The following is a 54,051-nucleotide window of genomic DNA, read 5'->3' on the forward strand; positions in this document are numbered from 1 at the left end:
ATCGAGCCCCCAAGGATGGGTCTACGGCGTGTCCCGCCTTCCCACACCACCCCGCCCAATCACGGGAAACCCACTGTTGCTGTTGCCGTTGCCTCTGCGGGTGCCGGGTGCAACCCGGCCGAACACCCTTACCCCCGCAGCAGCATGAACGGCAACAGCACCAATGCCGCCGCCACCGCCATGCCCAGCAGCACCAGCACCACGAACCCAGGGCGGCGCCGGAACAGGCTGCCGAAGGTCTCGGCAGTGCCATCGCGCAGGGCCTGCTCGCGCTCGGCGCGCACCCGCACGCTGCGGGCCGTCTGGTACTCGGCCATCAGCGCCTTGGCACGCGGCTGGTCGGCATCCTCGCGCAGCCACAGGCCGCCATTGGAGATTCCCCAGGGACTGGGTTCGGTGCGGTACCAGGCGATGCCGTGCTGGTCGAGCAGCGTGCAGACATCGGCATATTCGTCGTTGCCGACATTGCGCAGATTGAGCAGGAGTTTTGCCATGTGCCCATGATACCCGGCGCCGATGCGCTAACCTTGCCGCCCTTGACTCATCACCCACGGAGACGCCGATGCGCCGCCTGCTGCTTCCCCTGCTGCTGTCCCTCGCCGCCGTTGGTTGCTCGTCGGAACCGTCCGGTCCGCCGCCGGGAGGCACCATCGCCGCTTTCGAGCGCATCGACACCCAGCCCGGCACCGGCGCCGAGGCCGTGCCGGGCCAGAAGGTCAGCGTGCATTACACCGGCTGGATCTACGACGAGCGCGCCGACAACAAGCACGGCAAGACCTTCGACAGTTCGGTCGAACGCGGCGAGCCGTTCACCTTCACGCTGGGCGCGGGCCAGGTCATCCGTGGTTGGGATGAAGGCGTGGCCGGCATGAAGGTCGGCGGCAAGCGCACGCTGATGATTCCGCCGGAATTCGGCTATGGCGATCGCCAGGTCGGCCCGATCCCGGCAGGTTCGTCGCTGGTGTTCGATGTCGAGCTGCTCAATGTCCAACAGTGACATGCACCCGCCGCGCCGCGTCGCCGTCATCGGCGGCGGCCCGGCGGGATTGTTTGCTGCCGAACGGCTGCGCGCGGCCGGGCTCGACGTTGATCTGTACGAGGCCAAGGGCTCGCCGGGCCGCAAGTTCCTGATCGCCGGCAAGGGGGGGCTCAACCTCACCCATTCCGACCCGCGTCCGCTGTTCGACAGCCGCTACCGCGAGCAGGCCGCCAGCGTCGGCCAATGGCTGGACGGCTTCGACGCACAGGCGCTGCGCGACTGGGCCGCAGGCTTCGGTGTGGAGACCTACGTCGGCAGTTCCGGCCGCGTGTTCCCGGTTGACCGCAAGGCCGCACCGCTGCTGCGCGGCTGGGTTCGCCGGCTGAAGGAACAGGGCGTGCGCCTGCACGTCAACCATCGCTGGCTGGGATGGAGCGAAGACGGCGCACTGCATTTTGCCACCGAGACGGGTGTGCTGGACGTGCACGCCGACGCGACCGTGTTGGCGCTGGGTGGCGGAAGCTGGCCGCAGCTCGGCAGCGACGGCGCATGGGTTCCGGCCTTGCAGGCCCGCGCCGTGGATATCGCGCCGCTGCAATCGGCCAACTGCGGATTCGACGTTGCGTGGACACCGTTCTTCGCGCAGCGCCACGCGGGTGCGCCGTTGAAGCCGGTCGTCGCACATTGGCATGGCCTGGACGGTGAGCTCCGCTCGCTGCAGGGCGAGTGCGTGGCCAGCGAGTACGGTATCGAAGGCAGCCTGATCTACGCCCTTTCGGCCGACCTGCGCGACACCATCAACCGCGACGGCCACGCCACGCTGTGGCTGGACCTGGTTCCGGGCCGCGACGAGGCGCGCCTGCTGGCCGATCTCTCGCAGCCGCGCAAGGGCCGCAGCTTCGGTGAGCACCTGCGTCGCCAAGCGGGGCTGGATGCGGTAAAGACTGCATTGGTATTTGAAACACTGGGGAAGGATGCCGGCAACGATCTGTCCGCTGTAGTCACCACATTGAAGCGCCTGCCGCTGCGCCTGCTGCGCCCGCGGCCGATGGCCGAGGTGATCAGCACGGCAGGCGGCGTGCGCCTGGATGCGCTGGACGACGGATTGATGCTGCGTGCCTTGCCGGGGGTGTTCTGCGCGGGAGAAATGCTGGACTGGGAAGCCCCGACCGGTGGCTACCTGTTGACGGCGTGCTATGCCAGCGGACTGCGCGCAGCAGAGGGTGTGACGGCGTGGTTGGACACGCGTTGATCAACGTGCGGTAGCGCCGGACACATCACGCTGGCCGGCGCATCTTCACCGAAGCCAACGCCACGCCACTGGGATGCGGATACAGTTCCTCTCGTTCGGCGATGAAGCCCTGCCGCTGGTAGAACGGCACGGCATTGAGCGAGGCCGACAACACTACCTCGCGCGTCGGGTCGGCCAGGGCCAGCAACCGCTGCATCAGTGCCTGGCCGATACCCTGCCCGCCCCGATCCGGATCGACGAACAGCGCGTCGATCTCGTTGCCCTCGGCATCGAGCACACCGAAACCCAGCACGTCGCCCCGATCATTCTCGGCGACGACGCAGCCGCCCTGCCCCAGCAGCCGCGAATACTGCACCGGCGGGGGCGATGCCGACCACGGCGCGATCACCTCCGGCGGATAGTGGCTGCTGCACAGCTCGCGTACGCAGCGCGTTCGCAGGGCCCACAGCGTGCTTACATCATCGTTGGTACCAGTCCTGAACTGCATGCAATCTCCGTGTGCATCTGGATTTCGTACAGCCGAGCACCGGCTCGGCTCCACTACGCGACTCATCGCGACTTGCTGGCCCGCAGCGCCTGGATCTTCGGCGGCGGCTGGAACGAATCACTGCGCGCATCGGCCCAGAACGAATGGAACACCGCGTGGTCGGGCACCTTGTGCAGCAGCTCGCCCGGCTCCAGGTAGCGGTACAGCGAGGCCAGCGAACGGATCTCGACCGGCGACACCCGGCGCAGGATGTGTTCCGGGCCAAGCTCGGCCGGATCGTTCAAGCCTGCCGCACACAGCAGCTCTTTCAACGCATGCAACGTGTGCTCGTGGAAGCTGTAGACGCGCGTGGCCTTGTCCGGTGCATCCAGGTGCTTCCAGCGCGCCGGATCCTGGGTAGCGATGCCGGTCGGGCACTTGTCGGTATGGCAGCTGAGCGACTGGATGCAGCCCAGCGCGAACATGAAACCGCGCCCGGCATTGCACCAGTCGGCACCCATCGCAATGGTGCGGGCGATATCGAACGCGCTGGTTATCTTGCCGGCCGCGCCGATACGGATGTGCTCGCGCAGGTCCAGGCCCACCAGGGTGTTGTGCACCAGCAACAGCGCCTCGTGCATCGGCACACCCACGTGATCGACGAACTCGGCGGGTGCCGCACCGGTGCCGCCTTCGGCGCCATCGACGACGATGAAGTCAGGCAGCAGACCGGTTTCGTGCATCGCCTTGGCGATGCCGAACCATTCCCACGGGTGGCCGATGGCCAGCTTGAATCCCACCGGCTTGCCACCGGACAGCTCGCGCAGGCGGGCGACGAACTGCAGCAGTTCAACCGGCGTGGAGAACGCCGAATGGCGCGAAGGTGACACGCAGTCCACGCCCATCGGCACGCCACGCGTCACCGAGATCTCGGCCGTCACCTTCGGCGCCGGCAGCACGCCACCGTGTCCCGGCTTGGCGCCCTGCGAGAGCTTGATCTCGATCATCTTGACCTGATCGTGATTGGCATTGGCAACGAAGCGTTCCTCGCTGAAGCCGCCCTTCTCGTCGCGGCAACCGAAGTAGCCCGAGCCGATCTCCCAGACCAGGTCGCCGCCCATCTCGCGGTGATACGGTGAAATCGAGCCTTCGCCGGTGTCGTGGTAGAAGCCACCCCGGCGCGCGCCTTCGTTCAACGCGCGGATCGCGTTGGCCGACAACGAGCCGAAACTCATCGCCGAGATGTTGAACACGCTGGCCGAATAGGGTTTGGCACAGTTCGCGCCGATCAGCACGCGGAAATCGTGCTTGGCAATGGTGGTCGGCGCCAGCGAATGGTTGATCCATTCGTAGTCCACTGCGTATGTGCTGCGCAGGGTGCCGAAGGGCACCGTGTCCATCTGGTTCTTGGCACGCTGATAGATCAGCGCGCGCTGCTGCCGCGAGAACGGCACATCTTCCAGATCGCTCTGCACGAAGTATTGGCGGATCTCCGGGCCGATCGATTCCAGGCCGTAGCGGAAGTGCGCCATCACCGGATAGTTGCGGCGCAGGGTGCTGCGCTTCTGCAGCAGGTCCCAGGTCCCCAGCGCCACCATCGCAGCTGTAAGGCCGACGCCCCAATACCAGGCCGGCCAGATCGTGGCCAGCCACAGGCAGATAGGAAACATCAGGATGGCGAGCAGGTAGACGATATACCGGTGCATGGCGTTCCTCGGTTGCAACTGCCCCCGAGTCTACCGCGCGAGCACCTACAGGCGATCGTCGACCACGCTGCGCGGCCAGGCAGACTTCACGTCATAGACAAGTCCATCGGGTGCCAGCAGGCTGCGGATATGGGCATCGTCCATCGCCTTGAAGCTCTCATGAGCCACCGCCAGCACCACTGCGTCGTAGCTGCCGGCCACCGGCTCGGCCAACCAGTTCACACCCTCGTCCGCCAGTGCGGCCGGCCCCACCCACGGATCGCTGACGTCCACCTGCGCGCCGCCGTCGGCCAGCCGCTGGGCCAGTTCCAGCGCGCGGCTGTTGCGCAGGTCCGGGCAGTCCTCCTTGAAGGTCACGCCCAGCACCAGGATGCGCGATTGCGCCGGTGAGCGACCGCGTTCGGCCAGCATCGCCAACACACGATTGGCCACATGTTCGCCCACCCGGTTGTTGACCTGCCGCGCGGTATGGATGAGGTCGGGGTGGTAGCCCACGCTTTCGGACTTGTGCAGCAGGTAGTACGGGTCCACGCCGATGCAGTGGCCTCCCACCAGCCCCGGACGGAACGGCAGGAAATTCCATTTGCTGCCTGCGGCGTCGAGCACATCCTGGGTGTCGATGCCGAGGCGGTCGAAGATCAAGGCCAACTCGTTGACCAGCGCGATGTTGACGTCGCGCTGGATGTTCTCCACCACCTTGGCCGCTTCGGCGACCCGCATCGACGGCACCGGGAACGTGCCGGCGGTGATGATCCGCTGGTACAGGCCATCGACCACCGCAGCCACCTGTGGCGTTGAACCGGACGTGATCTTGCGGATGTCGGCCAGACGCCGCTGGCGATCGCCAGGGCTGACCCGCTCGGGGCTGTAGCCGCAGTAGAAATCCTCGTTGAAGCGAAGGCCCGAGCCCTGCTCCAGCAGTGGCACGCAGACTTCTTCGGTGGTGCCTGGGTAGACGGTGGATTCGTAGATCACCAGGTCACCGGCGCGAAGATGGCTGGCGATCAGTCGTGTCGCCGAGCGCAAGGGCTCCAGATCGGGCTGCTCGTAGGCATCGATCGGTGTGGGCACGGTGACGATGTAGACGTTGCAGGCGTCCAGCTGCGTCGGATCGCTGCTGTAGCGCAGCAGCGAAGCGCTGGCCAGTTCGTCCGGCTCCACCTCAAGCGTGTGGTCCTGCCCACCGGCCAGTTCGGCGATGCGTGCGGCATCGATGTCGTACCCCAGCGTGGGCAGCTGCCGGCCGAAGGCCACCGCCAACGGCAGCCCGACGTACCCCAGGCCGATGATGGCCGGAGACGGCATCTGTACTGCGCCGATCGGCGCACTCATGCGCGGCGTCCGGAAGCTGGCGACGGTGTCCACTGGGTCATGCGAGAGTCCGGGTGCGGGCAAACATGCCGACAAGATTAACCGCGGCAGCGCCGCCAGACCACGCCGGACTCAGGATCCAAGGCTGACGGCGGCCGGTTCGAGCTCGCCGTGGTCCCCGGTCCAGGCTCGCAGCAACAGGCAGAAGCCGTGATCCGGGGGATCCTGCTCCAGGCTGAAACCATGCCACGGGGCCGCCACGATGCTGGCCAGCGTCGCCGGATCCACCTGTCGGTTGGCCATCGTCCAGCGCGGAAACCAGCGGGTCTGGATCGGGCCTGCGGCAAGCTGGGTGATGCTGCCGTGGCGCCGCGCGTTGCCGATGCGCGCGTGCACCGAGGCCAGCCCATCCCGTGGGCCTTCGATGTACTGCAGGAAACGGCTGCCATCGAACATCAGCACCCCGGTCACTCCAGCCATGCGGTTGAACGCCGTCGCATCGGCCAGCAACGCATCGAGCTCGGGCACGTCCAGTCCCTCCCTGGCCGTGCTGACATAGGCGTACGCATGCAACGGCATGTCCATCACTCCCCTCCTGAGTGCAGAGGAATATGACAGGAAGCGCGAGGACTTCAAGCGTTGGTTACTCCGGCGGCGCCTCGACCTGGTAGCCGCGCTGCACCAGCGCGTCCAGATAGCCTTCGCCAAGCAGCAGGCTGACCGGCACCGTCGCAAACGTGCCAGCGTGATGGGTCAGCGCCGCATCCACGCCCTGCAGCCAGCGCGTACGCACCTGCTGCGGCATGTCACTCCAGCCACGCCTGCGCACGAAGGCCGAATCCTGCAGCAATTCGCGGCAGGTCTGCGCCATCGCAGAGCCCGACAGCCGACGCAGTGCGGCGACATCGCCAAGTGCCCAGGCATTGGCCCTCTCACGCAACACCGGCGCCTGGAATTCCACGGTGTCGAGCGTGCGTTCGAAGCATGCGCGGTCATCGACTTCGGTGGACTGCAGTTCCTTCAACGTGCCACGGATGTCGTCGACCTTCAGCTTCACCTGCACATCTTCCGGCTTCAGATCGCGGGCCTTGTAGGCGCGCCCGAGCGCTTCCTTCACCTGCTTGCCGTCGCGCAGGCCGTTGCGCTTGAGGAACGCCTGGTACAGGCGACCGGAGGCCACCAGCGGACGATCCTTTTCCACGCCACGGTCATTGCCCATGTAGGTCTGTTTCAGCCCCAGCCAGCGTGCGTAACTTGCCGCCGGCAGGATCTGATCCAGCGTGCGCCCCTGCGGATCGCGCGCGGTTTTCATGGCCAGCGGCAGCAGCGTCAGGCCCTTGAACACACCGATCTTCGCATCGAGGCTGAAACCCGGATCGCCCAGCACATGGTCGACACCGGCGATGGTCCGTTCGACTTCATCCGAGCGCCATTGCACGCCGCTTGGCAATGGCGAGACCGTTCCCAGGATCCACAGCACATGCCCCTGCGGAGCGGTCACCTTCCAGAGCCCGGGGCCCGGTTGTTCACCGGTGACCTGCACCGTGTCCATGTCCACCACCGGGCCAGTGAGCGCTGGTGCCTGCTGCGCGGCGGCCGGGCCTGTCGCCAGCATCAGCCCCAGCACGGCACTGCATCCGATCCATCGCTTGCCACGTGCACGCATATCGCCATTCCCGGGAACGTTGGCGGACTGTACCCAGCCCCGCGCCCGGCTGCGTAAAAGCAGCGTTAGCCGGCGGCAGCGGCGGCGATTCCGTTACAATCGGCGCGCGCTGCAGGCCCGGATGGCGAAACTGGTAGACGCATCGGACTTAAAATCCGCCGGGGGCAACCCCATGCCGGTTCGATCCCGGCTCCGGGCACCACTGCACGTTCCAGGGAGACTTCGCGCTTACAGCGATTCGCCAAAAATCGGCAAAAAATCAGCCGCTTGGACTCGCACAAGAATCCGCACTCACCCCGGTTCGCCCGGACCTGCCCGGCTACTCTCCCCAGAGTTTCCCCATATGATGCGGCGATGGGGCGATGGGCAGCATCCAACGATCAGGGAACAAGTGGCGCGTGCAGGTTTACGTGGCGCGCGTTCGCGACTCCACTACCAAACACACAAAGCAGGAAGCTGCGAAGTGGGTTCCCGAGCGCGAGGCCGAGTTGCGTCCTGCGTTGGGCGCCGCCGTCATGCGACTACCGGCGGCGCTTTTACCTCAACGCAGCAGTAGCTGCGCCTTGGCCATCTCAACGGTCTGAACGGTCACACTGAGCGCGCATGGTCCGGGGCCCGAGGCCATTGTGAATGTGGCCAAAGCACCTCCAATAGTGGTGCCGACAAGCGAATTGGCCCGCGGGTCGTGCGGAACCTGAAGAACAAGCAGATTGGGATACTGCGACAGAAGAGTTCGCGTCGAGATGCAGCCTCCGCGAAGGTCGAATGAGAGTTCTTCCAGCTTTCCCGCAGGATCGAGTTGTAGCGCAACATTTGTTCCGGTGAGTCGGTCACCTATAGCCAGGCCGGATACTTCCCCGTCAGGCAGACGGTCCTGCTCCAGCGCAACAGCACGCTTGACGCTTTCCGCACCCGCCACGGCGGCAAATGAGAGTTGTTCCACCTTCTTCCACAGAGCCTTCTGGTCTTCACGAGAAGCTGGCTCTGAGGGCTTCGGAATGGATAGATCCGTGCCCACCGCTCGCACGTGCAAGGGCACCACATGAAGTATCACCAACGCCGACAGGGCGGTGAGAATGCTGGTCTTCATAGTTCAGACCTCCGTGCCATAAAGGCATTGTACGCCCACGTTCTCGTCGTACCATCTCCCATATAAGGTTCGATAGCTTTTGCCTGTCAATGAATGGGTGTTGTTGTCGCAGAAGCTGCTTCCAACCCTTTCGTCAAGCGTCTCACCTCCGGCCAATATGATTGCCTGTAGCTGTGAGGAATTTCTCGACCTCGCGCACGGACGTCGGCCACATCCACACCACGACCAGCGGCGGCATGGCTGCTCGGCGCAATGCTGGCAAGCGCTGAGGCCTGCGCTCAGATCGCCCGGGAGTAGCGAGGCTGCTCCTGGGCAACACGCAGATAGGGATCGAAGCACATCGCCAGCAGGCGCAGCAATGGCCGCCCCGGCTCGCTGGTACGCACCACGCCATCGCGGTACTCGGCCAGGCCATCCTGCTGCAGACGCTGCACGGCCTGCAGGTCTTCGGCGAAATAGGTCTCGAAGTCGATGCCATGGCGCTGCCCCAGTGACGCTCCATCCACTTCACCCTGGCACATCAACTGCTGGATCAGCTCGGCGCGCAGCTCGTCGTCGGCACTGAGCGCAACGCCGCGCCAGACCGGCAGTTGCCCGTGGTCCACTGCGTTTTCCCACGACGGCAGGTCGCGCGGGTTCTGGCTGTACGTGGCACCCACATGGCTGATCGCACTTACGCCAAGGCCGATCAGATCGGTGTCGGCATGGGTGGTATAGCCCATGAAATTGCGATGCAGCTGGCCAGCGCGCTGGGCACGCGACAGATCTTCTTCCGGCAATGCGAAGTGGTCCATGCCGATGTACTGGTAGCCGGCTGCGGACAGGCGCTCCACCGCCAGGCCGAGCAGCGCGAGCTTGTCTTCCGGCGAAGGCATGCGGCTTTCGTCGATCTGCCGCTGTGCTCGAAACAGGTGTGGCAGGTGCGCATAGCCGTACACAGCCAATCGATCCGGGCGCAGCGCCAGCACCAGTTCCAGGGTACGGCCGAAGCCCTCAAGGCTCTGCCCGGGCAGGCCGTAGATCAGATCGACGTTGACCGAACGCATGCCGCTGTCGCGGCACGCGCGCAGGATGTCCAGCGTCTGCCGCACGCCCTGCACGCGGTTGATCGATTCCTGCACCTGCGGGTCGAAATCCTGCACACCCAGGCTGGCGCGATTGAAGCCGAGCCGGGCCAGCATCGCCACGTCGCTGGTATCGATGAAACGCGGGTCCAGTTCGATGGAAAAATCACGCTGCGATGAATCGCTGAAATCGAAGCGGCGGCGCAGGCCCTCGACCAGCGCGATCATCGCATCGGCTTCCAGGAAATTCGGTGTGCCACCGCCGAGGTGCAGCTGGATCACTTCACGGCCATCGGCGAACTGCGGTGCCAAAAGGTCTGCCTCGGCCAGCACGCGTGACACGTAACTGTGGCCACGCCCGCGGTCGCGGGTGATCACCCGGTTGCAGCCGCAGTAGAAGCAGGGGCTGGAGCAGAACGGCACATGGACGTACAACGACAACGCACGCGCCAGCGGGTTGCTGTCGGCGATCGCCTGGCGCAGCGCCGGTGCATCGAAGCCGTCATGGAAGTGCGGCGCGGTGGGATAGGAGGTGTAGCGCGGCCCCGGCCGGTCATGCCGGCGCAGCAGATCGGGATCGAAGGCCCAGGCCAGGCCACCGGCAGCGGGAGAGAACGTGTCCATGGCGCCAGCATCGCGCCAGACCACGCGCAGCGCCTTGACCCAGATCAATCCTTGGCGGGGACGCCCAGCACCGGCAGCATGACCTGCGGCCAGCGCAGCATCTGGTAACGGCGCCAGAAGGTTTCGGCGATGCGGGCGGCCACATCGTCGGCCAGCGCCTGCATCGGCGGGTTGTTGCACTCGGCGGTGGTGATGTGGAACAGCACCAGCCAGCGGTCGAACAGATCCTTTTCCAGGTCGATCGCCATGTGCTTGGACATCGGCGAACCCTTGAACCGGCGCGTCCCGCGCAGCATCGCCGACCAGAAATCAACAAGCTGGGCGAGGTGTTCGGGCCAGTCTTTCACGTGACCTTCGAACACCGGCCCCAGACGCTCCTCGTCACGCACGCGCGCGTAGAAGTCGTGAACCAGCCGGGTCACTTCCTCCTCGCTGCACAACTCTGGCGAAGCAATGGGAAGGGCAGTCGTGGGCGTTGCGTTCATCAGGGCACCATCTGCGGATCGGCAGTGTGCCGCATGCCGCCACCACCGCTGTTGATCCAGATCAATGTCAGCGCACGGGGGCGCACCTAGGCTGGCACGCTTGCAGGAAGCATGCCCTGCGGATGCTGCGCCAACCACGGCGGAGTATACGCGCCGCCCTCTTCTTCGACCCGAACCCGCATGAACACACCGTCTTCCCGCCGCCAGCGGCGTATCCAGCAGTGGGGCGCAGTCCTGTGGCCCAGCTTCATCGCCGCCGGCCTGGCCTGCGTGGTGTTCTTCGCCTTCGTCGATCCACTGCGGCTGCAGGCGATCAGCTTCCCGGGTACCGCCATCAGCCGTGAACTGGGCTACACCGCAGGGTTCTTCATGTTCTGGGCTGTCACCGCACTTTCCAGCGCGGTGACCGGCTACCTGCTGCGGCCGATGCCGAGCGAAGAGGATGAGGAGCCATTGGGATGAGCGTCGCCACTATCCCGCCACCGTATCCATGGCGTTGGCGCCGTGTGCTGGGCGTTGCGCTGCTGGTTCTGTTCCATGTGCTGCCGTGGCTGCAATGGAATGGCCGGCAGGCCCTGCTGCTGGACCTCAACGCGCGCCGCTTCGACCTGTTCGCGTGGACCCTGTGGCCGGATGACATCGGCGTGCTGCTGGGCCTGCTGGCGGTGATGGCGGTGGGTCTGGCCCTGCTCACCCATCTGGCCGGCCGCGTGTGGTGCGGGCATGCCTGCCCACAGACACTGTGGACACGGGCCTTCGATGGGATCGCGCAGGCCCTGGCCCGCGTCCTGCCCGCGCAGGCAGCGCGGCCGCTCACCCACGTGGTCTGGTTGCTGCTGTCGCTGTGGACCGGGATCACCTTCGTAGGACTGTTCAGTCCGATCCGCGAACTGGTCGCCGGCGCATTCGATGGCAGTTGGAGCGGCTGGGAGACCTTCTGGGTGCTGTTCTATGCCGGCGCCACCTGGGGCAACGCCGGGTTCCTGCGCGAACAGGTGTGCCGATCGCTCTGTCCGTTCGCGCGCATGCAGCCGTTGCTGACCGACCCGCACACCCCGCGCATGTTGTATGACCCACGCCGCGGCGAGCCACGCGGCGCCCGCCCACCGGCATTGGGCGGCGTGCTCGGGCGGGGCCGCGGTCTGCTCGACCCGACCACCGCGCAGGACTACGTTTTCCGTGCCGCACATCCACTGCTGGCCGGACCGATGCCGACCTTCAGTGCGGATCGGCTGGGCGACTGCATCGATTGCATGGCCTGCGTACGCGCCTGCCCGATGCAACTGGACATCCGCCATGGTCCACAGGCCGATTGCCTGGCCTGCGGTGCCTGTCTGGAAGCCTGCACCCGGCAGCAGCATCAGGCGGGCTTCGGGACCGGCCTGATCAGCTATTGCAGCCCGCAGGTGATGGCCGGCCAGCCGCGAAGGTGGTGGCGCCCCCGCACCACCGCCCTGGCATCGATGCTGCTGGCCTTACTGGCCTGTGGCGCCTGGCGCCTGCTCTGAGTCAGCCCGGGTCGCCCGGGCGCGGCGGTACCAGCTGAGCACGACGGACGATGCCCAGTTGTTCGATGATCAGCGCCATTTCGTTGGTGACATCGGTCCGCCCGGTCCCTTGCGGAACCAGACGATCAAGCACCTGCTGGTAGGTATCCCAGAACGCCGGACCGCATCCGTGTTTGTGATAACTGGCTTCCAGTTCGCGGCGTACCCGTTCAGCCAAGCCATGCATGCCGTATTCCATACGACCTCCGTTGGACTTGTTCTGCATCGTTGACGGTCGACCGATTCACTTGCGAGCTACTGAAAGACTCCCGGCCTTCACAACCGGTTGATGCCAATTAGTCATAGATTTCACGACACGTCAATTACAGCGCGCGACTTTCGCGATTGAAATTATTAATCGTTCATGAAACGCCATGGCGAAGGGGATCAAGAATCTCCGTGCCGATGTCGACACTGCCTGCCATCGAACCCGGGTGCCCATCACAGATCAGGCCATCGCTGCGGGCGGGGCAATCGATTCTGCCTATGTTGCTAAGCATGCTTAGCAAATTGATCTTAGCGGTCTATCTGCGACAGCGTTGGTCGCATCTCATGCAGTTTCATCGCTTGGCCCCTGATCCGGCGGGAACAGCGCCGGGTACCGCTGCTGCAGGATGTAGCGCCTCAACGGCGGGATGGGAAAGCCTCTGGGCCATTGCGAGACAGCGGATCTGCTGATTCCAAACAGCTTGGCGAGCTCTGCGTCGGTGGAAAAGCCCAGCCGCGTGCGGACCTGCCGCTTGCTCCAGAATTCGTCCATTTTCGATCCCTTTCATCATCAAACTTATTCTTGCGCCAAGGCCTCTTTCGATTCCACGCGTTAAGCTGGCTTGCATAGATGAATACTCTTGGACAACGACTCGCGGTCGCCATGAAGGACGCCGGGCATGCACGCCCGGCCGACCTGGCGCGTGCCGCCGAAACGACGACGGCCACGGTCAGCAACTGGCTCAACGACCACGTCAAGGCCAACCACGTGAAAGCCGAACAGCTGTTCCGCATCGCTGATGCGGTGAAGCTGGACCCGCGGGAGCTGCTGTTCGGCCCGTTGGGACGGGGTGTCGGCGAACGCGGCACGGCCTACATGCACATGCCCAGCGAAGCCCATCTGGATGTCTGGCAAGCGGCCTATGAGCTGGTCGCCCACATCCTTGCCGAGCGGGGCCTGGAAGTCGGCTACCGCCGTGAAGCCACGCTGGGGCTGATGGCCCATGACCTGCTGATGGAAGGCGTCAGCCGCGGCAAGGTCGCACGCGTGGTGATGACTGCCCTGCCCTGACCCATCGCGTGCTGGTAGCATGGCGGTCGATGGGGATGGGGCTCCCCCGATAACCGCCTGGGATGGCTGATGGCTCCTGCTGCGACGAACCCGGCGTTCGTCGATGGCAGGTATTGCCCGCCATTGCGTACGCCGTCGAACCTGCGAACACGCACTCGAGGCAAGCAATGCAGACGTTGAACAACTATGTGCTGGTATTCCTGGGCGGCGGTGTCGGCGCCTGCCTGCGTCACGCCTGCAATCTGATCGGCGCCCGCGTCGCCGTCGGCAGTTCCTGGCCCTGGTCGACCTTTCTGGTCAACATCAGCGGCGCCTTGCTGATGGGCGTGGTGGTGGAGGCATTTGCCCTGCGCAACGGCGCGTCGCCGCAACTGCGCCTGCTGCTGGCCACCGGCGTTCTTGGCGGCTACACCACGTTCTCCACCTTCTCGCTGGAAACCGGCCTGCTGCTGCAGCGGGGCCAGCATGGCCTGGCCGCACTCTACGCGGGCGGCTCGGTGGCCCTGGGCCTGGCCGGGCTGTTCGCCGGCATGAAGCTGACCCGGCTCGCGCTGGGGTGACACTCAACCGGCAGCAACGCGCGCCTGCCCGCGCCACTGCCGTGGCGATTGCCCGGTGTGCGCCTTGAACGCCCGCGACAACGCCGCCTCGCTGCCATAGCCGACCTCGTCGGCGATTCGTTTCAACGGTCGGCCCTGACGCAGCGCCTGCTGCGCCAGGCCGACCCGCCACCCCTGCAGATAGTGACCGGGCGTGGTACCCATGGCCTCGCGGAAACTGGCGGCGAACACACTGCGTGACATGCCGGCAACGTCAGCCAGATCCTCCAGTGTCCAGGCCTGCGCCGGTGCCTCATGCATCGCCACCAGCGCCAACCGCAGGCGTGGATGGCCGAGCCCGGCGAACAGGCCGCCGCGCATCCCGCCCCCCTCCATCAACTGCCGCAGCACCTGGATCATCACCACCTCGAACAGGCGGTTGACCATCACCGCGCGGCCGCAGCGCTGCTCGAACGCTTCTTCGAACAGCAGTTCAAGGACGGCATCGCCGCCATACAGATCGGCCAGCGGCAGGCAGATGAAGTCGGGCAGCGCCGCACTGATCGGGTTGAGCCTGCCGCCCTCGAAATGAAGGTTGGCGCAGGCCATGTCGGCGCCGTGCCGGGGATCGGTATGGAAGCGGTGCGGCATCGGGCGCGGATACAGCAGCAGGCTGGGAACATCGACCTGCACCGTCTGCCCGCCATGGCTGACCTGCAACGGACCGCGCCGCACCAGATGCAGCTGGCCGGCCTCGCCCTCTCCTTCGAGACTGTTGATGCCACACAGCGCGCCGGCATGGAACACCGAGGCGGTGACCGCGAAGCGTTCGAGCAGGATGGCGAGACGATCGGCCATGACGGGACTCCAGATCAAGCGGAAGAAGGCAGATACGTCAGATCGTATCGGATTCAAGACCTACCGGCACGGCGGCTCAAGCCGGAACAAGGGCTCATCCTCCGGGTAGGTGGATCACGTCGAATCCCTCTTCCTCGGCAGGAGCAACGAAATGGCGGGTAATCCGCTCGAACTCGGCCTCCGTAGCCTGGAATGGATGCGCGCCAGCAGCATTGCGCGCGCGCAGCCTCGCCTTGCAGACCTCATCAGGGACGTCCAGGAAGTGCAGCCGATGCGCCGCGCCGGCGCGAACGAATATCTGCCGCGCCCATGCGCGGCTGGCGGGGGTATTGGAGGGAAAGTCGAGCACTACCGACACCCCCGCCTGCAGCAGGCAGCAGACGTGGTCGGCAAGAATGCCGCGCAACGCCGCCGCGTTCCGCAGGTAGTCGGCCACGGACGTGATCTGGCCGGGATAGAGTGCCGCCAGCCAGGTGTCTTCGCAGATCAGCGCAGTCCGCGGCTGCATCGACAACTGCCGGGACAGCGTGGATTTGCCTGCTCCGATCTTGCCGCATACCAGGTGCAGGGTGGCCGGGCAATCGTGTGTATTGCTGGGAAGTAGCTGCATGTGCCATCTCCGAGGGCGAAGGAACGTCGATCGCCCGGGAGCGGTGGCAGCCCGCCCTCCCGGGCGGGTTGCATGGCTGGAACAGCCGCGCGCTAACCCGCCTTCCCGTGGGGAATTCGGATAATCGCCGGAATGCGCTGGGTCACCATTCCCCCACACTAGCGTCAGATCAGGCGCCTGGGCAAGCCACTGATGCGGTGCAGCGCGCCCCTTGCACTATTCAGCCCTATCCTCGCCACACGCCCTGCAAGGAAGGTCACGATGCGTCCACGTTTTCGACTCGCCCTGGCCGTGGCCCTGCTGCTGCCACACACCCCGCTGTCCGCCGCACCTGCAGCCACGCCGCGCACCTCCAGCGGCGAACTGCAAGGCGCACGCTGGCGCCTGGACGTGCCCACCGGCTGGAACGGTGAACTGGTGATGCTGGCGCATGGCTATGAACCGGTCGGCGTTCCGCAGCCTTCACCGATGCCGGCCAACGACAGCACCGCTGGCCTGCTTGCAGCGGGCTACGCCGTTGCCCAGAGCGCCTATGCCAGCCAGGGCTGGGCAGTGGCAGATGCGATCAACGACATGGAACGCCTGCGCACGCACGCTCAATCCGAATTGAAGGACGTACACCGCACCTGGATCCTGGGCTTTTCGATGGGCGGTGCGGTGGCCATCGCCACTCTCGAACGCCTGCCGCAGCACTACAACGGAGGTGTTTCGCTGTGTGGCGCCAACCTGCCCGGCGAGCAGTTGGCCAACGACCTGCTGACCACACTGGTGGCGTTCGATTATTTCTTCCCCGAGGCCGAGGGGCTGCCCCGCCAGGGCCTGGTATCGGCAGACGCTGCGGCGCTATCGCAGATGGCGCTCTATCAAGGCATCGCCGCCGCGCTTCAGAGCCGGCCGGCCGTCGCTGCGCAACTGGCCACACGGCTGCAGGTAAGCGCCGAGGCATTGCCGGGCACGATCAGCCTGCACGCGATGATCCTGCACGAACTGGCTACGCGCGCCGGCGGCATGCCGGTCGGCAATCTGAGGACTGTCTACCGCGGATTCGGCGACGACAAGGCGTTCAATGCGGGCGTGCAGCGGCACGCGCCGGTCGCGCTGGCACAGCGATATGTGCGCGGCAAGCTGGCATTGACCGGCGCGGTCAAGCGGCCGCTGGTGATCCAGTTCAACAACAATGACCCAAGCATCGTGCCGCGCATGCAGGCGGTGTATCCGCAGCTGGCAGAGCGCGCGGGCGCCACGTCATTGCTGCGTGTCCTGCCTGCGGTCGGCGAAGGCCACTGTGGCTTTGTGGATTCGCAGGTGGTCGAGGCGCTGAAGGCAGCAGCGGCTCCCCTCTGAGCAGCCGAACGGATCAGTGGCCCAGCGTACCCATGGTGAAGGTATACCCGGAGCGCATGAGGAAATCGCGCATGCGCAGCTCCGCGCGGCGCGGCGACGGAAGATCTGGCGGGCCATACAGTGCATAGACCACACCAGCGCCCTCGATGCGTTCCCGGCGCACATCACAATGACGGCTTTCCGAGGCGAGGACCCAACCGTCCTTCAGTTGATCGGGGCCGATGGACTGCCCGTTCTTCAGCCGGAATGTAAGCCAGCGCACATCTGCGGTGGATCTGCTCATTGCCCGCCAGCTGCATCGTGCATGCAGCCCCTCATGTCCTTGCCTGCCATTGCTGCTCCCGAAGACCAGAACTCGACCATACCCCGTCGCCATGTCGTGGCCGGCTGAGACTGACAGGGACACGTGGCGGTCCTCAGGCGCCCACGTCGAACAGCCTGCGGAAAGCTGCCTGCCCGGCTGGCGTGACCTGCAGTTCGCGCCGCCCCTCGAGGCGACGCAGCCAGCGGTTCTGCAGGAAGCTCTCCAGCATGGCTTCGCCGACCATGCCGGCCATGTGCGGGCGACGCTCGGTGCAGTCCAGGCAGCCACGGCAGTAGCGCTCGGGCTTCACCTGCGGTGATCGTTCGATCAGCTCTGCCAGCGGCTCGCCCACGGCGCGCAGGACAGCGGCGCCATCAGCCGTCATCTGCCAATGGCCTGCAGCCGCGGTGATCGCTCCGATGCCCAGCAGGTGATCGGAGATGGCGACAGCGTATTCACCCGCCAAGTGTCGATAGCAGCTGCGTGCCCGGCGGAAGCCGGCATCGACCCGGACGGTTCGCGGAGAGAGCGGTGGCAGTTGATCGCTGAAACGCAGGATGCCTTCCAGCATGTCGGCGACCTCGGTCGAGGCGAGCCGGTGATAACGGTGACGCCCCTGTACCGCCACGACCAGGATGCCGCCATCGAGCAACCGCCGTAGATGACTGCTTGCCGTCTGCGGCGAGATGCCAGCCACGCCGGCCAGCTCGGAGGCCGTGTGCGCGCGGCCATCCATCAACGTCAACAGCATGGCCGCGCGTGCGTGGTCGCCGACCAATGTGCCGACATTGATGAAAGAGCGGGAGGTCTGGGCCATGGCCGCATTGTGGCACGCCCCCTGCCACGCATCATTCGACCCGGATCGAAGCTTCCGCGCCTTTGCACAGGGCACAGTGATCGCCCGCAACCAACGAGTTCAAGCATGCCATCGGAAGACCTCCAACGCCGCTGCATCCGTCCCTCCGTGCTCTACCCGGGAACGCCGGTGGTGCTGATGACCACGCTGAATGAAGACGGCAGTGCGAACATCAGCCCGCTTTCGTCATTCTGGGCGTTGGGCGACCGCGTGGTGCTCGGCATCGGCGAACAGGGCCAAGGCTGCAGCAACCTCCTGGCACGCGGCGAATGCGTACTGAACTTCGCAGATGCCACGCAGGCGGCGCAGGTCGAAGCCATCGCCCGCGCCACCGCGCGCACCCCTGTGCCGGATTCGAAGCGTGATATGGGCTACGTGCATGTGCGTGACAAGTTCGCACTGGGTGGCTTCAGCCCAGTCGACTCGGTGCAGGTGGCACCACCGGCGATCGCCGAATGCCCGCTGCAGGTGGAGGTCGCGCTGCTTGCCTCGCATCGGCCCAGCGGAACGCAGGATCAGGGCTTCATGATCGTCGAAGGACGGATCTGCCAAGTGCATGCACACGAGGCGATCACCATCGCCGGCACCCAGCACATCGACGTGCAGCGCTGGGCACCGTTGATCTACCTGTTCCGCCACTATGTGGGCACCACCACGCCGGTGGCGCGCAATTTCCGCGCCGACGATCCGGCGCCAGCCGCGGCTTGAACATCTGGCTGCACACTGCCAGCGCTTGATACAATAAGCGCTTGGCTCAACCGCGGAATCGACGCAGCTCCAGCGCCGCGAGGGTGTACCAGCCGAACGCCGGCAGCAGCGCAAGGCACTGGGTGAGGCCGCGATAGGGCTCCGGGTCGAAGCCGGACATCATCAGCCACAGATAGGCCATGCCCAGCAGCGAGCAGGCGCGCGCGGACCATGCCATCCGCGTGGACGCCTGCGGGCCCAGCTCTGCCAGGAACAGCAGCGGAGTCAGGATCGAGAAAATGCCGATGGCATAGAGGCCATGCAGCGGGCTGCCCGTGGTGAAGACGCCATTGCTTACCATGGACACCCCGAACAGCGTGGAGGTGAGCGCAGTGAGCGCGAAACGTCGACTCTGCGCCAGCAACGCGAGGCTGAAGAGGATGATGGCCGAGCCACTGACCACAGGGCCGACCTGCACCGCCTTGGCCGGCAGCCCCGGCATCAGGCCAAGCTCGCTGAGGTGCTGGGGGAGCGAGTGGTAGCCGGGCACGGTGAATGCAAAAGCAATCAGCGCCAGCATGGCGCCGAGAGGGATGTACACGGCCTGCTGGATCGCCAGGTTTCGCACTGCGGTCACCACTGCTGAAGAGGACGGCGACGTTGGCAGCCGGCCCCGTCGGGGTGCATGTGCATTTTGGTATGGCCTGCGGGTGCCAGGTTCCGCGCAAAGAAAAAGCCCTGACCAGAGTCAGGGCTTTTCAATTGGAGGCCTCAAGCGGAATCGAACCGCTGTAAACGGATTTGCAATCCGGTGCATAGCCACTCTGCCATGAGGCCAACGTACTGCGATCAGGAACGACGCCCCTGACATGACAAAACCCCGCGATGGGGCCTGTCGGAACATGGAGCGGGAAACGAGACTCGAACTCGCGACCTCAACCTTGGCAAGGTTGCGCTCTACCAACTGAGCTATTCCCGCATAAGCCGTCATGGTACCGGAAGCCCGGGACACACACCAGCCATTTCACAACTGTTTTCACTTTTCTGACTGCGCGCAAAGCCTTGTGGCTCAACGTGCCCCGCCTTGCCGGGCGGGAGAAAAACAAGGCCCCAACCGGGGCCCTGTGCAATCTGGAGCGGGAAACGAGACGTGTACTAGGACGCTAAGTCGTTGTTTCCCAAACACTTTCTTCGCTGAGGTGGCTAGCGAAGACCTCAATTGTAGCCTTGTTTTTCGTCCCCGGCAACAAGTTCGTCCAAAGAAATCCAACGACGTCCAGAGACGTGCACTCCGCACCGGAGCCGCATTCGGCAACATCGCCATACGGACGGCCTCGAACTCGCCACACCAGTTCTCTGCTTCCACATCGAATGCGATGCCGACCAGCTAGCAGCCTTCCGATGTCGCCGATCTCGGCGCAGTTCGGATGCCACCGTGGAAGTACACGCACCGGCGCACTGTGGCACTCACCGGAGCAGGCCGCGCCAAAGGAACGCACACCCTAGCCATGATGGGTAGGCGCGCGATTCTTTATGGGTATATCAGGATGCCAGGATAAGAATGACGGGAGCGGATTCGCTGCGTCTGACTGGACGTTGGATGGGGATTGCGCCCTCTTCGCATCCCTTGAGACCGCTGGCATATCAGGTCATACCCAGGCGGTTTTGCAGAGGCCGCAACTTCTTACGACCCTGATAGCGTGAGCGTCACTGTCGGGCTTGCTTCCCGATGCTCGGCCTTCACTTGACCAATAGATTTTTGCACATCGAACACGCGCCGGCTACCAGCAACGCGAACCGTAGAGACGCAATTAAGACCATGAACAAGCGGATCTCGGATCTCGCTTCTGCAGAGGCCGACCATGAGGTTGGCACCAAAGGAGTCGCTATGTAGTTCTCCTAGAAGGAGATGGGAGCATGTACGACAAACCACCTCTAACCAAGGTGTTCTATCGCCCGATTGAAGCCTCCATCAGGTGGGCCGGGTTGCTGCGGTTCAAACATCTTGTCCTGGCCTCGATCTCGTCGCCAAGGAACCTACCGAAGTCGTTAGATTGTCCCCGTTGGAGCGAGCTTCGCCTGTACACCGACCGCATCTACGATGGAATCCTTAACGGGGAGTTGCCGTTCGGGGAGAACGGCATCACGACACATGATCCCGCTTTGATCGACTCCCCTGATCTCACCGTTCGCCACGTCGATCTGAAGCGTTGGATGCACCAGCACTACCCCGAGCACCGGCCAGGCTTTCTATTCTCGCGCAGCGAACGCATCGCCCATCCGGTCATCTCGCTGGAGACCGGGCAAGCCATGCTGGTCGAACAGTTGGCGCTGAAATCCGCCTTGGAGCAGTCCAGACGCCAACTTCGCGAGTTGCAGGACAAACACAATGCGCTGCTCAAGCAATCCACGGTGATCCCCGCCTGCGCGCAGTGCCCGATCAGCGATCGGGCCGAGGCCACCTACCTGAACATCATCGGGGCCATGCTGGAGTTGATGCTCGGCCAGTCGCCATCGGGCACGCCGTACTCCAGCTTCAAGACGCAGGAGGCCGTGGTCAGCGCACTGGTCGCCCATCACCACGGCGTCATGGGTATCGCCGAGCGGACATTGAACGGCAAGTTCGCCACGGCCAGGCGCCGGCTGCATAGCGCCACGCTCTGAGGATTTCCAGCTTGTATGTGCAATCGCGGAGATTGCATTTGCAATGTCTTTCCGCAGCCGTGTCTATTGAATAGAGGTCACGCCAACAAACGCCACTGAGCGTTCAGGAGTGACCGCCATGTCGCAAACACCTGTACTGCCGCCCAACGAGCGCCGCATCCTGCGCCTGGAAGAAGTCGAAGCGAAGTCCGGCTTCAAACGTGCCCACATCTACAACCTGATGAAGAAGCGCCAGTTCCCGCAGGCGCTGCGCCTGGGTGTGCGTGCCGTCGGCTGGGATTCCATCGAAATCGACCAGTGGATCGCCGAGCGCGTCAACAACCGGGCCTGACCCGTTCTCCCGCGGACCTTCCATCCTCACACGGAGAACGCCATGCAGGTCGTATCCATCATTTCAACGAAAGGTGGCGTCGGCAAGACCACCACGGCCGCGAACCTGGGCGGGCTCGTCGCCGATGCGGGGCTGCGCGTGCTGCTGATCGATCTCGACGTGCAGCCCACCTTGTCGTCCTACTACGAACTGGGCCACCGCGCGCCTGGCGGCATCTACGAGTTGCTGGCCTTCAACGAGCGTGACCTCGGCCAGCTCGTGTCCCGCACGATCATCACGGGCCTGGACCTGGTGCTGTCCAACGACCACCGGGGCGAGTTGAACACCTTGCTGCTGCACGCGCCGGATGGGCGCCTGCGGCTGCGGCACCTGCTGCCGATCCTGGCTCCGCTCTATGACCTGGTGCTGATCGACACCCAGGGCGCGCGCTCCGTGCTGCTGGAGATGGCGGTGCTCGCCTCCGACGTTGCGCTGTCGCCCGTGACCCCGGAAATCCTCGCGGCCCGCGAGTTGCGGCGCGGCACCATGCAGTTGCTCGAAGACATAGCACCGTACCGGCACCTGGGCATCGAACCACCGGCGCTGCATCTGCTCATCAACCGCGTCCACCCGGTGTCGGCGAACGCTCGGCTGATCCAACAGGCCCTGCGCGACCTGTTTCAAGATCATGCCGGCATCCGGGTGCTGACCACCGACGTGCCGGCCATCGAGGCCTATCCGCGCGCCGCGACACGCGGCCTGCCGGTGCATCGGGTCGAGTACCGCCAGCCACCGGGCAGAGTCGCCCCCGCCGCGCTCCACACCATGCGCGACCTCGCTGGCGAACTGTTCCCGCAATGGCAGCACCGATTTGCCGCGGTGTCCGGCCGCCCGCCATTCCCTCTTGATACCGGGAGGCCCCATGGCGAACGCACATGAACTGGCCCGAGGCCACAAGCGGCTGCGCGCCCTGATCGAATTCGCTGTCGGTGAGGGCTGGCACGTCAAGCGCACGCCGGGCGGCCACCTCAAATTCACCAAGGCAGGCTGCGCCGCGATCTACACCAGTTCGACGGCCAGCGACCACCGAGCGGCCCTCAACGCCCGCGCGCAAATCCGCCGCGCCGAGCGCGAGGCCCGATCCCAGGCGCAGGGAGGCTGCCATGGCTGAGATCACCTCCCAGCAAATGGCCGGCAAACTGCTCGCAGCGGGGTTCGAGCGCAGCGGTCCGTCCGCGGCGGCCTTGAGCGACCCGATCGCCGACACGCCCATGGTCGTGACCCTCGACCAACTGCGTCCCTACGACCACGACCCACGCAAGAAGCGCAATCCGGCCTACGAGGACATCAAGGCGTCCATCCGCGAGCGCGGGCTGGACGCGGCACCGGCCATCACCCGACGGCCTGGCGAGGAACACTACATCATCCGCAACGGCGGCAACACGCGGTTGGCCATCCTGCGGGAGCTGTGGTCGGAGACCAAGGACGAGCGGTTCTTCCGCATATCGTGCCTGTTCCGCCCGTGGCCCAGTCGTGGCGAAGTTGTCATGCTGACCGGCCATCTGGCCGAGAACGAATTGCGCGGCGGCCTCACGTTCATCGAGCGCGCTCTCGGTGTCGAGAAGGCGCGCGAGTTCTACGAGCAGGAAAGCGGCACCACCTTGAGCCAATCCGAACTGGCCCGCCGCCTTGCGGCCGATGGCTTCCCGGTCCAGCAGTCGCACATCAGCCGCATGAACGACACGGTGCGCTACCTCCTGCCCGCGATCCCCGCCGTGCTCTATGCTGGCCTCGGCCGCCACCAGGTCGAACGCCTGTCGGTCATGCGCAAGGCCTGCATGTTCGCGTGGGAGCGCTACGCCAAGGGCCGCACGCCGGTCCAGGACTTCGACGAGTTCTTCCAGGAAGTCTTGTCGCAGTTTGATGTGCAGGCCGATGAGTTCTCCGCGCAGCGCGTACAGGACGAGCTGATCGGCCAGATGGCCGAGCTGCTGGGCGTCGATTACGACGTGCTCGCGCTGGACATGACCGAATCCGAGAGCCGCCAGCGCGCTCTGGTCAGTGATCCGACGCCACCCTCGACACCGCTCGCCTTGCCGGAGCCTGGGGCTATCGCGCGTCCACCTGCCAACACCGCGCCGCCTACCACAGAGCCCGTATCGGCAGCGCAGCCTGCAGGCCCCGCGTCTGCCCCCTCAGCGCGAGAGAGCGACACAGATGCCAACGAGGCGAGGACGGCGAGTCCGGCAACCGATCATCAGCGGCTTCAGGAGCACATCGTCTCGCCGGCGCCGACGACCGAACGGCTCCAGTCCATCCAGCGCATGGTCGCCGACCAATTGGGCGATGCGTTGCCGCCCGACTTCTCGGCGAACGTCTTGCAGTCAATCCCCGTGCAAGCTGGCGGGCTCTATCCGATCTCTGATGTCTGGTACATCGACGCGAGTCTGGAGACGCCCGAGCGCCTGCGCATCCACGTCGCGCAGTTCGCGCGCGAGATCGCGGGTGACGCCGGCCTGGACGAGTGCATCGAAGACAGTCCAGACGGCATCGGTTTCGCTTGCCGTGCCTACGCCCAGGACCCAGGGCCGCTTGGCCGTGCCGCTCTGGCGCTGCTGGCATGTCTGGCCGGTCAGCAGCCCGCCGATGTCGGCCTGGATAACGCGCAATTCGTCATCGACCTGTCGGCACTGCTGCATGGACAAGGGCATGCAACCCGGCGGCTGAGCGACACCGCACTGGTCAAGCTGTTCCGGCTGCTGCGGCTGGCCCGCCGTCTGCTCGACCTGGACGCCGGCGCTGCCGCCCCTGGAACGTGACCGAGGGAGACCAGCATGTCCGCACCACACCCACTCAACCAGGCCGTCATCGCCCAGGCCCTCTATGACCTGCGCAATGGGCAGCTGCGCCGCTGCAAGCTGATGGGGTTTGGCGAGGAAGAACTGGACGCCCTCAAGCATCCCGCGCTGATCAGCGTGCTGGCCAACGCCAACGTCTCCTGGTGCTCCGTGACGGTCAACCGCGAGGTCCTTCGGCGACTGCTCAAGCAGGCGCAGGACGTGGAGAAGGAAATCGCCACGGTCGATCGCATGCTCAGGCTGGGTGCGAGCACCGAGATGGTCAGCCGGTTCTATGGTTTGACCCACCAGGAGGTAGCGCTTCGCCGCGAAATCCTGGGCCTGCCCAAGCGCAAGGGCCGCCATCCCGTGTTGGACGAGAAGCAGGACACGGAGCTGTGGCGGCAATGGAAGGCCGTGACCAGCAGCAGGAACGTCGATCTCGAAGACGAAACCTCCATCCTCGACGCCACCATGGACTTGGCAGAAAGCATGTCGCTGCCTCTTTCGGTGGTCTGGGCCTCGATCAAGAGCTGGGTCGATCAGGGATTAGGTTGACCATGGCCGTGGACGACACCGCACCACGTCGTGGCCTCACAGCACTCGCAGACCTGTTCGACGCTGCGCTGAACGACCTTGCGCCCAAGCCCAAAACCGACCCGCCCCCCTCGCACCCCACGCCTGTCGCGATGCCCACAGGCCCGGCGTCTGGCGATGCCTTCCTGTTCAGTGGCAACCGGCACGAGACCGTACCGCGGCGGCTCTTCCTCGACCGTCGCCTGACGCCGCTGGAGCGCAACGCCTGGCAGGTCTTCCGGCTGATGCTCAACGACGATGGCGTGACGGCGTTCCCGACGTATGAACAGCTTCGGCCCTGGCTGGCGTCGATGCCCTGCGCCGGGCAAGCCTCACACGAAACCGTGGCGCGAGCCCTGACGCTGCTGCGCCTCACCCGATGGCTGAGCCTGGTGCGGCGACGGCGCGACCCCAAGACCGGCCGCATCCTCGGCAACCTCTATGTCCTGCATGACGAGCCGCTGACGCCCTTTGAAGCGATGCAGCTCGACGCCGACTACCTGGCGCTGGTCAGCCAGTCCCTCGGCCACTCGGCCAAGGCCGTCCAGATGGTCGGCCTGCACACACTCAAGGAAATCGCGGAAGACCCGCTGCTCTCCGGCCGCACGCTGCCGTCACGGCTGCAGGTCCTGGCCGAACGCCTCGCCAGCCAAGGCATCACGGCGACCGAAAGTTATCCACAGGAGGATGCCGCTCACGATTCCGAAGAAGGGCCGACGAGCCTTCTTCGGAATCCCGATGACCCCACTTCGGAATCCGAAGCAGGGCCGAAACCCGCGCCAGACGCCTCTCTTCGGAATCCGAAGCAGGCCCGTACAGTACGTAGTAGTCGTATTAATGAAGTACGTACTACCGCGCAGGCGCGCGCGCTGGGTGACCTGCAATGGCCCAAACGCTTCGCGGAACTGAAGGCAGAGCAGCAGACAGGTGCGCGGGTGGCATTGCAGCAAGTCGATGCCGCGCTGAGGCAGGCCGTGCTGGACGAATGGGCCACTCGATGCAGCAGCCGCGGCATCCGCAATCCCGCGGGGTATCTGTTCGGCATCATCCAGCGGGCCATCCATGGCGAGTTCAACGCCTGGGCCAAGAAAGACGCGCCATCGGCACACGCTCCGCCGAATGAGCGGCCACCACCAGCACCGCCACCATCCCAGCCACAGAGCAAGCCGGTGCCGCCAGAAGTCGCCAGGCAGCACATCGAGCGGCTGCGCAACCTGCTCGCCAGCAAGTGAGCGGGCTTGCAAGCCGGTGAAGTGGATGCCAGTGGCTTCCAGTAGAGCTATCCCCAGGGGATAGTTCCACTGACGGCTACACGTCGAACCGCTGCACGCCAAGCCCCGATCGCCTGCGGCGGGATCGGCCCTATCCGCGCTTGATCCGGGCGCGCAGCGTTGCTTGGCGCTCCATGGAACTATCCCCTGGGGATAGTTCCACTGACAGCTACGACGTCGAACCGCTGCAAGCCATGCCTCGATCGCCTGCCGCGGGCTCGGCCCTGTCCACGCTGATCCAGGCGCGCAGCGTTCCTTGGCGCTCCATGGCGCTATCCCCTGGGGATAGCTCGCGACGCATTCGACCGCCGCGCCGTGAACCGGGGACGGGCGGGTTTCGGTTTGTTGACTGACTGCCTTCCGCTTCCTGCCGAAGCTGGCCGCTCTTTTCCCACAACGAGCGGACACCATGGCAACCAATGAACCTCTGCAGCTGAACCTCGGCTCCTTGCGCAGCGCGATGTCGCTGACGCTGCACACCCACCACGCCTCGCGCATCTGGCACGGCCGCGCTGCCGCCGAGGGGCGACCTGGCATTGTCGGCCTGAACGGCTACATCGCCCAGATGAACAAGATGCGGCGCGGCTCGGAGCAGGACGACCCGTACAGCGACTTCTGGATGCTGCGCATCGAGGACAAGCTCGACCAGACCAAGGCTACGCTGCAATCGCTGCGCGAACAGGTGGACCAGGCCCTGGCGAGCGTGCCGCCGGCACTGACCCTGGGCGAGAACCTCAACGTACAACCCGTCAAGCTGCCGCTGTTCGTCAATGCGCAGCTCGGCTTTGCCGCCGTGTATCTGCTCGCCGACTACGACGACATCGCCCGCAAGTTGATCCTCGCGCACCACACTGCGCTGATCGATCGCTCGACGCTCGAACGCTGGCTCAACGAAGGCGCGCATGCGCTGCGCAGTCTTTTCAGCCTGGCCCAGCAGTACCGCTATTCGGGTTGCACACGCGACGACTTCGCTGCAAAGAATGCCGCAGCCCGGGGGGCATTGGAGAAATTCGGCGAACTGCCGCAGGACGTGCTCGAAGGCACGCGCCGCTCGAAGTTCGCGCCGCCCATCGCGCGCCGTGGCTTGCAGCAGCGCGGTGACGGTCCTGCCGCCACCGCATCCCCCAGCGACGAGGCCGCCGCAACCGAGGACCCCGAAGTGACGGCCGACGAGGACGAGCAGGCATGAGCGACCCGAACCGCGACACCCGCTACATCCGCGCCCTGCAACACCCAGCCTTCATGAGGCTGGAACACGCAGGCTCTCTAAAAGGCCTTTTAAAGCCTTTTAAAGGTAAAGGGGACTTGGAGGCATGGGCCAGCCAGTGTTTCGCCATGCGCGACAACTTGATTGGCTTGGCGCAGCGACAAGTGCTGCCACAGGCGATCGGGCATCCCTTCCACCTGCTGCCCATCGAGCTGGCCCAGCAGACCACTGGCGCAGGCACGACCTTTCTGCGCTGGCGCAAGCATGACCGCTCGGCCATGGGCGTGGCCCTGTGGCAGGAGCTGATGGCGAGTACCAGCACGCCGGTCAACCTACTCGCCGACCTGCACGCGATCGAGCTTCAGCGCATCACGCTGAACATGCAGGTCAGCCTGTTGCACACCTTGGGCAGGCAGGCCCAGGAGTGCGCCAGCAAAGCCGCCGCGGCGGAAGACGCCTACCTGCGCCGGCTCAAGTCCACCCCACCCGCGCTGCGTGATCCGTGATCGCGCCGGGCAACCCAGCACGCGCCCGTCACCGACCAGGTGCGGGTATTTCAACCACCAAGGAGATTGCAACATGAGCACGCATTTTTCTGGCGAGGGCAACATCGGCTCGCCCCCCGAGTACCGGGAGTTCCCCAACGGCAACGAGGAGCCGCGGCGCTTGCTGCGGCTGAACGTGTATTTCGACAACCCCGTCCCCACCAAGGGCGGCGACTTCGAGGATCGCGGCGGCTTCTGGGCGCCGGTGGAAATCTGGCACCGCGACGCCGCGCACTGGAAGGACCTGTACCAGAAAGGCATGCGCGTGCTGGTCGTCGGCCGCATGGAGCGCGAACCCTGGACGGACAACGAGGATCAGCTGCGCGAGACCTGGCAGATCAACGCGCGCAGCGTCGGCATCCTGCCGTTCCGCATCGAGTCCGTGACCCTCAGCCCGAGGCAGCAGGAGACCGCGCAGGACACGCAGACGAAGCCCCAGGCCGCCCAGGAACCGACCGCGCCGAAGGAGCCGAAGCGCAGGAAGTGATGCAGCATGGGGCGGCGGCAGTCGTCCGTCGCCCCACGCCCTCGCAAGCTATCCCCAGGGGATAGCTCCATCAACGTCCACCGGCTTCCACGCGCTCCCGAAAACCGCGGCTCCCGAACCGCACACACTCGATCACACGCCACTCCCGTCCTCGCCATTCCATCCCGTGAAAGTGGTCGCCACCGCATGCGGCTTGTTTGCTGCTGCCCCTGGTGGTGCTCGGCATCCTCGATTCCAGCAACTCAATGAACCACGGAATTCGGATGGACGGACATGCGGCTGTTTTTGTGCGAGAAGCCCTCCCAGGGCAAAGACATTGGCCGGATTCTCGGCGCGACGCAGCGCGGTGAAGGCTGTCTCAGCGGCTCCGGCGTCACCGTTACCTGGTGCATCGGCCATCTCGTAGAAGCGGCAGCTCCCGAGGTCTATGACGCGGCGCTCAAACGCTGGTCGCTTGAGCAGTTGCCCATCATTCCCCAGCGGTGGCGGGTCGATGTCAAACCGAAGACCGCCACGCAATTCAAGGTCGTCAAGGCGCTTCTGGCGAAGGCGACCCATCTGGTCATCGCCACCGATGCCGACCGTGAGGGCGAGCTGATCGCCCGCGAGATCATCGACCTGTGCGGCTACCGCGGCCCCATCGAGCGGCTATGGCTGTCGGCGCTCAACGATGCGTCGATCCGCACCGCGCTCGGCAAGTTGCGGCCCTCATCCGACACGCTGCCGATGTACTACTCGGCGCTTGCGCGCTCACGCGCCGACTGGCTGGTGGGCATGAACCTCAGCCGGTTGTTCACGGTGCTCGGGCGTCAGGCCGGCTACGACGGCGTGCTGTCCGTCGGTCGCGTCCAGACGCCGACCTTGAAGCTCGTCGTGGACCGCGACCGCGAGATCGCGGCCTTCAAGTCGGTGCCGTTCTGGGCCATCGACGTGTCCCTGTCCGCGGGCGGTCAGGCTTTCAGCACGCAGTGGGTTCCGCCAGATGGCTGCACCGACGATGCCGGCCGCTGCCTGCAGCAGCCTATCGCCCAGCAGGCCGCGCAGCAGATCCGCGCTGCGAGCAGCGCCCAGGTGGTGTCGGTCGAGACCGAGCGCGTGCGCGAAGGGCCACCGCTGCTGTTCGACTTGGGAACGCTTCAGGAGGTTTGTTCCAAGCAGCTTGGGCTGGATGTTCAAGAGACCCTCGAAATCGCGCAGGCCTTGTACGAGACACACAAGGCCACGACGTACCCGCGTTCGGATTCCGGCTACCTGCCCGAAAGCATGTTCGCGGAAGTGCCGACTGTCCTGGACAGCCTGCTCAAGACCGATCCCTCGCTGCGCCCGATCATGGGCCAACTCGACCACTCGCAGCGCTCGCGCGCCTGGAACGACGGCAAGGTCACGGCCCACCACGGCATCATCCCGACGCTCGAACCCGCGAACCTCTCTGCGATGAGCGAGAAGGAGCTGGCCGTGTACCGGCTCATCCGGGCGCACTACCTGGCGCAGTTCCTCCCTCATCACGAGTTCGACCGCACGATCGCCGAGCTGTCCTGCGGCCAGCAGAAGCTGGTGGCCACCGGAAAGCAGGTGGCCGCCCAGGGTTGGCGCCTGGTGCTGGCCGAGCCGCAAGCGGACGAGGACGGGGAAACCACCGCGCGCAGCCAGGTACTCCCCGCGCTGCGCCAGGGCATGGCGTGCCAGGTGGCCGAGGCCGAGATCAAGGCGCTCAAGACGATGCCGCCCAAGCCGTACACGCAGGGCGAACTGGTCAAGTCCATGAAGGGGGTCGCCAAGCTGGTGACGGACCCGCGCCTGAAGCAGAAGCTCAAGGATACGGTCGGCATCGGCACCGAGGCGACACGGGCCAACATCATCAGTGGGTTGATCGCCCGCGGCTACATCGTGAAGAAGGGGCGCTCCATTCGCGCATCGGATGCGGCGTTCACCTTGATCGATGCCGTACCCGCGGCGATTGCCGACCCCGGAACCACCGCCGTGTGGGAACAGGCGCTCGACATGATCGAGGCCGGACAACTCACCCTGGACGTGTTCATCGGCAAGCAGGCCGCATGGATTTCGCAACTGATCGCGCAGTACGGCAGCACCTCGCTGTCCATCAAGGTTCCCCAGGGGCCTGCTTGCCCGCAGTGCGGCGCACCCACGCGCCAGCGCACCGGCAAGACCGGCCCCTTCTGGTCGTGCAGTCGCTACCCCGACTGCAAAGGCACGCTGCCGGTCGAAACCGGCGCGTCCAAGCGCGGTGCCTCGCGCCCGCGCAATAGCGGCCGCAAAGGCTCTTGACCGACCCCGTTCCCCGAGAGCCGTGCCCGCCATCGGCGGCGTGGCCCATGTCCCGCACGCCCTGCGGGACGCCCAGCGCGCAACGCCTTCTCTTGTCCGTGTGCGCGTCCCGCTCGGCCGCCCCCGGCCGCGGGGCCTGAAGGTAGCTTCTCCGCGAACCGTGTCCGGGGTTTCCGGCGCGTTCTGCTGATCTGCATTTTTCCGCTTCTGCGAAGGGTCCCCCGATGGCTTGCCCGCCTGCGAGCCACCCGGAGACCCTTCGTGGTCAGCGGTATTCGATGCCGTGCCCAACGGCGAAAAACTGGGCTCCTTTTGTGCGCGGATGTGCGCCAGAAGATGCCGGCGCCAACCACGACATGCGCCGGGTGCGATTGCTTGATGAGCAGCCGGTTCTAGCGACGACCAGGCCTGCCAATCAGCCCACGGGTGGTTCCGTCCTCCCGAGCCGGAGGCCGCAAGGCCTTCGGCGCCTTTCTCCTGCCGATCAACGTCCCGGCCCGGCCACACGGTCCTGGGCCACACGAACAGGAGACCCGACATGAACCCGCAACCTCGCACCCCACGCGGTGCGCCCCAGGCCGCGCCACTGCTGTACGGCAGCGTGTGCAGCGGCATCGAGGCCGTGAGCCTCGCCTGGCAACCCCTCGGCCTCGAAGCCGCGTGGTTCGCCGAGATCGAGCCGTTCCCGAGCGCCGTGCTCGCCCACCGTTACCCCCGCGTGCCCAACCTGGGCGACATGACCGCGATCGCCCGCCAGGTGCGCGTCGGCACCGTGCCGGCACCCGACATCCTGGTCGGCGGCACGCCGTGCCAGTCGTTCAGCGTTGCAGGTAGCCGTCGCGGGCTGGATGACCCGCGCGGAGCCCTTTCCCTTGCCTATGTGGAGCTTGCCAATGCCATCGACCAAACCCGCCAACAAGACCGCCGCCCGGCGGCCACGCTCGTCTGGGAAAACGTCCCCGGCGTCCTCAATGACCGCAGCAATGCCTTCGGGCATTTCCTGGGGGCACTGGCCGGAGAAAGCCGTGCGCTCCAACCGCCAGGGGAAAAATGGGCGCACGCTGGTTGTGTGTCTGGACCCCGCCGTCGCATCGCGTGGCGCGTGCTCGACGCTCAATATTTCGGTGTCGCCCAACGCCGCAAGCGCGTGTTTCTTGTGGCAAGTGGTGGAGATGACCTCGATCCCGCAGAAGTACTTTTTGAGCGCGCAGGCCTGCTCGGGGATTCTTGTGCGGGCCGCGCGCCGTGGCAAGAAGCTGCCCACGATGCTGGACCGGGTGCTGAAGCAGCAGGCGCATGCGCAGGACTTGCAGGATTCGCAGGACTGAAGCAGCCCTACGGCAAGGTCACGACGACGTTCGGATTCAGCGGCGGCATTGGCCCCGTCGATGTGGCGGCATGCCTGATGGCCGCTGGCCCCAAGCACGACATCCGCACCGAGACGTTCATGGTGCAGTCGGTCGCCGGCAGCATCGCCCACACCCTCGACACCGCCAACAACGGCAAGGGCAGCAGCGAGGACGGCACCGGCAAGGGCGTTCCGATCATCGCCTTCACCGCCCAGGGCAGCGGCGCGGATGCCACGCTCGACCTGACGCCGACGCTGCGCGCTGGCGGCCATCGCAACAGCCATGCGAACGCAGGGGTCGTGCCCGCCATCGCGTTCGCGCAGAACAACCGCGGTGAAGTGCGCTTCGAGTCCGGCCATGGACAGGTGGCTTGCACCGTGCTGTCCAACGGCAAGCCAGGCTACGGGGTGCCGATGGTGGCCTGCGTGTCTCTGCGCGGCCGCGAGCAGGGCCTTGCCGCCGAGCTTGGCGGCAGCGTAGCGGCCGCGCTGCGCACCAGCGGCGGCGGCGCGGACAAGCCCCATGTGCTGGCCCCCGACTTCGAGGCGCATTTCCGCTATGACTGGAACGACCCTGGCCCCGACGACTGGTCGCACTGGCGGGTGCGGCGGTTGATGCCCGTGGAGTGCGAGCGGCTGCAAGGCATGCCCGACGACTACACGCTGATCCCGTACCGCGGCAAGCCCGCCGCGGATGCTCCGCGCTACAAAGCAATCGGCAACTCCATGGCCGTCCCATGCATGGCATGGCTGGGCCAACGCCTCGTGCAGTGCCTGCACAAGACGGGCTCGACCGCTTCGGATTGATCGGCGACGCAGCCTGTGGGCCGCGCCATTCTCCCTCCTGCATTGCCGACGTATCGGCAGCAGCCCGCAGCCAGGGTGTCAAGGCTGCCGTGGATTTCATCCACGCCACCCGCCAGTTCGCCTAGGCATCTCACCGGCGAACGCTGCCCACCGGGGCATCGATGCCTCTTTTCTCCAACCCACGGGATGGTCGCCACGTCCCGTCAGGGGCATGTCGCCACCCGGTCGATCTCAGGACTTCTCATGGACAACATCACCAAGCAAGACCGCATCACGCTGAAGAACCTCAAGGTGGCCGACTTCGCCAGCGAGGAAACGCTGTGCTTCAGCGCCACCGTCGTGTTCGACGGCACTCCCATCGCCGAGGCCCGCAACGACGGCCACGGCGGCTCGACGTTCCTCCACGCGCTCAACGGCAAGGCGGGGCTACTGGCGCAGGCCGAAGCCTTCGCCAAGGGCCTGCCGTCTGCGCCGCTCGACCTCGGCCACGAGGGTGAAGACCCTCACTACATCGACATGACGCTCGACTTCCTGGTCGATGAACTGGCCGACGCCATGCACGCGGAACGCAAGGTGCGAGCCGCATTCAACCGCGACATCGGCAACAAGGTGCTGTTCATCAAGGAAGGCAAACTGTTGTTTATCAAGGGAATCAAGCTCAAGGCCATCGCCGACCGGAAGGCGTACTTCGCTTCGCTGCGCACCAGGCAGGCCCAGCCCATCGTCATCCTGGCCGAGCTTCCACCCGAGCAGGCATTCGATTTGTGGAAGCAGTATGTCCTAGGCGACAAGCCCGACTGACCCAGCGTCACCGCACCCTCCTGACCGCCCCGCACTCGATGCGGGGCTTCTTTCTTTCGGTCCCCATCAATCGGGGCTGGGCCGGATGCCATTTTCCAACTGACGCAGCGCGGTCCGCGCACGAAGCTGCCCGCATGTTCGCTGATTCGTCAGCACATGCCAGCAGCCAGGGTTTCAGGCTGCCGCGGGTCTCTCCCGCGTTACCCACCAGTCCGCATCGCATCAAGTCTGCGGACGCGCGTCCCCGTGACGTCGATGCCTTTTATCAACCGCGTGCGGGAGCTGCCATCCCGTGAGGGACGAGGCCCCGCTTTTCCAAGGAGCCTATCCATGTCCCAGCAAGCCTCTTTCGGCCAATTGGCCTCGACCTACTGCGGCAAGTTCCTGCCACTCGAAGTCCTGCAAAGCGCCGCCGGTCACTACATCGGCACGCGCGATACCGAAGGCCCCGTTTCGCGGGAATCCCGCGAGTACTTCCGCAGCTATGCCGCGGCCCAGCGTGCCCTCGAAAGAGGCGGCTGGTCCCAGCTCGCCATTCCCTGATCCAACTGGAGGAATCACGCCATGAACCAGCTACTGCCACGGGAAGTCGTCGATCAGATCATGCGGGAAGAGCAGCATTTCGCTGCCGCGCCCCAAGCCTTTTTCGAGGCATGGAAGCGCGGCGTCGAGATCGCTGGCCCCGAGTGGTTCGGCGACGGCACCCGTGAAGGTCTGAACCAGGCCAAGAGCAAGTGGGATCTGCGTCCCAACATGCTGCGGCTCAACGATGCCCTCGGCGTCCTGAGCAGCGGCGAACGCATGTTCCTGTCCGCCATGGTCAGCTTCTACAACGCGCGCGAGGGCGGTGCCATGCTCAAGCGCTGCCACTTCCACGGGCTGTCGGACTTCGACGGTCTCGATCTGCAACGCCGCAAGGTCATCGCCGACCTGCTGGTGAACTACAACGGCTGGTGAGCCGGTCTCCGGCACACCACCGCGTCTTCGTTCACTCCCCACGAGGGACATGCGCCCACGAGGCCATGTCCCTCAATTTATTTCCCGTCGTCCAGCGCGGTGCTGACAACGCCATGGTCTGCGCTGCCTGACGCTTTTTCCATTTTCAACCCACCGGGTCCAATTCCCGGTGGCGGGGATTGGCTCCATTATTCAATCTGGAGAGATCCCATGTCCCAGAATCCTAATCCCTTCCTTCGCGGCTACTGGAATCTGAAAATCGTCCGCACGCTGTGCATCAGCTACGACGATGGAAGCCCGCATGTCTGGCGAAACATCCACGCGAGCCAAGATCACCTCTCGGATGAGGAGCTGATTTCTTCGTCCTGCATCGTCACCAACGATTTCGCCGTGGTCTGCAATGTCCCCGAAGGCGTGAGCGCCGAGGTACTGGCCGAATGCGATGCCGGTGAAGGTGTCAGCGGCGAAGGTGTGATCGGCGCCGTGGTCTATGCCGTCCATGGCGACGACTTTGACGGTCGCCCGGTCCACATCGGTGACAGCTATTCGGCCGAGGCTGCGCGGGAAGTGGTGCAGCGCCTGACTTTCGAGACCGGCTACTACAGCCGGTGCTGGGAGATCAGCCGTGAGCACATCACGGTCGATACCTGGCACTACCTCGCCGACCTGGCGGACATCGCCACACCGGAGGCGATGCTGTTCATCGCCTTCCGTGTGCCGTACAGCCCGGCGATTGGCGTCAAGCTGATCTCCACGCCCTGGACGGACCAGAACCTGGAGCACGCCGAGGGCATCACTGCCGGGCAGCTTCGGCAGGAGCACCGGGAAAAGGGCATGCCAGACGACCTGGCGAACATCCTTGAACTGGCCGGTCAGGCCGATGTACGCATCCTCATCCTCGATGCCGACGCACCCGCGCTGCTGGGCCTGCCGCTGGCCGAGCCCTAGCAGCCGTGCGACGCGCCGGCCTTCTTCATTGTCCCCCCATGCCAGCCCGTCTCCCCCAGGAGCCGGGCTGGTCCATTTTCATAGGAGCAACCTCATGTTCCCCGACCTCATTTCGCGCGCACCCGACTTCGAGCACCAGCTCGGAGCCTGCGTCAACGCCATGAGCCAGGACAACGCCATCGGTCAGATCCTGGTATTCGAGCGCACGCACGGCACGCTGCACATGCGCCACATAGCCAGCGCCGACCTTGTGGACACCGACATTGACGACTACGAGATGGTCGTGTTCGACGGTGGCAACACCAGCGGCGACACGTGGAAGCACGTCTTCTTCCCGCGTCAGCGCGAGCACTACTTCGTGTACGAAGCCTGACCCAGCCAGCCCCTTTCGAGGGGCTTTTTCTTGCCCGCAGCTCAGGAAACCGGGTGCGGCGCAGTGCCATTTCATGCGGGCGGGTAGCCCGGCCCAGGGCCATCCTTGCCCCCATGTTCGTCGGCGTTGCCGACACATGCCCAGGCAGCCGAGACCTTCGAGGCTGCAAGCACGGGAAACCGTGCTGGTCGTTTCTTCCTACGGACGCACCGCGTCCATCCACCCACAAGGGACCTCTCCCTTGCGGGCGGGGAATCCCTTGTTCTTCCTCAAGGAGATTCCCATGGACCGTTCCCTCATCAAATCCATGATGCCTTCGCTTGTCGCAGGCCATGTGCCCCGCAACGTGCGGTCGTTCAAGTATCGCGTGTTCGATGATCAGCCGCAGTCCTCGACGCTGGGCTTCGCCATCGACCCCCAGCCCTTCGACGGCAAGGTGGTCGCGGCGAACGATGACGCCATCGTCGTCAAGCTCAAGCCCAGCGAGTTCGCGGTGCTCGATCCCCACCTGGTGACCACCGTTCCCAGCGAAGGCGCCAAGGTGCATGTCCAACCGTATGCCCGCCGCCGCTTCGACGGCCTGCGCGCGGACACCCCGGAAGTAATCACCGAGAAGACCGCGGACGGTGTTCCCTACACCATCACCAGGCACATCCTCGGCTCCGCGCCTGCCAAGCTGCCCATCCCCGAGCCGCAGTGCATGGAACTGGGACAGCTCATCCAGCAGTTGGAGGAAATGCCGGCTCCCGACGGGTTCCGGCGCATTACCCACATGCTGGTCGATGCGGGTGCCCGCGACTTCACCTGGGTCGATCCGAAGCCGTCCAAGATCATCGAGACACCCCCGGCGATCAGCTTCTCGGTTTCGACCTCGAAGTTCGAGGGCCAGGTGACGATCCTCTACGACCGCGGCGGCGACACCTACGCGGTGGAACTGCGCCGCGACGGCGAACTGGTCGATCGGCACGACGAGGTGTATTTCGACATGCTCGGTGAAGTGCTGGAGCGGCTTATCGACGACGGGCACTGGCGCCTGATCGGCGTGAGCGTCATCGACGCCAAGGCAACCAAGCGGCGCTACGGCTGAATCCACAGCCTACCGGCGACTTGCCCCCATAGGCCTTCCATCCATTCGGGTGGAGGGCCTTTTTTTTCAGGAGATCAACCATGTCACTGCGATTCAAAGGTTCCGACCTGCGCCCCGTGCTGGCCGAGGCCGTTGCCAACCAATGCCGCGTCGTCCTCGCCAAAGACCAGGGCGTGTACTTCCTCGCCGAGCAGGGAGAGCGCCGTCCCGATGGCCGCGTGAAGCTGCTGGCCTATGTCGTCGGCTGCAACCCGGATACCGACCCGTTTGACGACTGGTGGGAACTGGCGCGCGCCGAGCTGGGTGGCGACGACTTCGGCGAGTTCTTCGACCCGAAGGACCGCGTTTTAACCCGTATTCTGCAAAGCTCGGATGATCTGGAGCTGTCCGCCACCTCGACGTACCTGTCACTGGCGGCGGTGGAATCGGCATAGCTAAAAATCTCTGAATACCCCTCGAAGCCCCCAGTTTTGGGGCTTTCTTTTTGGCAGAGTTTGGCGACCCGGACAAAGGGAAACACCCGGATGCCGATTGATTGCTGCCGCGCGCGCGAGGCCTGGACATGCTGCCCACATGCCTGCTGACGTTGTCAGCGACATGCCAGGCAACCATCGGTCTTCGAGGTTGCCGCGCAGTTCCCACTGCGTGACCGAGCCAGCTCGCACCGCATCCATCCGCGAGCGGCCACCAGTCCTGGTGGCGGATGCTTTCGCCTTATCAACCCACCGCGGGGTTACGCACCTTTCCCCGCATCGTGGGGCCGGTGTGTCTCCGCTTCATCCCTATGGAGATTCACCATGAGCACCACGTCCAACGAGAAATCGTATTTCGACCTCCACACCTCGGGCATCGGCTACATCCAGCGTGCCCGCGAGGTTCCCGTCCGGGGCGGCCGCCGTGCGCAGCCCTTCCTGGCATGCACCATCGCCGCACTGGTCGGTTCCGCCAAGGACCCCAGCTACCGCTACTTCGACGTCAAGGTCTCGGGTGCCGAGGCCAAGAAACTGGTCGAGCGCTACATCGGCGTTGACGATCCCAAGCAGCGCCCGCTGGTGCGCTTCCGCCTCGGCGACCTCTGGGGCGATGCGTACATCCGCGACAAGGGTGAGCACAAGGGCCAGGCCGCTGCGTCTCTGAAGGCGCGACTGCTGAAGGCCGAGCCGCTTGACCGGGCCGAACTGGCTTCGATCAAGCAGCACGAGCTGATCACCCGCGGCATCGGCTACCTCAGTCGTCCGAAGGACGTCTCCCCCAAGGATGGCGATCCGTTCCTGTCGTGCTGCGTCGCGGCGCTGGCCGGACCTGTCGGTGAACCGGAATATCGGTACTTCGACACCATCGTCGCCACCCCTGAAGCCGAGCACCTGGTTCGCCGGTGCGTGCAGGCCATCGAAGGGGACCGCAAGGTGCTGATCGCCTTCCGTCTGAACGACATGAAGATCGATCCGTACATCCGCACCAAGGGCGAGCGCGCCGGGGAACCGGGAGCGAGCCTGGAATCGACGCTGGTCCACATCGGTCTCATCAAGATCGACGGCACCCAGGTCTATCCGACGAGCCAGGCGCAAGCCGAGGCACCGCAAGCCGAGGACGCACCCGCGCCCGAAGCCGGGGTTGCCGCCGACACCGCTTCCGACCAGCCTGTCGAGCCCGCCGAGCGCGAGCCCGCAGGTGAAGTCGAGGAGCAAGAGCCGGCATTGGCTGCTTCGTTCTGATCCGGCATGGCCCCTCACGGGGCCTTGCCTTTTTCCTATTCCCCAAGGAGAACCATCATGGCAGTCACATCGACGCCCGAGCAGTCGGGTTCGCCCATCACCGTCCCAGGCCAACTCACGCTGCGCACGATCCGTGGAAGAAACGGCCCTTTCAACGTCGGCCGACTTGTCACCCCCATCGGCAAGTTCGCGGTGAAGGATGCGGAGCTTGAGCAGTACCCCGAAGGCAAGTACGACGGGGAGTTCGTCATCCGCTACATCTTCCCGAAGTCCTATCCCGTCGGCGACGGCATGCGGTTCGAGATCCGTGCCAACCTGGACGGGATGACGCTCAACGGCATCGACAAACTGAGCCGTGACGAGGCACGCAGCTTCACCACCCAGGAAGTCGATCCGCTCGATGAAGAACTGGGCGCGCAGCCTGCGGCAACGCCGGCCAAGCCCGCCAAGGCATCCAGGCCCGCCAAGCCCGCACCCGTGCAGGCGTCTGCGGACCCGCTGATCGATACCACGCCGTTTGGTGTGGATGCCCCGCCGCCCGCTGCGGCTGCTGCCGCTGGCAGCACCGAAGATGGCGACGCCGCACTGTTCGCACTGCTCTGGCCGCTGGGAGAGTCCGTGAAACTGGATTCGACCATCGACCGCCGCACCTTGCGCGCGCAGATCGCCCGCCTGGGTGAATTGGGCTACGCGCTGGACTTCAAGACGCAGGAGTGGAGCCGCCAGGCCGAACTGCAACCTGCGTGATCGCAGACGCCGCATCCGCGGTGTTCTTCATCCACCCGCCGGGGTTCCTTCCCCATGCGGGGAGGCTCCGGCTTTCTTCTGGAGGTCTCCATCATGTCCACCATCGCTTGCGATGCACCTCATTCCACGCTGGACGAACCCGCGTGGCGCGCTGTCTGCAAGACGGCCGCCGAGCACGCCCAGCGTGGTTGCGGCCTGTCCTGGGATCACTGGGTCACGCTTTTCAGTTCGGAGATCGACGCGCAAGCCAGTCGGTTACCGGAAAGCCAGCGGGCTCAGGCCCTGGAAATCGCGACCCAGGAATGGGACTACGCAACACCTGCCGAACGGCAGGAAACGCAGGAGTGGAACGCTGCAAACGGCTACTGCTCCCATGGCATCGAACTGGGCTACTGCCCAGCCGGTTGCGGTTCCTAGTCCGCACCGGACTCCATCGCCGCACGCGCGGCATTCCATCACCCGCTGGGGGCTCTCTCCCACGGGGAGGCCTCCGGCTCGATTCTTCAGGAGGCCTTTCATGGGCTGGTATTTCTCCCCCCAATCGCGGTCTGAACTGATCGCGGAGCTGATCACACCGCAAGAGACCGAGCGCGCCAGCGTGAAGGTCATCGCCCACGCGCTGCGCGGCAACGTCCTGTGGTCCGTCGCGGAAGTGACGGCCAAGGCCGAAGGCGTGCATCGTCATCTCGCGCCGGGTCAATCCCTGCGCTACATCCGTTGCGATCTGCTCGAACGCAGCGGCAACCAGTGGGGCTACAAGCCACTGGACGAGTCCATGCACCCGTACTACTACACGTGCCCGCTGTCCTATCTGGACCTCGCACCAGAGCAGTCCGCCGACTGGCGTGCAGGCGTTCGCGCCTACCACGCGCGCCGGCGCACACCCACGGCACCTGCGGCACCCACCGCAGCGCTGATGGCCTGAGCCAGGAGGAACCGACATGGATTCGATCCTGGCTGCGCTCCCGCCCTCGCTGTTGAAGCTCGTTGAAGGGAGTTTGTCCAACGACGAAGTTTCTTCCGACGAGGAAATGCTGGAGTACTTCATCAGCAACGGCCTCACCGAGGAACAGGCGCGGCAGGCACTGACCTACCGCGACCAGTACCTCAACAACATCTACCTGGAGGGCTTCACGCCAATCACTTCGGTAGATGAGGCGCTGCACTTCAACCCGCACACCCGGCAGTTTGAGCCGGACTGAGCGGTTTTCTTCCACCCCTTGGGGCAGTACTTGCCCCAGCGGGCGGTGCTGTTCCCGTTGATCCGAGGACACCACCATGCCCGCAAAAACTTCTTCCACCACGCTGTATCGCATCGACGAATGCTCCGACGTGATGGCCGACGCTTGCGTCGGCGATGACCAGGGCAATCTGATCTTCCTGTCGATCTGGGCGCGCGACACCGCCGTCCAGCAGTTCCTCGCTCGTCTGACCCTCGGGCGCGACGAACAGGGCCTAGACCAGTTCCACGTCATCACCGACCAGGGCGGCAGCGTCCCGGTGTTCGTCAGCAACGTCGATCGCTTGGAAAAGCGCATGACCCGCGCCTACCGGCGAACGCTGTTCGGTTCGCTGTCCAACGTGTGGCTGTTCGACCGCCGCTGCGTCAAGCCCGACAAGGCCAACGCCAGCGCACTGGCATTGCTGCCCAAGGGCAGCGTCCACCGGCTTGACCGCCTGTGGATGCTGGTACGGGACACCTGCCCACTGCCGCTGCTCGACCACTGGCGCGAACCCGTGCTGGAGCTGTTACAGACCCGCGAGATGCTGGCCCGTCTTCCGTTCGCCCTCGGGCCGCTGGAAGGCCATCGGCTCGCCATCGACGTGCCGGCGCTGACCCTGGCGCTGGGCTCCCTGATCCGCAGTGACGTGCTCACGGCCTATCCGTATCCGGCCAAAATTTGGACGCCGGAAGCGGTAGCGGCTTGACCCACCCGCGAGAGCACGCCAAGGCGTGCTTTCGCACTTCATCCCCGCCAACCAGGAGACTTCCATGGCCCTCATGTTCCCGCGGCTCGCCCGCAATTTCGCCAAGAACGGGTATTACCCGACCGACGAACCCACGCTCGAAAGATCCCTCAACGCACTGATGCCCAGCGACGGGCCGATGTGCATCCTCGATCCCTGCGCCGGCGAAGGCGTGGCGATCGCCGAAGCCGCTCATGCCCTCGGGCGCGAGCAGGCCAAGGCGTTCGCCGTCGAGTTCGACGCGGAACGGGCACGCCATGCCCGCGGCCTGGTCGATCACTGCCTGCACGCGGACCTGATGGATACGATGATCTCCAAGCAGTCGTTCGGGCTGCTCTGGCTCAACCCGCCGTATGGCGATCTGTCCAAGGACGTCAACGGCAACATCGGCTATCAGGGCCAGGGCCGTGCCCGCTTCGAGAAGCTGTTCTACCAGCGCAGCCTGTCGCTGTTGCAGTACGGCGGCGTACTGGTCTTCATCGTCCCCGGCCACGTGCTCGATGCCGAACTGGTCGGCTGGCTGACGCGCCACTACACGGACCTGCGGATCTACCGAGCGGTGGAGACGCAGTTCAAGCAGGTGGTGATCTTCGGCCGCAGGGTGCGTCAGCGCGAGCTGGCACCCGATGGTCTCAAGGCCGTGCGCAATCTGCTGCTGCAGGTCGGGCTTGGCGAAGTCGAAGCCGAGGAGCTGCCGAGCGAATGGCCGTTCCTGCCGTACATCGTCCCCGCCAGTCCGGCCGAGCCGGAGCATTTCTTCCGCGTGACGATGGAGCCGGAGCAGTTCGCCGATGAAGTCGGCCGGCTGCAAGGCCTCTGGCCGTCGCAGGACACGCACCTGGGGGCCGCGCAGCAGTCGCTGCGTCCACCGGCGCGTGCCTTGTCCCACTGGCATCTCGCCCTGGCCCTGGCCGCGGGCGCGATCTCGGGGGTTGTGCGCTCCAAGACCGGGCGCGTGCTCGTCGTCAAAGGTGACACCCACAAGGACAAGACGCTCCAGCGGGAATTCACCGAACGCGAAGACGGCTCCATCGCCGAGACCCGCATCCTCACCGACAAGTTCGTACCCGTCATCCGCGCGTGGGACATGACGCCCGGCTCCGCTACACGGGGCGAGGTCCTGACCATCCGTTAATCCACCGGACGCGCTGCCGTCCTGCTGTACCACCTCGAAGGAGAAACACCCATGTTCTCAAGCCTGTTCAAGCGGCCCGCGCCGCAGAAGCAACCGTTGTTCGCACCAGGTACGTTGCAGTTGAGCGAGAAGGTGCATTGGCTGGCCCGCAAAGGCCTGATCGACCCCTTGGCTCTTGTCCAGCGCCATGTGCGCGGTGACTGGGGCGAGACCGATGAGGCCACCCGTCAAGCCAACGACGTCGCAATCCGTGGGGACGATCTGATGATCTCCCACTTCAGGATCACGCCCGAACTGGTGTTGATCGTCAAAACCAGCGAGGACCACCAGACCACGGTGATCCAGCTTCCCGAAGAACGGGACATGATCTGACAGCACCATCGTCGTCTTCATCCACCTGCCGGAGCCACTTCACTCCGCCAGGGGTGTCGTGGCTCAATGACTCATCAAGGAGGAGCCCATGGCATCACATCGCATTGAAACCTACTGCCACAGGCTGGCGTTTCCAATCGGTGCGCTCATCTTCAGCAGGGGCATCGATCGCCTGGTCCGCACGGGTCGGCTCGACCCAATCCCGTACTTCAGGCGCCACACCCGTGGCGACTGGGGCGACGTCAACATCCAGCAATGGCAGGCCAACAGCACTGCACTGCAATCCGGTGCATCGCTGGAATCCCGCTACGTGATCCATCCGGGGCTGGCCATCCGCATCGTCACCGATGCGGAGCGCAGCGCCACCGTCATCGTGCTGCCGTCCGAAGACTGAGCACGATTCACCAGCAGGCCGCCACGGCCGGCAACTTCGACCACCTCGGCCAAGCGCCGATTTCCTTCCCACCGCGGGGCATGCCATTGCCCCGCTGGGGGTGGTGCATGCCCCATTTTTCATTGGAGCATCACCATGTCCCTCGATCTCGAAACCACTGCCGCTGAAGCCGCGCCCGTACAGGGCGAACTGCTCGATGCGGAATCTTCCCCTCTGACCCTGAGCCTTCAGGATTTCGTCGGCGAGTTCGGCGACGAACTGCTCGACGCCCTCAATAGCGCGAATCCGCCGGTCTATAACGGCCAGCCGCAGGCGCACCGGCAACTCGTCGTCGCCAGCCTCAAGCGCAAGCTGTTCCCGGCCCAGGCCGAAGTCGTCCACGCCGCCGCCGAGCTGCTGATCGATCGTGGCGAACGCGCCGCGATCGTCAATGGCGAAATGGGCTGCGGCAAGACGACCGTCGGCATCGCCACGGCCGCTGTGCTCAACGCCGAAGGCTACCGCCGCACCCTGGTTCTTTCGCCGCCGCACCTTGTTTACAAGTGGCGGCGTGAGATCCAGGAGACGGTGGCAGGCGCCAAGGTGTGGGTGCTCAACGGGCCGGACACGCTCGTCAAGCTCATCAAGCTGCGCGAGCAGTTGAATGTCCAGCCCACGGGCCAGGAGTTCTTTGTCTTGGGCCGGGTCAGGATGCGGATGGGATTCCACTGGAAGCCCGTCTTCACCCAGCGGCGCACCCGTCACGGCAACGTGGCGGCGTGCCCGGACTGCGGCACGGTCATTACCGACCTCGACGGCGAGCCGGTCAACCCGATCGCACTCGAAGCCGAGGAATACCGCAGGAAGTGCAGCCATTGCGCCGCGCCCCTGTGGACGCTGATCCGCCCGCGCAGCCTGTCCGGCAGCGACCAGTCCTCGGCCGTGCTCAAGGCCCTGAAGCGCATCCCGACCATCGGGGAAGTTACCGCGCAGAAGCTGATGCAGAAGTTCGGCGACGGGTTCCTGGCGTCGATGCTGGGCGACAACATCCACGAGTTCATCAACTTGATGGATGCGAACGGCGAGCTGGTGTTTTCCGACCGTCAGGCCACGCGCATGGAGCGTGCGATGGCCAACATGGAGTTCGGCTTTGGCGAGGGCGGCTATCAGCCGTCCGAGTTCATCAAGCGCTACCTGCCGCAAGGCACGTTCGACCTGTGCATCGCGGACGAGGCACACGAGTACAAGAACGGTGGCAGCGCCCAAGGCCAGGCGATGGGCGTGCTGGCAGCGAAGGCTCGCAAGACCTTGCTGCTGACAGGCACGCTGATGGGCGGCTACGGGGACGACCTGTTCTACCTGCTGTTCCGAGCCCTGCCTGGGCGGATGATCGAAGACGGCTACCGCCCGACCACGAGCGGCAGCATGACCTCGGCGGCCATGGCGTTCATGAGGGACCACGGGGTCCTCAAGGACATCTACTCTGAAAGCACCGGCACGGCGCACAAGACGGCCAGGGGCACCAAGATATCGGTGCGCACGGTCAAGGCTCCCGGCTTCGGGCCGAAGGGGGTCTTGCGGTGCATCCTGCCGTTCACGATCTTCCTCAAGCTCAAGGACATCGGCGGCAACGTCCTGCCGCCGTATGACGAGGAGTTCCGCGAAGTCGCAATGGACACGGCGCAAGCCGCGGCCTACCGCGACCTGGCGGGTCGGCTGACCGCGGAGCTGAAACAGGCTCTGGCGCGACGCGATACGACGCTGCTGGGTGTGGTGCTCAACGTGCTGCTGGCCTGGCCGGACTGCTGCTTCCGGTCGGAGACCGTGGTGCATCCGCGCACGCGCAACACCTTGGCGTTCGTCCCGGCTCAGTTCAACGAGTTCGAGGTGACGCCGAAAGAGCGCGAGCTGATCGATATCTGCAAGGAAGAGAAGGCGCAGGGCCGCAAGGTTCTGGCCTACACGGTCTATACCGGCACGCGCGACACCACGTCGCGCTTGAAGGTATTGCTGGAGCAAGAAGGTTTTCGGGTGGCGGTGCTGCGCGCAAGCGTGGACGCCAGCCGCCGCGAGGACTGGATCGCCGAGCAACTGGACCGTGGCATCGACGTGCTCATCACCAACCCCGAGCTGGTCAAGACGGGCTTGGACCTGTTGGACTTCCCGACGATCGTTTTCATGCAGTCGGGCTACAACGTGTACTCGCTCCAGCAGGCGGCACGCCGCTCCTGGCGCATCGGACAGAAACAGCCGGTGCGCGTGATCTACCTCGGCTACGCCGGTTCCTCGCAGATGACCTGCCTGGAGCTGATGGCCAAGAAGATCATGGTCTCGCAGTCCACCTCGGGCGACGTGCCCGAATCGGGCCTGGATGTGCTCAACCAGGACGGTGATTCCGTCGAGGTCGCATTGGCCCGGCAACTGGTCGCCGCCTGATCCCCACGCCAACGCCGGCCTCGCGCCGCCGGCTTTCCGTTGTTCCCACCTTGCAGCCACGCCCACGGTCTCCGTGGACGTGGCTGCGCATTTTTCACCCCAAGGAGATTTCCATGAACGCTACTACCCAAGACACGCCCGAAACCGTCAATGCGCGCCTGACGCTGGACGTGACCTATCTGCTCAACGGCGAGGCCGCGCCGGAATTGCTGGCACGGCTGGAACGCATGTGCGAACTCGCCATCGGCGAGGGTCTGCTGACCGGCGAGACCGCCGCGGAAGTGGACACCTGGTCGATCGATGTATCCGAGGTGCCTTCGGCGGCTAACCGCGATGCGCTCGAAGCCGAGATCGCCGCCTTCATGCAGCAACGCATCGAGGACGGCAACCTCGGTGCCAAGGACATTCCCGTGCGGCTGGCGCGCTATGGCTTGATGGCTCCCGAAGCATTCGCCGACGAGATGCGCGAGCGCATGTGCATGGACGACGACGCCCCCACGGGCCAAGCCGTCATCCCCTCGGCCGAACCTGCCGACGGCAGCGAGACCGAGATGCAAGTCGCGGTCGTCTGCGTCGGTGCTTCCGGCAGCCCCGACGTGCCGGTCTTCAAGGTCAAGATCACCCAGAAGGAATACGACCTGGGCATTCACTACGACAAGGCCAGGGACCTGGCCGAAGAGGCCCGGTACGAAGGGCCGTTCATCTGCTTCGACGCCGCCGAATACGGCCCCATCCTGTCGGCCGCCCGCGAACTTGACCTCGTTCCGCAGGTCGTCGTGGTCGATATGACCGACGGCCAGATCCACTCTATCCGCTGCGACAGCGGCGAAATCAAGGTCATCTGCTACGACACCAGCGACACCGAAGAGTATTCGGCGGAGGTGGCGAACCAGCCGCTCGGTGAGAACGGGCAGTTCGTGCGCTGCTGGTCGCACACCCAACTGGCACAGGTCGATCCCGGCCTGAAGCTGGCGCGGGATTGATCGGGCGAAGCCCGATGCGTTTTCACTGGCCCCTTCGGGGGCCTTTTTCTTTGGAGCGAGGCTGCCGGGAAATCGGGCGCTGCCTGGTTCGCATTGTTTGCTGCCGCTCGTGGCCCGAGCGGCGATGGTGAGGGCTCGATGTTTCAGGACGACGCGCCATGTGCCCCTCTCCACCTTGGTTTCACCATCCCGAACGCCGCCTGCTGGCGGGTTTTCTCGGCCTGCTTTGGTCGGTGCTGGCTGGCGGCTGCGCGACGACGAGCGCGCCAGTCGCGCCCGACACCATCGAGGAAGTCTCGGCCGCGCCCGCACCCGAGGCGCCCGAGTACATCCCCGTCGTGCGCTACGGCCGCTACACCCTCGTGGAACTGGCACCGACAGCAGCGCAGCGCGACCTGCTGTTGCAGACCATCGACGTGTCGATGCCCGAGGATGCCCGTGCCACGGTCGGCGACGGGCTACGGCATGTGCTCAAGCGCAGCGGTTACGGCTTGTGCCAGACGGCGCACGCGGTGATCGAGCTGTACGCACTGCCGCTGCCGGCGGCGCACCTGCACCTCGGCCCCATGACCCTGCGCGATGCGCTGCTCACCCTGGCTGGTCCGGCCTGGGAACTGCACGCGGATGACCGCGCGCGGCAAATCTGCTTCGAGCAGCCCGGCGACAGCATGACCGCCGACAACGTACCCGCGCCGCCCACCACCGAGGCGGTGCAGACGTTCCCGCTGGCGCCCACGGCATCGGGAGGCCAGCCATGAACGGCCCGCAGCCCGCCCATCGTTCAACGGCCGCCGTGGTGGTGCAGAGCCTGATGTGGCTCTGGCTGATCGGCCTCAGTGTCCTCGTTGCCCTCGGCTACAAGGCGATGAACGACCAGGCCGACCAGGAGCGCCTCGATTCCCGCCTGCAACGCCTCGAAGCGCAGGCAACAGGCCTGGCCGAGACCGTCGAGGCCATCCAGCAGCGTCCGGCCGTCGCCACGGCGGCAGACCTCAAAGACACCCGCCAAATCCTGGAAGCACGCGCGGCCCAGGTCGAGAAATCGCTGAGCGCCTATGCCGCCGCCGACGACCTTCAGGCACTGCGCGCCGAAGTCGAGCAAATCAAGGCGCGGCAGACCGCTGCGCGCGCCGCTGCACCCGCCCAGCCGCGCACCAGGAACAAGCCCACCGCCAAGCCCGAACCGCCGCCGCTCCCGTTCCGCATCGTCGGTGCCGAACTGCGTGCCGGCGAGCGCAGCGTGTCCGTCGCGCCGAGCAATGGCGACTTCACGCCCGACCAGCTTCAGGTGCTGCTACCCGGCGATGCGGTCGGCCCGTGGCGCTTGCAGGCCGTCGAGGGCAACACCGCAGTGTTCCAGGCCGGCGACCAGACCCGCCGCGTGGCGATTCCCTGACCGGAGCAGATCGCATGAAGCCATCGATCATCCTTTCCGCGCTCCTGCTGGCGTCCACCCAGTGGCCCGCCTGGGCGCAGCAGCCCGCCACGGCCCCAGCCCGCAATGCGCAAAGCCAGGAGCGCCCGCTGGCCGCCCGCATCCTGGACGACCGGGTGGCAAGCGACTGGGGCCTGCAACCGCAGGAATGGGCGCGCTACCGCGAACTGATGGACGGGCCGCTGGGCATCTACTCGCCCAACCTGGACCCGCTGTCGGCCCTGGGCATCGAGGCCCGCACCGACGAGGAACGGCGCCGCTACGCAGAACTGCAGGTGCAGGTCGAGGCGCGCCGCGTCGAGAAGCTGCTTGCCTATCAGCGCGCCTACGACGAGGCCTGGCAGCGCCTGAACCCCGGCATGCAGCGGGTGAACCTGCCGGACGACAAGCCGGTCGCCGGCGCCACGCGCGGCTCCGGCCGCACGGCAGTGTTCGTCAAGGACGGCTGCGTGGCCTGCGGCCAGCTCGTGCAGCGCCTGCAATCGGCGGGTGCCGAATTCGACCTGTACATGGTCGGCAGCCGCCAGGACGACGCGCGCATCCGCGACTGGGCCAAGCGCGCGAACGTCGATCCGGCGCGCGTGCGCAGCGGCAGCATCACGCTCAACCACGACGGCGGGCGCTGGTTGACCTTAGGGGTGCCCGGCGACCTGCCGGCGGTCGTGCGCGAGGTGAACGGCCAATGGCAGCGCCAGCCATAGCCGCACCCCTGCGCGCAATGGTGCTCGCCGCTGGCCTGTGCGCCTGCGTCGCCCAGGCCCAGGAGGTTCCGCCACCGGCCTACCAACTCGCCGCGCAGCGCGCAGGCATTCCTTCGACGGTGCTCTACGCCGTGGCCTTGCAGGAGAGCGGCATCCGCCGCAACGGGCGCATCGTCCCGTGGCCGTGGTCGCTCAATGTCGCCGGCCAGTCACGCCGCTATGCGACCCGCGCCGATGCCTGCGCGGGCTTGCAGCAGGTGATGCGCTCCACACCGCACACGCGCATCGACGCGGGCCTGGGCCAGATCAACCTCGGCTACCACCAGCAGCGCTACGCCAGCGCGTGCGACCTGCTGGACCCGTACCGCAACCTCGCCATCGCCGCCGAGATCCTGCGCGAGCAGCACACCCCCGGCGAGGACTGGTTGCTGGCGATCGGCCGCTACCACCGTCCTGCGGGCGGTGAGCCCGCCGCCCGCTATCGCCGCAGCGTGTCGCGCCACCTTGCCCGCGTACAGGGCGCGCGCGCAACTGCCGCGGTTCTCGCCGTACGCCAGGAGACATCCCCATGACGAAATCCCATCTGGCCTTGCGGGGCCTGCTCGTACTGCTGACGGGTCTGCCGCTGGCCTCGCTTGCCGGCGAGCCGCTGATCGTGGTCGAAGACCGCGGCGGCACGTCGGCGCTGCCGTACTACGAAGCGCTGAACCTCCAGCCACGCGCCAACGCGCCGGCCCGGCCGCCGATCCCGACGCCCCAGGTTCCCGCCACGCCGACAGACGAGGCCGCGATGCTGCCTGTGCGCAGCGCCAAGCTCACGCCCGGCACCATCGCGCGGCGGGTCATCGAGGCACCGGGCCTGCGGCCTTTCGTGGTCGTCGGCGACGACGAAACTTCCCGGGCCTGGCTGAGCCGCCAGGCGGCAGCGCTGCGCGAGCGCGGCGCGGTCGGCCTGGTGGTCAACGTCGAGACCGTGCAGGGCCTAGTGCGGCTGCGCGCTCTGGTGCCCGGCGTACCCCTCGCGCCCGTGTCCGGCGACGACCTGGCCGAGCGCCTGGGCCTGCGGCATTACCCGGTGCTGGTCACGGCCACCGGCATCGAGCAATGAAGCCATGTCGGGGAAACAGCCGGTCGAGGTGCTGCTTCGCCCAGCGGTGGAGCTATATACCGTCGCGGCGTGTGCAGGCGCCGCGTTTCTGTCCCTGGTGGCACCATGGTCGCTCGCGCTGAGCCCCGCCATGGGCGTCGGCGGTGCGCTGGCGTTCGGCGCCTACGGCGCCATCCGCTACCGCGATGCCCGCGTCATCCTGCGCTACCGGCGCAACATCCGCAGGCTGCCGCGCTACGTGATGACCAGCAAGGACGTGCCGGTCAGCCAGCAGCGGCTGTTCGTGGGGCGCGGGTTTCTGTGGGAGCAGAAGCACACCCATAGGCTCATGCAAACGTACCGGCCGGAGTTCCGCCGCTACGTCGAGCCCACACCGGCCTACCGGCTGGCGCGACGGCGGGAAGAACGGCTGGAGTTCGCGCCGTTCCCGCTGTCCCGGCTGCCTGCGCTCACCGGCTGGGACGTGCCTTTCAACCCGGTGCGGCCGCTGCCGCCTGTGGGCGGTCTGCCGCGCCTGCACGGCATCGAACCCGAGGAGGTGGACATCAGCCTGCCGCTCGGCGAGCGCGTCGGCCACTCACTGGTACTGGGCACCACGCGCGTGGGCAAGACGCGGCTGGCCGAACTGTTCGTGACCCAGGACATCCGGCGCGTGAACGCCGCGGGCGAGCACGAGGTCGTGATCGTCATCGACCCGAAGGGCGATGCCGATCTCCTGAAGCGGATGTACGTCGAGGCCAAGCGCGCGGGCCGTGAGGGGGAGTTCTACGTCTTCCACCTGGGATGGCCGGACATCTCCGCACGCTACAACGCCGTGGGCCGCTTCGGCCGCATCAGCGAGGTAGCCACCCGCGTTGCGGGGCAGCTTTCCGGCGAAGGCAACAGCGCGGCGTTCCGCGAGTTCGCCTGGCGCTTCGTCAACATCATTGCGCGCGCGTTGGTGGAACTGGGACAGCGCCCGGACTACATGCTGATCCAGCGGCACGTCATCAACATCGACGCGCTGTTCATCGAGTACGCCCAGCACTACTTCGCCAAGACCGAGCCCAAGGCCTGGGAGGTAATCGTCCAGATCGAGGCCAAGCTCAACGAGAAGAACATCCCGCGCAACATGATCGGGCGCGAGAAGCGCGTGGTGGCGCTGGAGCAGTACCTCTCGCAGGCGCGCAACTACGACCCGGTGCTGGATGGCCTGCGATCGGCGGTTCGCTACGACAAGACGTACTTCGACAAGATCGTCGCATCGCTGCTTCCGCTGCTGGAGAAACTCACCAGCGGCAAGATCGCGCAGCTCCTGGCCCCGAACTACTCCGACCTGGCCGACCCGCGCCCGATCTTCGACTGGATGCAGATCATCCGTAAGAGGGCCATCGTCTATGTGGGCCTGGATGCGCTCTCCGACGCCGAGGTCGCCGCAGCGGTCGGCAACTCGATGTTCAGCGATCTCGTGTCGGTTGCCGGGCACATCTACAAGCACGGTATCGACGATGGCCTGCCGGGCGCATCGGCCGGTGCGCGCGTGCCGATCAATGTCCACGCCGACGAATTCAACGAGTTGATGGGCGACGAGTTCATTCCATTGATCAACAAAGGCGGCGGTGCCGGCTTGCAAGTCACCGCCTACACGCAGACGCTCTCGGACATCGAGGCCCGCATCGGCAACCGCGCCAAGGCCGGTCAGGTCATCGGCAACTTCAACAACCTGTTCATGCTGCGTGTGCGCGAGACCGCGACCGCCGAACTGCTGACCCGGCAACTGCCGAAGGTCGAGGTCTATACGACCACCATCGTCAGCGGCGCGACCGACAGCTCGGACATTCGCGGGGCGACGGATTTCACGTCGAACACCCAGGACCGCATCAGCATGTCCAGCGTGCCGATGATCGAGCCGTCGCACGTCGTCGGCCTGCCGAAAGGCCAGTGCTTCGCACTGCTGCAGGGCGGCCAGCTTTGGAAAGTGCGTATGCCGCTGCCAGCGCCGGACCCGGACGAAGTGATGCCGGCAGACTTGCAGCAACTGGCCGGGTACATGCGCCAGAGCTACAGCGAAGCGACTCAGTGGTGGGAGTTCACCAGCTCACCGGCCTTTCAGGACACGGGCCTGCCCGACGACCTGCTGGATGACGCCGCTGCGGCCGAACCTCCCGCGGTGGCCACTGCCACCGACGAGGACACCGGCAACGAGGCCTCGTCATGAAGGACGCCGCCTCGACTGCGCAACGGGAGCAGAACCAGCGCCAGGGCCTGATCGTCGGCACCATCACCTTGCCGTTCCGGCTGCTCGGGGTGCTGATCGGCTCGCTGCTGTTCTCGATCGTCGTGGAGTGCGTCGGCATGCACCTGTTCTGGAAGGACCAGGGCTGGCGGCACTCGCAGCAGATGTTGCAGTACGAACTGGGGCACCTGTCCAGCCACTTCACGCGCAGCGTCGTCGTGCAGGAACCGGGGCGCACCGCGCACGAACTGGTGGATACCGGCTACGAATGGGTATTCGTTCGCTCCGGACTGCTGGAGCGCATGAGCCAGACCGCCGAGCGCGCCCGTGCACCCAGCCACGGGCAGACGCGCAACTTCCGCTACTACATCAGCCAGGTCTATGTCTGGGCCGAGAACTACCTGATTGCCGCGGCCTTCACCACGCTCACGTTCCTGGTGCGCCTGCTGGTTCTGGTGCTCACGTTGCCGCTGATCTTCACCGCGGCGTTCGTCGGCCTGATCGACGGTCTTGTGCGGCGGGACGTGCGCCGGTTCGGCGCAGGCCGGGAATCCGGCTTCATCTACCACCGCGCGAAGGCGAGCCTGATGCCGCTGGCCGTGCTGCCGTGGATCACGTACCTGGCCTTGCCGATCTCGGTGCATCCACTGCTGATCCTGCTGCCCAGCGCCGCCTTGCTGGGACTGGCCGTGTCGCTGACAGCGGGAAGCTTCAAAAAGTACCTGTAGTTATATTTTTCTGAAAGCCTTGTCTTCATCGGAACCACCATAACGCTGTAGCCGCACTGCGCACTCAATCAACACAATCCGCGCGAGGTAAGCGGCATATTGACGCTCTGCGGCAAACGACTCCAGTCGGTCGTAATGTGTGCCATGCAAAATCTGCGATCGACCGTGGTCATAGATGTCCTTGACCAACTGCTTCAGTGTGCGCGGACGGTTGCCGCGTATTACCTGCGCGTCGCCACTCGTGCCGGTCAGATGGACCACCATTTCACGGATACCATCGTTTTTGCCACCGCAGCACAGTACATCAAGGCAGGTCCCGAGCTTCGCCAGCGCTATGGCATCGCTAGACTCACGATTGCCCTCGCCGAACCAGTCCAGCGCAGTAGCCCATCGGTTGGCAAGCTTAGGATGCCCGTGATTCGATGGATCGAGCAGCCCTTCTAGGATCGCCTCGAAGGCCGGAAGAATTGATGCCATGTCGTCCAACGCTTGCCTTACTCGTTCGGGAGGTTGCGAGGGAATTCGCTTCCCAATCGAGCTTCCAGGCAACCACAAAAAACCCTTGGTTTCGAGCAGACGATCGCTACCGGCAGGCGGCAGGCGCTCATCTTGAAGCGCCTGCTGCAGGAAACACTCGGGGGCACCAAAGCCCAGAGAAATAGCATCAAGCGCTGTTTTTCCAACCAATCTCGCTAGTTTGCGTGAGAATTCACGCTCATAGCCACGGACGGTTACCTTGACCAAGGCTGGACATCCGACGATCGCACTGTAGACGGCGCCGGCGAGCCCTTCGATGGAGGAGCCATCATTGGGCTTTTGCAAGGCATCCTTGAGAATTTCCTTCCAGCGGTGGTTCGACTCTGGTTGGTTCAGATAATGATCCTTTCCCTGCTGAGGGAAATCTACAGAATCTATCCAGTCCGACCTATTCAAGAATGTCACAGGACCGAGGGAGAACGGGGAC

At 65.3% G+C, this 54,051-nt stretch carries 62 protein-coding genes, 3 tRNA genes and 1 riboswitch (1 of these 66 only partly in view); of the genes, 46 read left to right on the plus strand and 19 right to left on the minus strand.

Going from position 1 to position 54,051, the window contains the following annotated elements:
- Positions 1-128: 128 nt before the first annotated feature.
- Entirely contained in the window at positions 129-494 is a 366-nt protein-coding gene (locus tag GIW57_RS13850; protein ID WP_100464680.1) for a DUF6164 family protein, read from the minus strand.
- Between the two features lie 68 nt (positions 495-562).
- Here GIW57_RS13850 and GIW57_RS13855 point away from each other — a divergent pair, with 68 nt between their 5' ends.
- On the plus strand, positions 563-997 hold the full coding sequence (locus tag GIW57_RS13855; RefSeq protein ID WP_236511565.1) for an FKBP-type peptidyl-prolyl cis-trans isomerase: 435 nt from the start codon (positions 563-565) through the stop codon (positions 995-997).
- Positions 984-2,231, plus strand: a complete 1,248-nt coding sequence (locus tag GIW57_RS13860) for a TIGR03862 family flavoprotein (RefSeq protein ID WP_236511567.1) — start codon at positions 984-986, stop codon at positions 2,229-2,231. Before GIW57_RS13855 ends, GIW57_RS13860 begins: the two co-directional genes overlap by 14 nt.
- Positions 2,232-2,256: 25 nt before the next feature.
- Here GIW57_RS13860 and GIW57_RS13865 read toward each other — a convergent pair whose 3' ends face one another.
- The 5 genes from GIW57_RS13865 to GIW57_RS13885 all read right to left on the minus strand — a co-directional run bounded on the left by GIW57_RS13865 (position 2,257) and on the right by GIW57_RS13885 (position 7,380).
- Complete coding sequence (locus GIW57_RS13865) at positions 2,257-2,718, minus strand: GNAT family N-acetyltransferase (RefSeq protein WP_236511569.1); 462 nt, start codon at positions 2,716-2,718, stop codon at positions 2,257-2,259.
- 62 nt (positions 2,719-2,780) lie between these two features.
- Positions 2,781-4,403 (minus strand): FMN-binding glutamate synthase family protein, encoded by a 1,623-nt coding sequence (locus tag GIW57_RS13870; RefSeq protein WP_236511571.1) that lies wholly within the window; start codon positions 4,401-4,403, stop codon positions 2,781-2,783.
- A 45-nt stretch (positions 4,404-4,448) separates the two neighbouring features.
- The gene (locus GIW57_RS13875) at positions 4,449-5,735 is read right to left on the minus strand and encodes a nucleotide sugar dehydrogenase (RefSeq protein ID WP_236511572.1); all 1,287 of its coding nucleotides are present in this window, start codon (positions 5,733-5,735) and stop codon (positions 4,449-4,451) included.
- A 111-nt stretch (positions 5,736-5,846) separates the two neighbouring features.
- Positions 5,847-6,299, minus strand: coding sequence for a BLUF domain-containing protein (locus tag GIW57_RS13880; protein ID WP_236511574.1), 453 nt, complete (start codon positions 6,297-6,299; stop codon positions 5,847-5,849).
- Between the two features lie 58 nt (positions 6,300-6,357).
- Positions 6,358-7,380: a TraB/GumN family protein gene (locus GIW57_RS13885; protein ID WP_236511575.1), complete on the minus strand. Its 1,023-nt coding sequence runs from the start codon at positions 7,378-7,380 to the stop codon at positions 6,358-6,360.
- 115 nt (positions 7,381-7,495) lie between these two features.
- On the opposite strand from GIW57_RS13885, the gene GIW57_RS13890 reads away from it, so the two are divergent.
- A tRNA-Leu gene (locus GIW57_RS13890) sits at positions 7,496-7,582 on the plus strand.
- A 339-nt stretch (positions 7,583-7,921) separates the two neighbouring features.
- Here GIW57_RS13890 and GIW57_RS13895 read toward each other — a convergent pair.
- The 3 genes from GIW57_RS13895 to GIW57_RS13905 form a co-directional block, all read right to left on the minus strand.
- On the minus strand, positions 7,922-8,470 hold the full coding sequence (locus tag GIW57_RS13895) for a hypothetical protein (RefSeq protein WP_236511578.1): 549 nt from the start codon (positions 8,468-8,470) through the stop codon (positions 7,922-7,924).
- A 278-nt stretch (positions 8,471-8,748) separates the two neighbouring features.
- Positions 8,749-10,158 carry an oxygen-independent coproporphyrinogen III oxidase gene (gene hemN, locus GIW57_RS13900; RefSeq protein WP_236511580.1) on the minus strand — a complete coding sequence of 470 codons (1,410 nt, stop codon included), beginning with the start codon at positions 10,156-10,158 and terminating at the stop codon, positions 8,749-8,751.
- Positions 10,159-10,202: 44 nt separating this feature from the next.
- Positions 10,203-10,643 (minus strand): group III truncated hemoglobin, encoded by a 441-nt coding sequence (locus tag GIW57_RS13905; protein WP_100464667.1) that lies wholly within the window; start codon positions 10,641-10,643, stop codon positions 10,203-10,205.
- Between the two features lie 180 nt (positions 10,644-10,823).
- Here GIW57_RS13905 and GIW57_RS13910 point away from each other — a divergent pair, with 180 nt between their 5' ends.
- Entirely contained in the window at positions 10,824-11,105 is a 282-nt protein-coding gene (locus tag GIW57_RS13910; protein ID WP_100464665.1) for a hypothetical protein, read from the plus strand.
- The gene (locus tag GIW57_RS13915; RefSeq protein ID WP_100464663.1) at positions 11,102-12,151 is read left to right on the plus strand and encodes a 4Fe-4S dicluster domain-containing protein; all 1,050 of its coding nucleotides are present in this window, start codon (positions 11,102-11,104) and stop codon (positions 12,149-12,151) included. Before GIW57_RS13910 ends, GIW57_RS13915 begins: the two co-directional genes overlap by 4 nt.
- Before the next feature lies 1 nt (position 12,152).
- Here the strand turns inward: GIW57_RS13915 and GIW57_RS13920 are convergent, their stop codons facing one another.
- On the minus strand, positions 12,153-12,389 hold the full coding sequence (locus tag GIW57_RS13920; RefSeq protein ID WP_025875165.1) for a hypothetical protein: 237 nt from the start codon (positions 12,387-12,389) through the stop codon (positions 12,153-12,155).
- A gap of 351 nt (positions 12,390-12,740) precedes the next feature.
- On the minus strand, positions 12,741-12,950 hold the full coding sequence (locus GIW57_RS13925; RefSeq protein ID WP_236511582.1) for a Cro/CI family transcriptional regulator: 210 nt from the start codon (positions 12,948-12,950) through the stop codon (positions 12,741-12,743).
- A gap of 78 nt (positions 12,951-13,028) precedes the next feature.
- On the opposite strand from GIW57_RS13925, the gene GIW57_RS13930 reads away from it, so the two are divergent.
- Together GIW57_RS13930 and crcB are read left to right on the plus strand one after the other, a co-directional pair.
- A complete protein-coding gene (locus tag GIW57_RS13930) occupies positions 13,029-13,469 on the plus strand; it encodes a helix-turn-helix domain-containing protein (protein WP_223880016.1) in 441 nt (146 codons plus the stop codon).
- 22 nt (positions 13,470-13,491) lie between these two features.
- A riboswitch (Fluoride riboswitch) is annotated at positions 13,492-13,555 on the plus strand.
- Positions 13,556-13,636: 81 nt separating this feature from the next.
- Positions 13,637-14,029, plus strand: a complete 393-nt coding sequence (crcB, locus tag GIW57_RS13935) for a fluoride efflux transporter CrcB (protein WP_100464655.1) — start codon at positions 13,637-13,639, stop codon at positions 14,027-14,029.
- Between the two features lie 3 nt (positions 14,030-14,032).
- On the opposite strand, the gene GIW57_RS13940 is transcribed toward crcB, so the two are convergent.
- Positions 14,033-14,866 (minus strand): AraC family transcriptional regulator, encoded by an 834-nt coding sequence (locus tag GIW57_RS13940; protein WP_100464651.1) that lies wholly within the window; start codon positions 14,864-14,866, stop codon positions 14,033-14,035.
- A 94-nt stretch (positions 14,867-14,960) separates the two neighbouring features.
- Positions 14,961-15,476, minus strand: a complete 516-nt coding sequence (locus GIW57_RS13945; RefSeq protein WP_100464647.1) for an ATP-binding protein — start codon at positions 15,474-15,476, stop codon at positions 14,961-14,963.
- Between the two features lie 261 nt (positions 15,477-15,737).
- On the opposite strand from GIW57_RS13945, the gene GIW57_RS13950 reads away from it, so the two are divergent.
- Positions 15,738-16,820 (plus strand): hypothetical protein, encoded by a 1,083-nt coding sequence (locus GIW57_RS13950; RefSeq protein WP_100464644.1) that lies wholly within the window; start codon positions 15,738-15,740, stop codon positions 16,818-16,820.
- A 13-nt stretch (positions 16,821-16,833) separates the two neighbouring features.
- On the opposite strand, the gene GIW57_RS13955 is transcribed toward GIW57_RS13950, so the two are convergent.
- Both GIW57_RS13955 and GIW57_RS13960 read right to left on the minus strand, forming a co-directional pair.
- The gene (locus tag GIW57_RS13955; RefSeq protein WP_089240177.1) at positions 16,834-17,103 is read right to left on the minus strand and encodes a hypothetical protein; all 270 of its coding nucleotides are present in this window, start codon (positions 17,101-17,103) and stop codon (positions 16,834-16,836) included.
- A 133-nt stretch (positions 17,104-17,236) separates the two neighbouring features.
- Positions 17,237-17,941 carry a winged helix-turn-helix domain-containing protein gene (locus GIW57_RS13960; protein ID WP_100464641.1) on the minus strand — a complete coding sequence of 235 codons (705 nt, stop codon included), beginning with the start codon at positions 17,939-17,941 and terminating at the stop codon, positions 17,237-17,239.
- Between the two features lie 177 nt (positions 17,942-18,118).
- On the opposite strand from GIW57_RS13960, the gene GIW57_RS13965 reads away from it, so the two are divergent.
- Complete coding sequence (locus GIW57_RS13965; protein ID WP_100465711.1) at positions 18,119-18,688, plus strand: flavin reductase; 570 nt, start codon at positions 18,119-18,121, stop codon at positions 18,686-18,688.
- A 46-nt stretch (positions 18,689-18,734) separates the two neighbouring features.
- Here GIW57_RS13965 and GIW57_RS13970 read toward each other — a convergent pair whose 3' ends face one another.
- The 3 genes from GIW57_RS13970 to GIW57_RS13980 all read right to left on the minus strand — a co-directional run bounded on the left by GIW57_RS13970 (position 18,735) and on the right by GIW57_RS13980 (position 19,646).
- Positions 18,735-19,304, minus strand: coding sequence for a DUF998 domain-containing protein (locus tag GIW57_RS13970; protein ID WP_236511584.1), 570 nt, complete (start codon positions 19,302-19,304; stop codon positions 18,735-18,737).
- Positions 19,305-19,430: 126 nt separating this feature from the next.
- Positions 19,431-19,504, minus strand: a tRNA-Cys gene (locus GIW57_RS13975).
- A gap of 66 nt (positions 19,505-19,570) precedes the next feature.
- Positions 19,571-19,646: transfer RNA gene (locus GIW57_RS13980), tRNA-Gly, on the minus strand.
- 938 nt (positions 19,647-20,584) lie between these two features.
- Between GIW57_RS13980 and GIW57_RS13985 the strand changes: the two genes are divergently transcribed.
- The 37 genes from GIW57_RS13985 to GIW57_RS14165 all read left to right on the plus strand — a co-directional run bounded on the left by GIW57_RS13985 (position 20,585) and on the right by GIW57_RS14165 (position 53,087).
- Complete coding sequence (locus tag GIW57_RS13985) at positions 20,585-21,331, plus strand: hypothetical protein (protein ID WP_034030533.1); 747 nt, start codon at positions 20,585-20,587, stop codon at positions 21,329-21,331.
- 118 nt (positions 21,332-21,449) lie between these two features.
- The gene (locus GIW57_RS13990; RefSeq protein ID WP_011347600.1) at positions 21,450-21,662 is read left to right on the plus strand and encodes an AlpA family transcriptional regulator; all 213 of its coding nucleotides are present in this window, start codon (positions 21,450-21,452) and stop codon (positions 21,660-21,662) included.
- 42 nt (positions 21,663-21,704) lie between these two features.
- Positions 21,705-22,580 carry a ParA family protein gene (locus tag GIW57_RS13995; RefSeq protein ID WP_034030422.1) on the plus strand — a complete coding sequence of 292 codons (876 nt, stop codon included), beginning with the start codon at positions 21,705-21,707 and terminating at the stop codon, positions 22,578-22,580.
- Positions 22,564-22,812 (plus strand): hypothetical protein, encoded by a 249-nt coding sequence (locus GIW57_RS14000; RefSeq protein WP_034030424.1) that lies wholly within the window; start codon positions 22,564-22,566, stop codon positions 22,810-22,812. Before GIW57_RS13995 ends, GIW57_RS14000 begins: the two co-directional genes overlap by 17 nt.
- Positions 22,805-24,460, plus strand: a complete 1,656-nt coding sequence (locus tag GIW57_RS14005) for a ParB family protein (RefSeq protein WP_034030426.1) — start codon at positions 22,805-22,807, stop codon at positions 24,458-24,460. The genes GIW57_RS14000 and GIW57_RS14005 overlap by 8 nt, the downstream gene beginning before the upstream one ends.
- Positions 24,461-24,475: 15 nt before the next feature.
- On the plus strand, positions 24,476-25,036 hold the full coding sequence (locus tag GIW57_RS14010; protein ID WP_034030429.1) for a DUF2857 domain-containing protein: 561 nt from the start codon (positions 24,476-24,478) through the stop codon (positions 25,034-25,036).
- Between the two features lie 2 nt (positions 25,037-25,038).
- Entirely contained in the window at positions 25,039-26,286 is a 1,248-nt protein-coding gene (locus tag GIW57_RS14015; protein ID WP_034030430.1) for an STY4528 family pathogenicity island replication protein, read from the plus strand.
- Between the two features lie 448 nt (positions 26,287-26,734).
- Positions 26,735-27,514, plus strand: coding sequence for a PFL_4669 family integrating conjugative element protein (locus tag GIW57_RS14020; RefSeq protein WP_034030432.1), 780 nt, complete (start codon positions 26,735-26,737; stop codon positions 27,512-27,514).
- A complete protein-coding gene (locus GIW57_RS14025) occupies positions 27,511-28,038 on the plus strand; it encodes a DUF3158 family protein (RefSeq protein ID WP_034030434.1) in 528 nt (175 codons plus the stop codon). The genes GIW57_RS14020 and GIW57_RS14025 overlap by 4 nt, the downstream gene beginning before the upstream one ends.
- A 73-nt stretch (positions 28,039-28,111) precedes the next feature.
- A complete protein-coding gene (locus GIW57_RS14030) occupies positions 28,112-28,564 on the plus strand; it encodes a single-stranded DNA-binding protein (protein WP_034030436.1) in 453 nt (150 codons plus the stop codon).
- Positions 28,565-28,837: 273 nt separating this feature from the next.
- On the plus strand, positions 28,838-30,850 hold the full coding sequence (locus GIW57_RS14035) for a DNA topoisomerase III (RefSeq protein ID WP_034030437.1): 2,013 nt from the start codon (positions 28,838-28,840) through the stop codon (positions 30,848-30,850).
- 538 nt (positions 30,851-31,388) lie between these two features.
- Complete coding sequence (locus GIW57_RS14040; RefSeq protein WP_034030438.1) at positions 31,389-33,005, plus strand: DNA cytosine methyltransferase; 1,617 nt, start codon at positions 31,389-31,391, stop codon at positions 33,003-33,005.
- A gap of 243 nt (positions 33,006-33,248) precedes the next feature.
- Positions 33,249-33,806: a hypothetical protein gene (locus tag GIW57_RS14045; RefSeq protein ID WP_034030439.1), complete on the plus strand. Its 558-nt coding sequence runs from the start codon at positions 33,249-33,251 to the stop codon at positions 33,804-33,806.
- Positions 33,807-34,136: 330 nt separating this feature from the next.
- Complete coding sequence (locus GIW57_RS14050) at positions 34,137-34,349, plus strand: hypothetical protein (protein WP_033465114.1); 213 nt, start codon at positions 34,137-34,139, stop codon at positions 34,347-34,349.
- A gap of 21 nt (positions 34,350-34,370) precedes the next feature.
- Positions 34,371-34,763 carry a hypothetical protein gene (locus GIW57_RS14055; RefSeq protein ID WP_003821065.1) on the plus strand — a complete coding sequence of 131 codons (393 nt, stop codon included), beginning with the start codon at positions 34,371-34,373 and terminating at the stop codon, positions 34,761-34,763.
- A gap of 210 nt (positions 34,764-34,973) precedes the next feature.
- Complete coding sequence (locus GIW57_RS14060; RefSeq protein ID WP_034030441.1) at positions 34,974-35,711, plus strand: hypothetical protein; 738 nt, start codon at positions 34,974-34,976, stop codon at positions 35,709-35,711.
- A gap of 94 nt (positions 35,712-35,805) precedes the next feature.
- Positions 35,806-36,084, plus strand: a complete 279-nt coding sequence (locus GIW57_RS14065; RefSeq protein WP_034030443.1) for a hypothetical protein — start codon at positions 35,806-35,808, stop codon at positions 36,082-36,084.
- Between the two features lie 283 nt (positions 36,085-36,367).
- Complete coding sequence (locus GIW57_RS14070) at positions 36,368-37,171, plus strand: GTPase (protein ID WP_034030446.1); 804 nt, start codon at positions 36,368-36,370, stop codon at positions 37,169-37,171.
- 80 nt (positions 37,172-37,251) lie between these two features.
- Positions 37,252-37,605 (plus strand): DUF3085 domain-containing protein, encoded by a 354-nt coding sequence (locus GIW57_RS14075; protein WP_034030448.1) that lies wholly within the window; start codon positions 37,252-37,254, stop codon positions 37,603-37,605.
- A 363-nt stretch (positions 37,606-37,968) separates the two neighbouring features.
- Positions 37,969-38,886 carry a DUF3577 domain-containing protein gene (locus GIW57_RS14080; protein ID WP_034030450.1) on the plus strand — a complete coding sequence of 306 codons (918 nt, stop codon included), beginning with the start codon at positions 37,969-37,971 and terminating at the stop codon, positions 38,884-38,886.
- A 57-nt stretch (positions 38,887-38,943) separates the two neighbouring features.
- Complete coding sequence (locus GIW57_RS14085; protein WP_034030451.1) at positions 38,944-39,633, plus strand: DUF3275 family protein; 690 nt, start codon at positions 38,944-38,946, stop codon at positions 39,631-39,633.
- Between the two features lie 93 nt (positions 39,634-39,726).
- Entirely contained in the window at positions 39,727-40,050 is a 324-nt protein-coding gene (locus GIW57_RS14090; RefSeq protein WP_010894230.1) for a hypothetical protein, read from the plus strand.
- A 100-nt stretch (positions 40,051-40,150) separates the two neighbouring features.
- Positions 40,151-40,558 (plus strand): hypothetical protein, encoded by a 408-nt coding sequence (locus tag GIW57_RS14095; protein ID WP_034030453.1) that lies wholly within the window; start codon positions 40,151-40,153, stop codon positions 40,556-40,558.
- 16 nt (positions 40,559-40,574) lie between these two features.
- A complete protein-coding gene (locus tag GIW57_RS14100) occupies positions 40,575-40,835 on the plus strand; it encodes a hypothetical protein (RefSeq protein WP_023095510.1) in 261 nt (86 codons plus the stop codon).
- Between the two features lie 76 nt (positions 40,836-40,911).
- The gene (locus GIW57_RS14105; RefSeq protein WP_034030455.1) at positions 40,912-41,562 is read left to right on the plus strand and encodes a hypothetical protein; all 651 of its coding nucleotides are present in this window, start codon (positions 40,912-40,914) and stop codon (positions 41,560-41,562) included.
- A gap of 40 nt (positions 41,563-41,602) precedes the next feature.
- Positions 41,603-42,736, plus strand: a complete 1,134-nt coding sequence (locus GIW57_RS14110) for a DUF6094 domain-containing protein (protein WP_329605765.1) — start codon at positions 41,603-41,605, stop codon at positions 42,734-42,736.
- A gap of 51 nt (positions 42,737-42,787) precedes the next feature.
- Entirely contained in the window at positions 42,788-43,108 is a 321-nt protein-coding gene (locus tag GIW57_RS14115) for a hypothetical protein (RefSeq protein ID WP_034030459.1), read from the plus strand.
- 88 nt (positions 43,109-43,196) lie between these two features.
- Positions 43,197-43,502, plus strand: coding sequence for a hypothetical protein (locus tag GIW57_RS14120; protein WP_034030463.1), 306 nt, complete (start codon positions 43,197-43,199; stop codon positions 43,500-43,502).
- A 135-nt stretch (positions 43,503-43,637) separates the two neighbouring features.
- Complete coding sequence (locus GIW57_RS14125) at positions 43,638-45,917, plus strand: helicase-related protein (RefSeq protein WP_236511589.1); 2,280 nt, start codon at positions 43,638-43,640, stop codon at positions 45,915-45,917.
- 113 nt (positions 45,918-46,030) lie between these two features.
- Entirely contained in the window at positions 46,031-46,900 is an 870-nt protein-coding gene (locus tag GIW57_RS14130; RefSeq protein WP_236511591.1) for a hypothetical protein, read from the plus strand.
- Between the two features lie 158 nt (positions 46,901-47,058).
- Positions 47,059-47,658: a PilL N-terminal domain-containing protein gene (locus GIW57_RS14135; RefSeq protein WP_236511593.1), complete on the plus strand. Its 600-nt coding sequence runs from the start codon at positions 47,059-47,061 to the stop codon at positions 47,656-47,658.
- Positions 47,655-48,296: a hypothetical protein gene (locus GIW57_RS14140; RefSeq protein WP_236511595.1), complete on the plus strand. Its 642-nt coding sequence runs from the start codon at positions 47,655-47,657 to the stop codon at positions 48,294-48,296. Before GIW57_RS14135 ends, GIW57_RS14140 begins: the two co-directional genes overlap by 4 nt.
- Positions 48,297-48,310: 14 nt before the next feature.
- Entirely contained in the window at positions 48,311-49,036 is a 726-nt protein-coding gene (locus tag GIW57_RS14145) for a TIGR03759 family integrating conjugative element protein (protein WP_088578094.1), read from the plus strand.
- Positions 49,018-49,608, plus strand: coding sequence for a transglycosylase SLT domain-containing protein (locus GIW57_RS14150; protein WP_236511597.1), 591 nt, complete (start codon positions 49,018-49,020; stop codon positions 49,606-49,608). Before GIW57_RS14145 ends, GIW57_RS14150 begins: the two co-directional genes overlap by 19 nt.
- A complete protein-coding gene (locus GIW57_RS14155) occupies positions 49,605-50,144 on the plus strand; it encodes an integrating conjugative element protein (protein WP_236511599.1) in 540 nt (179 codons plus the stop codon). The genes GIW57_RS14150 and GIW57_RS14155 overlap by 4 nt, the downstream gene beginning before the upstream one ends.
- 4 nt (positions 50,145-50,148) lie before the next feature.
- Positions 50,149-52,341: a type IV conjugative transfer system coupling protein TraD gene (traD, locus tag GIW57_RS14160; protein ID WP_236511601.1), complete on the plus strand. Its 2,193-nt coding sequence runs from the start codon at positions 50,149-50,151 to the stop codon at positions 52,339-52,341.
- Positions 52,338-53,087, plus strand: coding sequence for a TIGR03747 family integrating conjugative element membrane protein (locus tag GIW57_RS14165; protein ID WP_236511603.1), 750 nt, complete (start codon positions 52,338-52,340; stop codon positions 53,085-53,087). Before traD ends, GIW57_RS14165 begins: the two co-directional genes overlap by 4 nt.
- Here GIW57_RS14165 and GIW57_RS14170 read toward each other — a convergent pair whose 3' ends face one another.
- Positions 53,088-54,051, minus strand: partial view of a hypothetical protein gene (locus GIW57_RS14170; protein WP_236511605.1) — the 3' portion only. Its footprint extends 407 nt past the window's final position; the window shows 964 of its 1,371 coding nt (coding positions 408-1,371); its start codon lies off the right edge, out of view; it ends in the stop codon at positions 53,088-53,090. It abuts the gene before it with no gap.

Origin of the sequence: Stenotrophomonas sp. PA-6-5C, assembly GCF_021605635.1 — a bacterium.
Lineage (GTDB): Bacteria > Pseudomonadota > Gammaproteobacteria > Xanthomonadales > Xanthomonadaceae > Stenotrophomonas > Stenotrophomonas lactitubi.

Excerpts from the sequence above, each read along its gene's own strand:
- GIW57_RS13945 (WP_100464647.1), bottom strand. The coding sequence starts at position 15,476 with ATGCAGCTACTTCCCAGCAATACACACGATTGCCCGGCCACCCTGCAC.
- GIW57_RS13955 (WP_089240177.1), bottom strand. The coding sequence starts at position 17,103 with ATGAGCAGATCCACCGCAGATGTGCGCTGGCTTACATTCCGGCTGAAG.
- GIW57_RS14130 (WP_236511591.1), top strand. The coding sequence starts at position 46,031 with ATGAACGCTACTACCCAAGACACGCCCGAAACCGTCAATGCGCGCCTG.
- crcB (WP_100464655.1), top strand. The coding sequence starts at position 13,637 with ATGCAGACGTTGAACAACTATGTGCTGGTATTCCTGGGCGGCGGTGTC.
- GIW57_RS13860 (WP_236511567.1), top strand. The coding sequence starts at position 984 with ATGTCCAACAGTGACATGCACCCGCCGCGCCGCGTCGCCGTCATCGGC.
- GIW57_RS13905 (WP_100464667.1), bottom strand. The coding sequence starts at position 10,643 with ATGAACGCAACGCCCACGACTGCCCTTCCCATTGCTTCGCCAGAGTTG.
- hemN (WP_236511580.1), bottom strand. The coding sequence starts at position 10,158 with ATGGACACGTTCTCTCCCGCTGCCGGTGGCCTGGCCTGGGCCTTCGAT.
- GIW57_RS13985 (WP_034030533.1), top strand. The coding sequence starts at position 20,585 with ATGTACGACAAACCACCTCTAACCAAGGTGTTCTATCGCCCGATTGAA.
- GIW57_RS14135 (WP_236511593.1), top strand. The coding sequence starts at position 47,059 with ATGTGCCCCTCTCCACCTTGGTTTCACCATCCCGAACGCCGCCTGCTG.
- GIW57_RS14085 (WP_034030451.1), top strand. The coding sequence starts at position 38,944 with ATGGCAGTCACATCGACGCCCGAGCAGTCGGGTTCGCCCATCACCGTC.
- GIW57_RS14045 (WP_034030439.1), top strand. The coding sequence starts at position 33,249 with ATGGACAACATCACCAAGCAAGACCGCATCACGCTGAAGAACCTCAAG.
- GIW57_RS14080 (WP_034030450.1), top strand. The coding sequence starts at position 37,969 with ATGAGCACCACGTCCAACGAGAAATCGTATTTCGACCTCCACACCTCG.
- GIW57_RS14065 (WP_034030443.1), top strand. The coding sequence starts at position 35,806 with ATGTTCCCCGACCTCATTTCGCGCGCACCCGACTTCGAGCACCAGCTC.
- GIW57_RS14040 (WP_034030438.1), top strand. The coding sequence starts at position 31,389 with ATGAACCCGCAACCTCGCACCCCACGCGGTGCGCCCCAGGCCGCGCCA.
- GIW57_RS13925 (WP_236511582.1), bottom strand. The coding sequence starts at position 12,950 with ATGGACGAATTCTGGAGCAAGCGGCAGGTCCGCACGCGGCTGGGCTTT.
- GIW57_RS14095 (WP_034030453.1), top strand. The coding sequence starts at position 40,151 with ATGGGCTGGTATTTCTCCCCCCAATCGCGGTCTGAACTGATCGCGGAG.
- GIW57_RS14100 (WP_023095510.1), top strand. The coding sequence starts at position 40,575 with ATGGATTCGATCCTGGCTGCGCTCCCGCCCTCGCTGTTGAAGCTCGTT.
- GIW57_RS14015 (WP_034030430.1), top strand. The coding sequence starts at position 25,039 with ATGGCCGTGGACGACACCGCACCACGTCGTGGCCTCACAGCACTCGCA.
- GIW57_RS13960 (WP_100464641.1), bottom strand. The coding sequence starts at position 17,941 with ATGGCCCAGACCTCCCGCTCTTTCATCAATGTCGGCACATTGGTCGGC.
- GIW57_RS13850 (WP_100464680.1), bottom strand. The coding sequence starts at position 494 with ATGGCAAAACTCCTGCTCAATCTGCGCAATGTCGGCAACGACGAATAT.
- GIW57_RS13990 (WP_011347600.1), top strand. The coding sequence starts at position 21,450 with ATGTCGCAAACACCTGTACTGCCGCCCAACGAGCGCCGCATCCTGCGC.
- GIW57_RS13885 (WP_236511575.1), bottom strand. The coding sequence starts at position 7,380 with ATGCGTGCACGTGGCAAGCGATGGATCGGATGCAGTGCCGTGCTGGGG.
- GIW57_RS14155 (WP_236511599.1), top strand. The coding sequence starts at position 49,605 with ATGACGAAATCCCATCTGGCCTTGCGGGGCCTGCTCGTACTGCTGACG.
- GIW57_RS13865 (WP_236511569.1), bottom strand. The coding sequence starts at position 2,718 with ATGCAGTTCAGGACTGGTACCAACGATGATGTAAGCACGCTGTGGGCC.
- traD (WP_236511601.1), top strand. The coding sequence starts at position 50,149 with ATGTCGGGGAAACAGCCGGTCGAGGTGCTGCTTCGCCCAGCGGTGGAG.
- GIW57_RS14090 (WP_010894230.1), top strand. The coding sequence starts at position 39,727 with ATGTCCACCATCGCTTGCGATGCACCTCATTCCACGCTGGACGAACCC.
- GIW57_RS14075 (WP_034030448.1), top strand. The coding sequence starts at position 37,252 with ATGTCACTGCGATTCAAAGGTTCCGACCTGCGCCCCGTGCTGGCCGAG.
- GIW57_RS14140 (WP_236511595.1), top strand. The coding sequence starts at position 47,655 with ATGAACGGCCCGCAGCCCGCCCATCGTTCAACGGCCGCCGTGGTGGTG.
- GIW57_RS14150 (WP_236511597.1), top strand. The coding sequence starts at position 49,018 with ATGGCAGCGCCAGCCATAGCCGCACCCCTGCGCGCAATGGTGCTCGCC.
- GIW57_RS14020 (WP_034030432.1), top strand. The coding sequence starts at position 26,735 with ATGGCAACCAATGAACCTCTGCAGCTGAACCTCGGCTCCTTGCGCAGC.
- GIW57_RS14030 (WP_034030436.1), top strand. The coding sequence starts at position 28,112 with ATGAGCACGCATTTTTCTGGCGAGGGCAACATCGGCTCGCCCCCCGAG.
- GIW57_RS13965 (WP_100465711.1), top strand. The coding sequence starts at position 18,119 with ATGACCACGCTGAATGAAGACGGCAGTGCGAACATCAGCCCGCTTTCG.
- GIW57_RS14025 (WP_034030434.1), top strand. The coding sequence starts at position 27,511 with ATGAGCGACCCGAACCGCGACACCCGCTACATCCGCGCCCTGCAACAC.
- GIW57_RS13880 (WP_236511574.1), bottom strand. The coding sequence starts at position 6,299 with ATGGACATGCCGTTGCATGCGTACGCCTATGTCAGCACGGCCAGGGAG.
- GIW57_RS14070 (WP_034030446.1), top strand. The coding sequence starts at position 36,368 with ATGGACCGTTCCCTCATCAAATCCATGATGCCTTCGCTTGTCGCAGGC.
- GIW57_RS14165 (WP_236511603.1), top strand. The coding sequence starts at position 52,338 with ATGAAGGACGCCGCCTCGACTGCGCAACGGGAGCAGAACCAGCGCCAG.
- GIW57_RS14000 (WP_034030424.1), top strand. The coding sequence starts at position 22,564 with ATGGCGAACGCACATGAACTGGCCCGAGGCCACAAGCGGCTGCGCGCC.
- GIW57_RS13940 (WP_100464651.1), bottom strand. The coding sequence starts at position 14,866 with ATGGCCGATCGTCTCGCCATCCTGCTCGAACGCTTCGCGGTCACCGCC.
- GIW57_RS14050 (WP_033465114.1), top strand. The coding sequence starts at position 34,137 with ATGTCCCAGCAAGCCTCTTTCGGCCAATTGGCCTCGACCTACTGCGGC.
- GIW57_RS14145 (WP_088578094.1), top strand. The coding sequence starts at position 48,311 with ATGAAGCCATCGATCATCCTTTCCGCGCTCCTGCTGGCGTCCACCCAG.
- GIW57_RS14005 (WP_034030426.1), top strand. The coding sequence starts at position 22,805 with ATGGCTGAGATCACCTCCCAGCAAATGGCCGGCAAACTGCTCGCAGCG.
- GIW57_RS14060 (WP_034030441.1), top strand. The coding sequence starts at position 34,974 with ATGTCCCAGAATCCTAATCCCTTCCTTCGCGGCTACTGGAATCTGAAA.
- GIW57_RS14035 (WP_034030437.1), top strand. The coding sequence starts at position 28,838 with ATGCGGCTGTTTTTGTGCGAGAAGCCCTCCCAGGGCAAAGACATTGGC.
- GIW57_RS14125 (WP_236511589.1), top strand. The coding sequence starts at position 43,638 with ATGTCCCTCGATCTCGAAACCACTGCCGCTGAAGCCGCGCCCGTACAG.
- GIW57_RS14055 (WP_003821065.1), top strand. The coding sequence starts at position 34,371 with ATGAACCAGCTACTGCCACGGGAAGTCGTCGATCAGATCATGCGGGAA.
- GIW57_RS13920 (WP_025875165.1), bottom strand. The coding sequence starts at position 12,389 with ATGGAATACGGCATGCATGGCTTGGCTGAACGGGTACGCCGCGAACTG.
- GIW57_RS13915 (WP_100464663.1), top strand. The coding sequence starts at position 11,102 with ATGAGCGTCGCCACTATCCCGCCACCGTATCCATGGCGTTGGCGCCGT.
- GIW57_RS13875 (WP_236511572.1), bottom strand. The coding sequence starts at position 5,735 with ATGAGTGCGCCGATCGGCGCAGTACAGATGCCGTCTCCGGCCATCATC.
- GIW57_RS13995 (WP_034030422.1), top strand. The coding sequence starts at position 21,705 with ATGCAGGTCGTATCCATCATTTCAACGAAAGGTGGCGTCGGCAAGACC.
- GIW57_RS13950 (WP_100464644.1), top strand. The coding sequence starts at position 15,738 with ATGCGTCCACGTTTTCGACTCGCCCTGGCCGTGGCCCTGCTGCTGCCA.
- GIW57_RS13895 (WP_236511578.1), bottom strand. The coding sequence starts at position 8,470 with ATGAAGACCAGCATTCTCACCGCCCTGTCGGCGTTGGTGATACTTCAT.
- GIW57_RS13910 (WP_100464665.1), top strand. The coding sequence starts at position 10,824 with ATGAACACACCGTCTTCCCGCCGCCAGCGGCGTATCCAGCAGTGGGGC.
- GIW57_RS13855 (WP_236511565.1), top strand. The coding sequence starts at position 563 with ATGCGCCGCCTGCTGCTTCCCCTGCTGCTGTCCCTCGCCGCCGTTGGT.
- GIW57_RS14120 (WP_034030463.1), top strand. The coding sequence starts at position 43,197 with ATGGCATCACATCGCATTGAAACCTACTGCCACAGGCTGGCGTTTCCA.
- GIW57_RS14115 (WP_034030459.1), top strand. The coding sequence starts at position 42,788 with ATGTTCTCAAGCCTGTTCAAGCGGCCCGCGCCGCAGAAGCAACCGTTG.
- GIW57_RS13930 (WP_223880016.1), top strand. The coding sequence starts at position 13,029 with ATGAATACTCTTGGACAACGACTCGCGGTCGCCATGAAGGACGCCGGG.
- GIW57_RS14010 (WP_034030429.1), top strand. The coding sequence starts at position 24,476 with ATGTCCGCACCACACCCACTCAACCAGGCCGTCATCGCCCAGGCCCTC.
- GIW57_RS14105 (WP_034030455.1), top strand. The coding sequence starts at position 40,912 with ATGCCCGCAAAAACTTCTTCCACCACGCTGTATCGCATCGACGAATGC.
- GIW57_RS13870 (WP_236511571.1), bottom strand. The coding sequence starts at position 4,403 with ATGCACCGGTATATCGTCTACCTGCTCGCCATCCTGATGTTTCCTATC.